At 37.3% G+C, this 45,651-nt stretch carries 50 protein-coding genes, 1 pseudogene and 3 riboswitches; of the genes and pseudogenes, 43 read left to right on the forward strand and 8 right to left on the reverse strand.

Going from position 1 to position 45,651, the window contains the following annotated elements; all coding sequences use genetic code 11:
- The first annotated feature begins 252 nt into the window (after positions 1 to 252).
- The 5 genes from ltrA to EDD72_RS10170 all read left to right on the forward strand — a co-directional run bounded on the left by ltrA (position 253) and on the right by EDD72_RS10170 (position 5,019).
- Positions 253 to 1,569: a group II intron reverse transcriptase/maturase gene (gene ltrA, locus EDD72_RS10150; protein ID WP_207893697.1), complete on the forward strand. Its 1,317-nt coding sequence runs from the start codon at positions 253 to 255 to the stop codon at positions 1,567 to 1,569.
- Between the two features lie 199 nt (positions 1,570 to 1,768).
- Positions 1,769 to 2,863, forward strand: coding sequence for a C40 family peptidase (locus EDD72_RS10155; protein ID WP_132769967.1), 1,095 nt, complete (start codon positions 1,769 to 1,771; stop codon positions 2,861 to 2,863).
- 158 nt (positions 2,864 to 3,021) lie between these two features.
- Complete coding sequence (locus EDD72_RS10160) at positions 3,022 to 3,546, forward strand: TQO small subunit DoxD (protein ID WP_132769969.1); 525 nt, start codon at positions 3,022 to 3,024, stop codon at positions 3,544 to 3,546.
- Positions 3,540 to 4,001 carry a TQO small subunit DoxA domain-containing protein gene (locus tag EDD72_RS10165; protein WP_132769971.1) on the forward strand — a complete coding sequence of 154 codons (462 nt, stop codon included), beginning with the start codon at positions 3,540 to 3,542 and terminating at the stop codon, positions 3,999 to 4,001. The genes EDD72_RS10160 and EDD72_RS10165 overlap by 7 nt, the downstream gene beginning before the upstream one ends.
- 127 nt (positions 4,002 to 4,128) lie before the next feature.
- Positions 4,129 to 5,019 carry a cation diffusion facilitator family transporter gene (locus EDD72_RS10170; RefSeq protein ID WP_132769973.1) on the forward strand — a complete coding sequence of 297 codons (891 nt, stop codon included), beginning with the start codon at positions 4,129 to 4,131 and terminating at the stop codon, positions 5,017 to 5,019.
- 44 nt (positions 5,020 to 5,063) lie between these two features.
- Here EDD72_RS10170 and EDD72_RS10175 read toward each other — a convergent pair whose 3' ends face one another.
- The 3 genes from EDD72_RS10175 to EDD72_RS10185 form a co-directional block, all read right to left on the reverse strand.
- Positions 5,064 to 5,825 carry a hypothetical protein gene (locus EDD72_RS10175; protein ID WP_132769975.1) on the reverse strand — a complete coding sequence of 254 codons (762 nt, stop codon included), beginning with the start codon at positions 5,823 to 5,825 and terminating at the stop codon, positions 5,064 to 5,066.
- A 110-nt stretch (positions 5,826 to 5,935) separates the two neighbouring features.
- Positions 5,936 to 7,276 (reverse strand): sensor histidine kinase, encoded by a 1,341-nt coding sequence (locus tag EDD72_RS10180; protein WP_207893694.1) that lies wholly within the window; start codon positions 7,274 to 7,276, stop codon positions 5,936 to 5,938.
- Between the two features lie 101 nt (positions 7,277 to 7,377).
- The gene (locus EDD72_RS10185) at positions 7,378 to 8,067 is read right to left on the reverse strand and encodes a response regulator transcription factor (protein WP_132769979.1); all 690 of its coding nucleotides are present in this window, start codon (positions 8,065 to 8,067) and stop codon (positions 7,378 to 7,380) included.
- A 346-nt stretch (positions 8,068 to 8,413) separates the two neighbouring features.
- Here EDD72_RS10185 and EDD72_RS10190 point away from each other — a divergent pair, with 346 nt between their 5' ends.
- The 10 genes and pseudogenes from EDD72_RS10190 to EDD72_RS10235 all read left to right on the forward strand — a co-directional run bounded on the left by EDD72_RS10190 (position 8,414) and on the right by EDD72_RS10235 (position 16,098).
- A complete protein-coding gene (locus tag EDD72_RS10190) occupies positions 8,414 to 8,797 on the forward strand; it encodes a DUF302 domain-containing protein (RefSeq protein WP_165895054.1) in 384 nt (127 codons plus the stop codon).
- A gap of 102 nt (positions 8,798 to 8,899) precedes the next feature.
- Positions 8,900 to 9,115 (forward strand): hypothetical protein, encoded by a 216-nt coding sequence (locus tag EDD72_RS10195; RefSeq protein WP_132769983.1) that lies wholly within the window; start codon positions 8,900 to 8,902, stop codon positions 9,113 to 9,115.
- Between the two features lie 34 nt (positions 9,116 to 9,149).
- The gene (locus tag EDD72_RS10200; RefSeq protein WP_132769985.1) at positions 9,150 to 9,593 is read left to right on the forward strand and encodes a Fur family transcriptional regulator; all 444 of its coding nucleotides are present in this window, start codon (positions 9,150 to 9,152) and stop codon (positions 9,591 to 9,593) included.
- 108 nt (positions 9,594 to 9,701) lie between these two features.
- Entirely contained in the window at positions 9,702 to 10,262 is a 561-nt protein-coding gene (locus EDD72_RS10205; RefSeq protein WP_207893695.1) for a hypothetical protein, read from the forward strand.
- A 91-nt stretch (positions 10,263 to 10,353) separates the two neighbouring features.
- Positions 10,354 to 11,037, forward strand: coding sequence for a hypothetical protein (locus EDD72_RS10210; protein ID WP_132769989.1), 684 nt, complete (start codon positions 10,354 to 10,356; stop codon positions 11,035 to 11,037).
- Between the two features lie 194 nt (positions 11,038 to 11,231).
- Positions 11,232 to 11,501, forward strand: coding sequence for a hypothetical protein (locus EDD72_RS10215; RefSeq protein WP_132769991.1), 270 nt, complete (start codon positions 11,232 to 11,234; stop codon positions 11,499 to 11,501).
- Positions 11,502 to 11,565: 64 nt separating this feature from the next.
- Positions 11,566 to 11,781 (forward strand): SHOCT domain-containing protein, encoded by a 216-nt coding sequence (locus tag EDD72_RS10220; protein ID WP_165895055.1) that lies wholly within the window; start codon positions 11,566 to 11,568, stop codon positions 11,779 to 11,781.
- Positions 11,782 to 11,948: 167 nt separating this feature from the next.
- A complete protein-coding gene (gene sigI, locus EDD72_RS10225) occupies positions 11,949 to 12,665 on the forward strand; it encodes an RNA polymerase sigma-I factor (RefSeq protein ID WP_165895056.1) in 717 nt (238 codons plus the stop codon).
- A 16-nt stretch (positions 12,666 to 12,681) separates the two neighbouring features.
- Positions 12,682 to 13,950, forward strand: coding sequence for an anti-sigma factor domain-containing protein (locus EDD72_RS10230; protein WP_132769997.1), 1,269 nt, complete (start codon positions 12,682 to 12,684; stop codon positions 13,948 to 13,950).
- 24 nt (positions 13,951 to 13,974) lie between these two features.
- Positions 13,975 to 16,098, forward strand: a pseudogene (locus EDD72_RS10235) (heavy metal translocating P-type ATPase).
- A gap of 87 nt (positions 16,099 to 16,185) precedes the next feature.
- Here the strand turns inward: EDD72_RS10235 and EDD72_RS10240 are convergent.
- Positions 16,186 to 17,196 (reverse strand): multicopper oxidase domain-containing protein, encoded by a 1,011-nt coding sequence (locus EDD72_RS10240; RefSeq protein ID WP_132769999.1) that lies wholly within the window; start codon positions 17,194 to 17,196, stop codon positions 16,186 to 16,188.
- A 220-nt stretch (positions 17,197 to 17,416) separates the two neighbouring features.
- On the opposite strand from EDD72_RS10240, the gene EDD72_RS10245 reads away from it, so the two are divergent.
- From EDD72_RS10245 to crcB (EDD72_RS10260), 4 genes are all read left to right on the forward strand, one after another.
- The gene (locus EDD72_RS10245) at positions 17,417 to 17,716 is read left to right on the forward strand and encodes an ArsR/SmtB family transcription factor (RefSeq protein WP_132770001.1); all 300 of its coding nucleotides are present in this window, start codon (positions 17,417 to 17,419) and stop codon (positions 17,714 to 17,716) included.
- A 22-nt stretch (positions 17,717 to 17,738) separates the two neighbouring features.
- Complete coding sequence (locus EDD72_RS10250; RefSeq protein WP_132770003.1) at positions 17,739 to 18,710, forward strand: cation diffusion facilitator family transporter; 972 nt, start codon at positions 17,739 to 17,741, stop codon at positions 18,708 to 18,710.
- 139 nt (positions 18,711 to 18,849) lie between these two features.
- Positions 18,850 to 18,914: riboswitch (Fluoride riboswitch) on the forward strand.
- Between the two features lie 155 nt (positions 18,915 to 19,069).
- Entirely contained in the window at positions 19,070 to 19,474 is a 405-nt protein-coding gene (crcB, locus tag EDD72_RS10255; RefSeq protein WP_207893696.1) for a fluoride efflux transporter CrcB, read from the forward strand.
- A complete protein-coding gene (gene crcB / locus EDD72_RS10260) occupies positions 19,474 to 19,833 on the forward strand; it encodes a fluoride efflux transporter CrcB (RefSeq protein ID WP_165895057.1) in 360 nt (119 codons plus the stop codon). The genes crcB (EDD72_RS10255) and crcB (EDD72_RS10260) overlap by 1 nt, the downstream gene beginning before the upstream one ends.
- Positions 19,834 to 19,920: 87 nt before the next feature.
- On the opposite strand, the gene EDD72_RS12970 is transcribed toward crcB (EDD72_RS10260), so the two are convergent.
- Positions 19,921 to 20,055 (reverse strand): hypothetical protein, encoded by a 135-nt coding sequence (locus EDD72_RS12970; RefSeq protein WP_279388103.1) that lies wholly within the window; start codon positions 20,053 to 20,055, stop codon positions 19,921 to 19,923.
- Between the two features lie 72 nt (positions 20,056 to 20,127).
- Between EDD72_RS12970 and EDD72_RS10265 the strand changes: the two genes are divergently transcribed.
- Complete coding sequence (locus EDD72_RS10265; protein ID WP_132770009.1) at positions 20,128 to 20,664, forward strand: histidine phosphatase family protein; 537 nt, start codon at positions 20,128 to 20,130, stop codon at positions 20,662 to 20,664.
- A 109-nt stretch (positions 20,665 to 20,773) separates the two neighbouring features.
- Here EDD72_RS10265 and EDD72_RS12620 read toward each other — a convergent pair whose 3' ends face one another.
- The 3 genes from EDD72_RS12620 to nrdD all read right to left on the reverse strand — a co-directional run bounded on the left by EDD72_RS12620 (position 20,774) and on the right by nrdD (position 23,676).
- A complete protein-coding gene (locus tag EDD72_RS12620) occupies positions 20,774 to 20,929 on the reverse strand; it encodes a hypothetical protein (protein ID WP_165895058.1) in 156 nt (51 codons plus the stop codon).
- Positions 20,930 to 21,029: 100 nt separating this feature from the next.
- Positions 21,030 to 21,698: a radical SAM protein gene (locus EDD72_RS10270; protein ID WP_132770012.1), complete on the reverse strand. Its 669-nt coding sequence runs from the start codon at positions 21,696 to 21,698 to the stop codon at positions 21,030 to 21,032.
- Between the two features lie 13 nt (positions 21,699 to 21,711).
- Positions 21,712 to 23,676 (reverse strand): anaerobic ribonucleoside-triphosphate reductase, encoded by a 1,965-nt coding sequence (gene nrdD, locus EDD72_RS10275; RefSeq protein WP_132770014.1) that lies wholly within the window; start codon positions 23,674 to 23,676, stop codon positions 21,712 to 21,714.
- 133 nt (positions 23,677 to 23,809) lie between these two features.
- Positions 23,810 to 24,004: riboswitch (cobalamin riboswitch) on the reverse strand.
- Positions 24,005 to 24,172: 168 nt separating this feature from the next.
- Positions 24,173 to 24,367: riboswitch (cobalamin riboswitch) on the forward strand.
- Between the two features lie 208 nt (positions 24,368 to 24,575).
- Here nrdD and EDD72_RS10280 point away from each other — a divergent pair.
- Genes EDD72_RS10280 through EDD72_RS10390 form a run of 23 tightly spaced genes read left to right on the forward strand, consistent with a single transcriptional unit; the run spans position 24,576 to position 44,860 of the window.
- Entirely contained in the window at positions 24,576 to 25,337 is a 762-nt protein-coding gene (locus EDD72_RS10280; RefSeq protein WP_424565545.1) for an energy-coupling factor ABC transporter permease, read from the forward strand.
- A 4-nt stretch (positions 25,338 to 25,341) separates the two neighbouring features.
- Positions 25,342 to 25,602, forward strand: a complete 261-nt coding sequence (locus EDD72_RS10285; protein WP_279388104.1) for an energy-coupling factor ABC transporter substrate-binding protein — start codon at positions 25,342 to 25,344, stop codon at positions 25,600 to 25,602.
- An 8-nt stretch (positions 25,603 to 25,610) separates the two neighbouring features.
- Positions 25,611 to 26,312 (forward strand): cobalt ECF transporter T component CbiQ, encoded by a 702-nt coding sequence (gene cbiQ, locus EDD72_RS10290; protein ID WP_132770018.1) that lies wholly within the window; start codon positions 25,611 to 25,613, stop codon positions 26,310 to 26,312.
- Positions 26,313 to 26,328: 16 nt separating this feature from the next.
- On the forward strand, positions 26,329 to 27,168 hold the full coding sequence (locus EDD72_RS10295) for an energy-coupling factor ABC transporter ATP-binding protein (protein WP_132770021.1): 840 nt from the start codon (positions 26,329 to 26,331) through the stop codon (positions 27,166 to 27,168).
- 15 nt (positions 27,169 to 27,183) lie between these two features.
- The gene (cobJ, locus tag EDD72_RS10300; RefSeq protein WP_243643823.1) at positions 27,184 to 27,960 is read left to right on the forward strand and encodes a precorrin-3B C(17)-methyltransferase; all 777 of its coding nucleotides are present in this window, start codon (positions 27,184 to 27,186) and stop codon (positions 27,958 to 27,960) included.
- A 30-nt stretch (positions 27,961 to 27,990) separates the two neighbouring features.
- Positions 27,991 to 28,911 carry a sirohydrochlorin chelatase gene (locus tag EDD72_RS10305; RefSeq protein ID WP_132770026.1) on the forward strand — a complete coding sequence of 307 codons (921 nt, stop codon included), beginning with the start codon at positions 27,991 to 27,993 and terminating at the stop codon, positions 28,909 to 28,911.
- Between the two features lie 33 nt (positions 28,912 to 28,944).
- Complete coding sequence (gene cobK / locus EDD72_RS10310; protein ID WP_132770028.1) at positions 28,945 to 29,703, forward strand: precorrin-6A reductase; 759 nt, start codon at positions 28,945 to 28,947, stop codon at positions 29,701 to 29,703.
- A gap of 39 nt (positions 29,704 to 29,742) precedes the next feature.
- Positions 29,743 to 30,408 (forward strand): precorrin-8X methylmutase, encoded by a 666-nt coding sequence (locus EDD72_RS10315; RefSeq protein ID WP_132770030.1) that lies wholly within the window; start codon positions 29,743 to 29,745, stop codon positions 30,406 to 30,408.
- Positions 30,401 to 31,516: a cobalt-precorrin-5B (C(1))-methyltransferase gene (locus EDD72_RS10320; protein ID WP_132770032.1), complete on the forward strand. Its 1,116-nt coding sequence runs from the start codon at positions 30,401 to 30,403 to the stop codon at positions 31,514 to 31,516. Before EDD72_RS10315 ends, EDD72_RS10320 begins: the two co-directional genes overlap by 8 nt.
- Positions 31,482 to 32,711: a precorrin-6y C5,15-methyltransferase (decarboxylating) subunit CbiE gene (gene cbiE, locus EDD72_RS10325; protein WP_132770035.1), complete on the forward strand. Its 1,230-nt coding sequence runs from the start codon at positions 31,482 to 31,484 to the stop codon at positions 32,709 to 32,711. The genes EDD72_RS10320 and cbiE overlap by 35 nt, the downstream gene beginning before the upstream one ends.
- Positions 32,712 to 32,727: 16 nt before the next feature.
- The gene (gene cobI, locus EDD72_RS10330; RefSeq protein WP_132770037.1) at positions 32,728 to 33,447 is read left to right on the forward strand and encodes a precorrin-2 C(20)-methyltransferase; all 720 of its coding nucleotides are present in this window, start codon (positions 32,728 to 32,730) and stop codon (positions 33,445 to 33,447) included.
- Entirely contained in the window at positions 33,444 to 34,223 is a 780-nt protein-coding gene (gene cobM / locus EDD72_RS10335; protein ID WP_132770039.1) for a precorrin-4 C(11)-methyltransferase, read from the forward strand. Before cobI ends, cobM begins: the two co-directional genes overlap by 4 nt.
- Positions 34,224 to 35,327: a cobalt-precorrin 5A hydrolase gene (locus tag EDD72_RS10340; RefSeq protein WP_132770041.1), complete on the forward strand. Its 1,104-nt coding sequence runs from the start codon at positions 34,224 to 34,226 to the stop codon at positions 35,325 to 35,327.
- Positions 35,327 to 36,727: a cobyrinic acid a,c-diamide synthase CobB gene (locus EDD72_RS10345; RefSeq protein WP_132770043.1), complete on the forward strand. Its 1,401-nt coding sequence runs from the start codon at positions 35,327 to 35,329 to the stop codon at positions 36,725 to 36,727. Before EDD72_RS10340 ends, EDD72_RS10345 begins: the two co-directional genes overlap by 1 nt.
- A 17-nt stretch (positions 36,728 to 36,744) precedes the next feature.
- Positions 36,745 to 37,287, forward strand: a complete 543-nt coding sequence (cobO, locus tag EDD72_RS10350; RefSeq protein ID WP_132770045.1) for a cob(I)yrinic acid a,c-diamide adenosyltransferase — start codon at positions 36,745 to 36,747, stop codon at positions 37,285 to 37,287.
- A gap of 12 nt (positions 37,288 to 37,299) precedes the next feature.
- Complete coding sequence (cobT, locus tag EDD72_RS10355; RefSeq protein ID WP_132770047.1) at positions 37,300 to 38,361, forward strand: nicotinate-nucleotide--dimethylbenzimidazole phosphoribosyltransferase; 1,062 nt, start codon at positions 37,300 to 37,302, stop codon at positions 38,359 to 38,361.
- A 16-nt stretch (positions 38,362 to 38,377) separates the two neighbouring features.
- Positions 38,378 to 39,343 (forward strand): adenosylcobinamide-phosphate synthase CbiB, encoded by a 966-nt coding sequence (locus EDD72_RS10360; protein WP_132770049.1) that lies wholly within the window; start codon positions 38,378 to 38,380, stop codon positions 39,341 to 39,343.
- Positions 39,344 to 39,355: 12 nt separating this feature from the next.
- Positions 39,356 to 40,438: a threonine-phosphate decarboxylase CobD gene (gene cobD, locus EDD72_RS10365; RefSeq protein ID WP_132770051.1), complete on the forward strand. Its 1,083-nt coding sequence runs from the start codon at positions 39,356 to 39,358 to the stop codon at positions 40,436 to 40,438.
- Positions 40,419 to 41,027 carry a bifunctional adenosylcobinamide kinase/adenosylcobinamide-phosphate guanylyltransferase gene (gene cobU, locus EDD72_RS10370; protein ID WP_132770053.1) on the forward strand — a complete coding sequence of 203 codons (609 nt, stop codon included), beginning with the start codon at positions 40,419 to 40,421 and terminating at the stop codon, positions 41,025 to 41,027. Before cobD ends, cobU begins: the two co-directional genes overlap by 20 nt.
- Complete coding sequence (cobS, locus tag EDD72_RS10375; RefSeq protein WP_132770055.1) at positions 41,024 to 41,764, forward strand: adenosylcobinamide-GDP ribazoletransferase; 741 nt, start codon at positions 41,024 to 41,026, stop codon at positions 41,762 to 41,764. The genes cobU and cobS overlap by 4 nt, the downstream gene beginning before the upstream one ends.
- Positions 41,765 to 41,767: 3 nt before the next feature.
- Entirely contained in the window at positions 41,768 to 42,364 is a 597-nt protein-coding gene (locus tag EDD72_RS10380) for a histidine phosphatase family protein (RefSeq protein WP_132770057.1), read from the forward strand.
- Positions 42,357 to 43,853 (forward strand): cobyric acid synthase, encoded by a 1,497-nt coding sequence (locus EDD72_RS10385; RefSeq protein ID WP_243643824.1) that lies wholly within the window; start codon positions 42,357 to 42,359, stop codon positions 43,851 to 43,853. Before EDD72_RS10380 ends, EDD72_RS10385 begins: the two co-directional genes overlap by 8 nt.
- Positions 43,854 to 43,879: 26 nt before the next feature.
- On the forward strand, positions 43,880 to 44,860 hold the full coding sequence (locus tag EDD72_RS10390; protein WP_132770061.1) for an ABC transporter substrate-binding protein: 981 nt from the start codon (positions 43,880 to 43,882) through the stop codon (positions 44,858 to 44,860).
- The last annotated feature ends 791 nt before the right edge of the window (positions 44,861 to 45,651 follow it).

A 45,651-nucleotide genomic window follows, 5' to 3' on the forward strand; every position in this document is an offset into this window, starting at 1 on the left:
TGACATGAAGGAAAGCGGATTGCGGGAAAACTGCACGATCCGTTTGATTGAGCGGACGGAGGAAGGCGTAAGCCGACCTCCTTCGACTCTACACCTATCTCAAATCTAGGATGGATAGGAAAGGACCGAACATTAAGGAGGTTAGTAGCTTTGAAAGATTCGAAAGGCATACAAAGACCACAGAAAACTCCATACGAGACTTACCCTGTTGATATAGAGATGGAAGCTCGAAATAAACAGGAAGCGTGTAGTATGCCTACGGCATCTGATGAGACGAAAGCCAAAACTAAACCTTTAACTGGTGACCTTTTAGAAATCATCCTTAGTAGCCGAAATTTAAATGAGGCAGCTAAGAGAGTGGTTAAGAATAAAGGAAGTCATGGAGTTGATGGTATGAAGATAGATGAACTTCTACCTTACCTACAACAACATGGTGAAACTTTAAGAGGTCTTCTGCTAGAAGAAGAATATAGACCAAATCCAGTTAGAAGGGTAGAAATTCCCAAACCAAATGGGGGAATTAGACTACTAGGAATACCTACGGTAATAGACAGATTTATTCAACAAGCTATCGCTCAGATTCTTACTCTTATATTTGATGGAAGTTTTTCAGAAAATAGTTACGGTTTTAGACCTAGAAAAAGTGCGCAGATGGCAGTGCTTAAAGCAAAGGAGTATATCGAACAAGGGTATACATGGACAGTGGATATGGATCTTGAGAAATTCTTCGATAAGGTGAACCACGATATTCTAATGTCTAGAGTAGCGAGAAAAGTCAAGGATAAAAGAGTCCTTAGACTAATAAGGAGATACCTTGAATCAGGAATAATGCTAAATGGAATAACAATCATTAAACCTGATGAAGGAACGCCACAAGGCGGTCCATTAAGTCCTCTTTTGAGTAATATCCTCCTCGACGATCTAGACAAAGAGCTAGAGAAAAGAGGGCATAAGTTCTGTCGATATGCGGATGACTGTAATATCTACGTTAAAAGTAGACGCAGTGGAGAACGAGTTCTCGAAAGCATAACTAATTTTCTGGAAACAAAGCTTAAATTAAAAGTAAATAAAGAGAAAAGTGCAGTTGATAGACCGTGGAAAAGGAAGTTTTTAGGGTTTACGTTTTACTCCTATTATGGAAAAACGGGGATTCTACCCCACGAGAAGAGTATGAAAAGACTTAAAGAAAAGATAAAGGATATTACGAATAGAAACGTAAGTCGTAGTATGGGATCTAGGATGAAAAGTCTGAATCAACTCATAACGGGATGGGTCAATTATTTTAGAATCGCAGCGATGAAAGGAAAACTAAAAGAAATTGATGGTTGGACTAGAAGAAGATTAAGAGCTTGTGTCTGGAAACAATGGAAGAAAATTAAAACAAGATATAGAAACCTCTTGAAATTCAAGATTTCTGACGGAAAGGCATGGGAATATGCCAATACCCGGAAGGGTTACTGGCGAATCTCTAATAGTCCAATTTTAAGTAAAACCCTGACTAACCAATACTGGATTAATCAGGGCTTTAAAAGTTTTTCTTTACAGTATAAAGCTTTTAGTTTGTCTTAATGAACCGCCGTGTACCGAACGGTACGCACGGTGGTGTGAGAGGACGCTGAATAAAATAATTATTCAGCTCCTACTCGATTTCATACCCAGGTGCTAAAAATTGGTAGACCGATCTTCACAAAATCTCCATACTTCTTTGTTTGAATAGAATTAGTTCGTCACCCTGACGTTCAAAAAGAAGAAGAAAAGGAGAGACAACATGAGATTACCAAAGAAGAAATCTGCCTTTATTCTTAGCTCAATGCTGGTGGGGACCTTAGCGTTTGGAGGAATGGCCTCTGCACAAGCCGCAATTACTACAGGTTCTGTCAATTTTCGAACAGCACCTACAACCAATAGTCAAGTGGTTGGTGTCGTTCCAAAGGGAGAACAAGTAGAGGTCATTAACCAAGTGAACAATAGTTGGTCTAAGGTAACCTATGAATACAAGGGGAAGAACTACACAGGTTACATTTCTAACCGTTATTACACACTTCAAGATGGTTGGACGAGCCCAACGATAACGATTGAGCAAGGGAAAAAGGCCATTATAACTGGCTCAGTCAACTTTAGAAGTGAGCCTTCACTACAGGGTACGGTTCTTGGAAAAGTACCAAAAGGGGATATTGTCAATGTCCTTCAGGAGGTAAACCAATATTGGTCAAAAGTTACCTATGAGCACGAGGGAATCTTACACACTGGGTACATTTCTAACCGCTATTTTTCATACGTGGATGGGACAAGCTCACAGATATCAATTGGACAAAGCCAACAACAAGCGGTACCAGATACAGCGAATCCAGATTTAGTTCAAACACCAGCAGTTTCTAATCCAACAACCCAAACGCCAGTAAATCCATCTACGGAACAAACGACAAAGGCAGATTGGGAGAAGAAAGCAGACGCGATTATTCAGACAGGATTAAAGTATTGGGGAACTGAATATCGACTTGGTGCGGACTACGATCGGGATGGATCATATTTGTTTGATTGCTCTAGTTTTACAGAACAAATATATGAGGAAAACGGAATCGATTTATTACGAAGCTCACGTCAACAAGCCACACAAGGAGTCAGTGTTAAAAGAAGTGAAATCCGTAAAGGGGATTTAGCCTTCTTCGCCACACAAGGAGATTATGTTAATGGACAGCCAAGAATCGACCACGTGGCGATTGTAAAGGATGTAAAACCTGATGGTACGATTCAACTCCTTCATACGTATAAGAAAGGAATTGGGGTTACGACATCAACCATGTATCCGAATAAAGGGTATTGGAATGATACCTTCTTATTCGCAAAACGCGTGATTCAGTAAGGTAGAATAGAAAAATGGAAGGAAGTGAAGGGGATTTCTCCACTTCCTTCACGTTTTAAAGATAACAAAAATGTTAGATGTTTGTTTTGAAAATGTAACCAATGCAACTTATACTGTTTAAAGTCAGCAAGAATTAAACAACAGGAGAGTGAAAATAAATGAGTGATCAAATCACGGAAAATAAAGCCACGGTTTTTGCTGCTTTATGGATGCTGCCGATTCGCTTTGTAACAGGATGGGTATTCTTTTCAGCAGGATTGAGAAAGTTTATACCAGAGAAAATTGATCCGGATTCAGCGGGTTGGCTGGGGCATAAAATTGCTGGGTTTGCACCAAATGCATTTTTAGTTGGACCAATGATTGATCAAGTAACTCAATCTCAAGCATTAACACAATTTTTTATTGTTTCTTTAGGAATTATGCAAATTATAGCAGGAGTATTACTCTTGTTAGGATTATTCACTAGGCTCGCAAGCTTTGCCACTTTAGCAATGAGTATAGCCATCCTTTTTTCCGCAGGTTGGTTAGGTCCAGACTGTTTGGATGAGTACAATATGAATATTACCTTCATGGCAACGAGCATGAGTTTATTACTTGCTGGTGGGGGGAGATATTTTGGGCTGGATGCGATTCTACAACGAAAATATCCAAACTTTACTATAGGAGGGTTCAGACTATGGTAAAAAATAAGAGATTAACATTTGGTTTAACCATATTTCTCTTTGCTATCTCGATGATTCTTTATCAATATTTCTTTTCGGGATTTACTGATCTTAAGAACCCGGCTAAATCACCGAATGTCGTGATTTCAGATGTAGGTGTTCAGGACAGCGTTCTTACGTTTCAAGGATATAATAAAGGCGGAGAAAGTGGATATATCATAAACGCAAAAGTGACAGATGGCAATTTTACAGTTGAGATGAATGCAGAAGAATTAGGGAATTACCCAAAAGATAGGATTGAAAATAAAAATATAAATACCGTAAAGGGAAATAAGTATTCGTTACAATTTCCTAGAGGTGGGAAAGCTATTATCGATATTGAACTTCCTGTAGGATTTAAAAAGGAGAATTTACAACTACAATTAACGGATGTCAGTGGAAAAGTCTTTGCTTATCCATATAATAAATCCAAATAATGATTAACGAAAATCGGCCTCGAAGGTCGATTTTTTCTCTTATGAAAAAACGTTTCTCTAGACTAACACATATTTCCTCATATATGATGGGAAAATAAGAGAAGTTTGGGTGAAGGAGTATTGGAAAATGAGTGATAAATCAGTTGAGATAGGGCAAGGGGAATTAGGAAGTTGGATTAGCATCATTTCTTACATATCGTTAGCTGCGCTGAAATTGTTCATCGGTTATCTATTTTTATCAAAAGCATTAGTTGCAGATGGATTAAATAATACCACCGACATTGTCGGTTCAATCGCTGTTTTGATTGGCTTCAAAATTGCAAAGTTACCCCCCGATCCTGACCATACCTATGGCCATTATCGTGCAGAAACGATTGCCTCGATGATCGCTTCCCTCATCATGTTGGCGGTCGGTATTAATGTAGTGTACCAATCCATCCAAAATGTGTTCAATCCATCTACAGAAGTTCCATCATTAATTACTGCATGGGTGGCATTGGTAGCAGCAATCGTAATGTATATCGTATATCGATACAATATCCAATTGGCTGAACGAATCAAAAGTGATGGTCTAAAAGCAGTCGCATTAGATAATCGTTCCGATGCAATGGTGAGTATTGGGGCGGCCATTGGCATTATTGGTTCCCAATTTGGTTTTTCCTGGTTAGACCCATTAGCGGCTTTAATTGTGGGGATTATTATCATAAAAACAGCTTGGGAAATTTTCCGTGAAACATCCCATAATCTATCGGACGGCTATGAGGCAGATATCCTAGAAGAGATGAAAGCGGAAGTGGATCAATTAGAAGATGTAAAAAGTATCATCGACATAAAAGCAAGAAAACTTGGCAGTTCAACCATTGTTGATGTAACGATTGGTGTAGATCCAACAATGAATGTTGCAGAAAGCCATCAGATTACAGAAGTGATTGAAGAACATTTAATGAGGCATTATGAGGGAGTGGCAAGGGTTCATGTCCATGTGGAACCAGTAAAGGAAAGCGTAAAAAAAGTCTAGAAGATTAAAAAAAGAACCCCCTTACCGAGTAAGGGGGTTGCGTATTACCATCTTGAACTATGGTCGTTGTTCCAGTTTTGATGATTTTCAGACATATTTCTTTGATGATTTGGTTCTATTTGCTGATGGTTTTTACCCATTTGGCTATCGTGCATAGGCTGTTGGTTTATTTGGTTCATATTCATGTTAGTGTTTTGCTTTACTGTTTGATTTTGAGTTGGTTTTGTAGAAGTATGATGAGTATTTGCTTGTTGAACTGGTTTATTGGTTGTGTTCTTTTGTGCATTTGCTGGATTCTTTGTTTGGTTTACAGTACGTTGTTTATTCATTTGTTCCATCCATGCTTTGTCCAATTCAATCATTTGTTCCGGAGTTATATTTTTCATCATTTGTCTATCCATCTCGGTCATCTGTTGATAGAGATCACTTTTGTTTTGAAACGTACCGTTTTGAACGAGTTTTACCCAATTATCATGCATTGCTTTGATTTGTTCTGCGGTAGGTTGAACCACATTTGTAGTCTGTTGTGGGGTGTTGACATTTGCAGATTGTGATGTTGTACCAGTAACTAGATTGACACTATCAGTTGTTGCTGTTAAATTTACAGTCTGTTTAGGTGTTGATTGATTTGATACCTTCGCTGTATTTTGAGTCGTATTCATTGGCATAGGATTTGGATCGTTCTGAACCCAATTCGCAATTTTCTGTTGCGTATCTGGTGATAATGCAGCATTTGCTACACCAACCCCACCTACTCCTAAAAGTAAACTAAGGGAAAGAGAAACAATTTTACTTGAGAATAACATAATAATGACCTCCAAATATCTTTTATTTTTAATCGGGTACCCTTACAACTGTTTATCCGCAGGCCATTTCATTTTTAAGTGGGGGAAACTCTTTTTATTTAATAAAATCCTTAATCTTTTACTATGGGGAGGAAAATCGAAAAAGATGATCCTTCACCTAGCTTGCTTTTTACTTCAACATGACCCTCATGTAATTCGATAATTTTTTTTGTTATTGCTAAACCTAATCCCGTACCTCTTGATTCCCTTGCTCTTGATTTATCTACTTTATAAAAGCGTTCCCAAATATTTTCGATTTCTTCCTCTGGAATTCCAGGGCCGTTGTCAGTAACTTGGATAAAGACTTCGTGCCGATTTTCTAATTCTCCCCAACTGACTTCAACGATACCACTATTTGGGGTGTAAGTTATGGCATTTCCGAGCAAATTCGTCATGACTTGTTTCAGACGATCGATATGGCCAAATACGGTGATATCACTGTGGTTCGGTTGGACAGAAAGTTTGATATTCTTTTCTTTTGCGAGACGTTTAAAATTGTCTGTTGTAAAATGAACCAGTTTGGCTACCGAGATATATTCCATTTCATCTGGATTTAAAACTTTACCAACTTCTAATGAACGCAAATCCAACAGATCATCAACCAAACGTTTCAACCGTTGAGATTCACTAAGAATATTAGCTAGGTATTTCTCTTTTTCTTCATCAGATTTAACTAAACCGTCAAGAATTGCTTCCGAAAAACTTTGAATGACGGTTAAAGGTGTACGTAATTCGTGTGAGACATTGGAGACAAATTCACGTCGAATTCGATCAAGTTTTTGTATGGCATCAATTTTCTCTTTTAATTCGATGGACATATGATTTAATGAAGAAGCTAACCTGCCTACTTCATCATTTGAAACGATCTGAACTTGTTTTCCAAAATTTCCGTCAGCAATTGAACGAGCTGTTTCTTCCATCTTACGTAAGGGTTTTGTTAAATTTTTTACAATAAAAATACTGAGAATGGTTACGACGAGTATACCGACAAGAGCAACCCATAAGGAAATACGGGTAATGCCGTAGACGTGTTCCTTTAAGGAAGAAATCGGGCTATAGATGACAACCGCGCCCAAAATCTTGCTATTGTCTCTGATTGGGATTGCTGCTAAAAACAAATCTGGTGTTCGGTCATTTATTTTTCCAGTGAAAATAATATTTTCGCCTTTCCACAAGTCAGACAAGTAACTTTGATTTAGTTCAATCGGGATTTTTTTTTCTTCGCTTGCGTATTGAAAACTACGAATGTTTTTCTTCTCATCATAAATCATTAAATTTGCATCTAAGAATTTCGATAAGATACCGAGACGTTCGTGCGCTTTAATCCAATTATCCGCAGATTGATCATTGCGGATAATATCGGCCACCTCTTCTGCTTCATAAATGTAAAATTGAGCTTGTTGATCATACATTAGTTTTTTTATCTGAAAGGATTGGATAAAAACAGAGACAGAAAGAACGAAAACAATCAGAATGACAATACTTACCCAAAACTTAACTACAATGTTGTTTTTTATTGACCATTTGGTAAAAATTTATATCCAACCCCTCTCACGGTATGAATGAACGAACTATCCCCACCGTTTTTATCGATTTTGTCTCTCAGACGATTCATGTGAGTATCCACTGTTCGACTATCACCAATATAGTCAAATCCCCAAACTTGCTCAAGCAATTCCTCTCGAGTAACAATTCTCCCAGGAGATTTAACTAAATAATGCAAAATATCAAATTCTTTCAGTGTAAATTTTACTTCTTCATCATTTATCAGCACTTGGCGAGTAATGACATTTACCGTCAAATTTTTAACTTTGTATACGTGGGAATCAGAGCTTGAACTTTCCGCTCGTCGGAGAACGGTCTTTACCCTCGCAACGACTTCACGTGGACTGAAAGGTTTTACAATATAATCGTCGGCTCCTAATTCTAATCCGAGAATCCGATCGTTTTCTTCTCCTTTTGCAGTGATCATAATGATTGGAATATCCAGGTTCTTTCGTACAAATTTTGTTACTGTCCATCCATCTAGGACAGGCATCATTAAATCTAACAAAAGCAAATCAATATGTTGCTTTTCTAAAACATCTAATACCTTTTGCCCGTTATCTACTTCAATGACTGTATAATCTTCAGCTTCAAGATATAATTTCACCACGCTTCGGATACGTTCATCATCGTCAGCAATTAATATGACATTCTTCATATTTTCTTCATCCTTTTCCTTCATTATATATAAAAGATTATAAACAATAATTAAGTTGCAGAATCTAACATTTTTGTAACATTCACCTTTTAAATATCACAAAACCGTGAATGGAGTGTGACTGGGTTGTGAATTCTGGCAGGCATAATAGAGACATGCAAAAGAAAAAACAAAATGGGTGATAGAGATGGATATAATCGTAGACTTCTTTAGCCTTGAAATGTTGCCATACCATTTTATCTTAGTATTGCTTGTTGTTTTTTTTGGATTCTCACTAATGTGCAAAATTAATTTTGATGCAAATGGAAAATGTCATTAAAAAAACCACAAAAAAGGAGAATGGATGATGATTCATTATACATTTTACACACAAAAAAACGTCGCCACACTTATCTCAGATTTAATGCAGGAGTTAATGAAGAACAACTTCAGTATTCTTTGGCAATTTGAACTTCATCAAAAATTAGAGGAGAAGGGTTTCTTCCCAAAAAGAAAGCAAACCATATTAGAGGTATGTAATCCTGATGAAGCCGCAACTATACTAGGTATTAACCCGTTGGTAGGTTATTTCTTGCCTTGTAAAATTGTGATTACAGAAGAAGAAGATCAAGTATCAGTTGGTCTAATTCGACCAACAGAGCTAATTTGGCTTACAAAAGATCAACAGGCAGTAGAAAAAGCGCAAGAGATTGAAGCGCAACTCGTGAATGCAATTAACGTAGCAATTTAGAATTTTTTATTATTGATGAGCCACTTAAAAATAAAAAGTCTCTCGAATAAACTTATATAACTAAAAAATATGAAAATGTTAATATTGGAAAGGAGAAATATCATGTTTAAAAAAATGATCAACCATACAAGATTATCAATAGAACAGCGTGCCGAATTAATGATTGTAGCTCTTTTTAATTTTCTAGAAAAGCTATTTGACGGGGAAGAAGAATACTCAGAAAAAAAGGAACAGATCGCAGAACAAATGATTATTAAGGTCTTTCATTATTTAGAAGAAATGTTTGATGACGAAAGCGAGCAAGCGGAAACAGCGTAATTAAAAATTTAGAGTAGGAAGGACGAATTAGATTATGATAAATGATTTAAGGAAAGCATTAGAAGAAAGAGATATTGAAGATTTTAGGTTTACGCCTCAACGCGTTGCCATCTATCATTATTTGAGCCAATCAGATAAACATCCAACAGCCGAAGAGATATTCAAGGAATTGAAGAAGAAATTCCCTAGCATGAGTATAGCTACGATTTACAACAATTTAAAGGCATTTAAATATGCTGGTTTAGTTCAAGAGTTAGCTTTGAAAAATACTACACGTTTCGAGTTGAATTCAGGATTCCATTACCACGTAATCTGCCAACATTGTGGGGAGATAAAGGATTTACACTATCCAGTCTTTGAAGATGTGCAACAATTCGCTAAACAACATACAGGTTTTCAGATTTATTCCCATAGCATCGAGTTTCAAGGAATATGTGAAACTTGCCAAGCAGAAGGGAATATGAAAAAAACTTCATGAACACCTCCCATTAGCACTAAGTTATGTCTTGGTGCTTCTTTTTTATCACGAAAATGTGTAGCTTATGTAACGGTGTTGTGAAATGGAGTGGATATAATGATATTAGTAATGAAGAGTGAGGTGGTGAAAGATTTGAAATCACAATTACATGTAATCACAAATAAATTATCCAAAGAAAAAATGAAACCCGTAAAAAATAATAACTTTATAAAACCTACTGGTGGATTATGGACGTCAACCTATCACCCAATCTATGGTTCAGAATGGGTACAATATAGCATGAACATTGGTGGAATTTTATTACCAGATTCAGAATTTTGGGATGGATATCTTCTAATACCACATAAAAACGCAAGACTTTTTATTATAGATGGATACCAGGACTTAAAGGAATTGATGGATAATTTCAAAATAGAAATGAAGCTAAGAAATCCTAGTTTCTATTCTCCAAGGGAAGATTTCACAATTGACTTTGAGAAATTACAAAAAGAATATGATGGAATCCAATTGACTAAGAAAGGCCTTGCTGAAACGAAAACAACGTATCCATTTAACTTAGATGGATGGGACGTTGAAAGTACAATTTGGTTTCGATGGGTGTTCAAAAAGGCTTATCCTATTCGACAAAAGTTTTCATATAAGGAAAGTCTGTCTCACGTAGCACTTTAAATTAAGACACTTTTTCGTAAAACCCACCGAAAAATCAAATTGGAAACGGAAATAAGAAGTGAAAACGAAATATTTTAAGGAGGATACACAAATGAATTTAAAAAACAAAATATTACCATTAACATTAGGGTTACTGATTAGTGTAGGAACAGTGGGGATTGCAAACGCAGCAGTTTCACCAGATATTCAGGATAGATTGTCAAACTGGATACAGAAAGATTCCAACTCAATGCCAATGACTATGAATAACCCGACACAGCCAGTAAACACGGTACAGGTAAAAAACCCTCTAACAACTCAGAATCAAAGTAATGTGCAAAATACCGCTAGTCAAAACCAACAATATGAACTTTATCAAGAAATGATGAACACGATGACGCCAGAACAAATGCAAGCCATGTACAATACATGGTTACAAATTCAGAAAAATGGTTCAGTTACAAATCAAAATGATTTATATCAACAAATGATTCAAATGGATCGCCAGATGATGCAAAATGTTACCCCAGAACAGATGATTCAAATGGACAAAGCATGGATGGATCAATGGTTAAGGAATAATCAAACGAATCAAGTTCAGCAACGACAGGTACAACCTCAAAACAATTCAAATCAAGCAACACAAACAGTAAAACGTCCAACTACATCTACAACAAACAGTAATGTTCAAAATGTAAATCGTTCAAACAATGTGGTACCCCATCGGAATATGAATAATAATCAAGGGTATCGCAATATGAACAATAGCAATTGGGGGAACAACTGCAATTGGTAATCAAATATAGACAACGAATAGGCAAAAGCACTAAAAACAACATTGTTTTAGTGCTTTTGTTTTTTTTTTGTCGAATATTGTTAACTTTTTGTTACATACGAGGATGAAACCTCACAAAAATGTGAGATGAATGTAACTTCGTTGTTGTGTGAGAAGGTCATAATAAGGATAAAGATAAAACAGGAGTGGATTTCATGACAAGAAAAAAACTAACTATTCTAATTGTACTGCTTAGCATATTCATTGCCATTCTTGGGGTAAACAAAATCATGGCAGAAAAGAAACGGCATGATAATCAAATGAATCAATTCAATTTCTATCAAGATGATCCCTCTATAACTAATGGATTTCCAAAATCGACTCCTGGAATGATGGGACCAGGAATGAGACAGAATCCAGGTTTTAATTCGAATGTGCCCCCCGGACGTTCTACCTATCAATATTATGATAGTTGGTGCTGGTAATTCTATGAAGTAAAGGAGAATGATAATGTGTTATTGGGAAAATGAGGTATTTGGGTATTCGTATATGAATGGTTTTGATTATGAACTACTTTCATTCATTTTTGTCGTGGGTGTTATTGCGATCTTAGTAGGTGTGATTCTTCTAATGAAGTATAGGTATTCATTTTTCACTAGGAATGGTAAAAGTAATGAAGCAATAGAAATCGTAAAGTTACGCTATGCAAGGGGAGAAATAGATTTACAAGAATATGAGAAATTGATGAATGAATTAGTAAAGTAAAATCGGGAAGCACAAGGTTTAATTTACCGTTACCTGTGCTTCTTTTTTAATTAACACAAAAATGTTAAATAAATGTGATGCGAATGAGAAATTCAAACTTTATCTTTAATATACCAACCCAAAATAATCTTTCGTTACGGATAACTTTAATAAGTGGAGTGATAATGATGCACGATGCAACATTAGTGCTTGTTGAATTAGCTCAAGGGGGTAGCACAACTTCTCTTGACCAACTCATTCGCGAGCAACAACCTTTCATCCAGAAGACAACAAGTCATATTTGTAAGAGAAATGTACAGTGGGATCAGGATGATGAATTAAGTATTGCACTCATCGCATTTCATGAAGCAGTTCAAAAGTATAATCCGAATAAAGGTGCTCATTTTTTAACATTTGCTCGTCAAGTGATTCATCAACGGTTGATTGATTTTTTTCGAAAAGAACAAAGACATCAACATCTTCCGCTTTACTCTTTTACCGATGGAGAAGAAGAGAAAGAAATTAGTAGTATTGAAACTGAGAAAGCGATTGAAACGCATCAACAAAAAACAGAACAGGAAGAACTTGCAACGACTCTCGAAGATTTCGAACAAAGACTGCTTACATTTGGAATCACTATGGATGATTTAGTTGAAGCCTCACCGAAACATCGTGATACAAGAGAGAATTTACTTCGAGTAGCATTGCATTTAAGTAGTTCAGATGAATTATTAGAATCCTTGATGGAGACCAGAAGATTACCTGTGGCGGATTTAGTGAAACAAGCGAAAGTTAGTCGTCGTGTATTAGAGAAAGGGAGAAAATACATTATTGCTTTAGCTATAATTATTTCAGAAAACCAATTTTCTAGCCTTAAATACTTTGCTGGTATCGACGATTTTTAGAAAGAGGTTGGTATAGATGAAGACGAAAGCGATAGTTTCAAAAATAAAAGAAGATGAAGGCACTATGATTGTACTGACGACGGATCGGCAGTTTTTGAGAATGCCTCTACCTGGCGGGAATCTTCCTTTACTTGGACAAACCATTGAAATAGAGTTTCCATTGGAGAAAAATAAAGTGGTTTCGTTGTTTAATAAGAAAAAAATATCGGCGATGAATCAGTGGAACAAAAAATGGGTATCTATTGCTGCTGTATTTATGCTGGTCTTCCTAAGTATGTTTTATGGGCAATTTGGCGTGACGAAAGCAGCAGCAGCCTATGTTAACTTAGATATGAAACCGAGTGTACAATTAAAGATAGATAAAAAAGGGTTTGTTCAAGAGGTTGTTGGTTTGAATACAGAAGGGAAACGTTTAGCGGATAGTATTTCGATTAACGAAAAGGATGTTTATTCTGCTACACAAACCATCATCCGTGAAGCGAATCGACTTGGTTATCTTACATCCAACCAGAACGTTCTCGTAATGGCAAGTGTTGTTCAACTAACGAAAGCAGAGAATCCTTTAATCAATGAGCAACTACTTCGACAGATGATTGATCAAGAACTTGCCTCAAAGCAAATGTCAGGCTACATTGTAATGAATCAAGCAACAAAAGAACAATGGAAACAAGCGAATGATTCGGGTTACACGATGAATGAATATATGGTCCTTGAACATGCGAAGGAACATGGGATTGAATTACAACAAGAACAATTGACTAAGGAGCATCATCTTACGGAGTATGTAAGCAATTCAAAAGTTCCAGTTGAACAACTTTTTCCGAATAACAGTTACCGTGTTAATTGGCAAAATGAAAACATGAGAGAAGAGAATGATCAAAAAAATAACAACCGTCAGTCTAGTGATATGAATCAAGATAGTATGCAGGAACACAAACAGTATGAATCAGAAAAACAGCAGAATCAACAATCTAAGCAACCAATGAATCAAGGTTCGAGACAAATGAATAATCAGTCTACCAGATCTGAAGATAGCAACACAAACACATCAAGCAGAAATGATCCATATACACAAGATCGCTCAACATCAGAACGGAACCAAATGAATCCAAACTCTGATTTAAATCAAACAGACAAAACACAAATGGATTCGGATCGTACAACTACTCCAACCATTCAAGACAGGGATAGATGGAGGAACTCACCTACTGAAACACATGAAACTGGGGAATGGAGTTCCCAATCTGAAGGAGATCGAAATCAAACGACGAATTGGCATAATTAGTTAAAATGAAGGAGAGTTCATCATATGAATAACGAGCAAAAACAAATTTTTCGCCTTGAAGGTCTATCGTGAACGGACTGCGCTGCTCAGTTTGAGCAGAAAGTCAAAGAATTTACAGGGGCAAATGTTAATCTGAATTTTGGAGCCTCCAAAATTACGATCGAAGGTGCTGAACTGACAGTAGCAGAAATCGAAGAATTAGGTGCTTTTGACAACATCAAAGTTGTTCAAACAACAACAGAAGGCACAATGAAGCAAAAGACGTTTTTGGAAAAGAATCAACACTTACTATATACCGGTCTTTCTCTAATTTTTATTCTCATTGCTTTTATCACCCAATGGTCAGGTTATTCTGAATATGTAACTGCAACTCTTTTTATCATCGCAACACTGCTTGGCGGACGGAAAAATATTCGTAATGGAATCCCCAACCTATTGAAGTTCAAGTTCAACATGGACACGTTAATGACAGTCGCAGTGATTGGCGCTGTATTCATTGGATATTGGGAAGAAGCAGCGGTTGTGGCCTTTTTATTCGGAATTAGCGATGCGCTTGAGGTCTATACAATGGAACGAGCAAGACGTTCTATCCGTTCTCTAATGGAGATTGCTCCAAAAAAAGCAATGATTATTAGACAAGGTGAAGAGATTGAATTACAGGTTGAGGAGATAGAGATTGGCGATATAATGCTAGTCAAACCCGGCGAAAAAATCGCAATGGATGGGGATATTACAAAAGGGAGCACGTCAATTAATCAGGCTGCGATTACGGGTGAATCAATTCCTGTTGATAAAGGGATTGGGGATGAAGTGTTTGCGGGAACCTTAAACCAATCAGGGGCTATTGAAGTCAAAGTAACGAAACTTGTTCATGATACAACCATTTCTAAAATCATCACAATGGTTGAGGACGCCCAAGAACAAAAAGCACCTTCTCAATCCTTTGTCGATCGTTTTGCTAAATATTATACACCATCAATCATGATATTGGCTGTATTGATAGCATTGGTTCCTCCATTGGCTTTTGGTGGCGAATGGAAACTTTGGTTGTATAATGCGTTAGCACTCCTAATTGTAGGTTGCCCATGTGCATTGGTTGTTTCTACGCCAGTTGCCATTGTTACAGCAATTGGGAATGCAGCGAAAAATGGGGTGCTTATAAAAGGTGGAATTCATCTTGAAAACGCTGGCTCCATAAAAGCTGTTGCCTTTGATAAAACAGGAACGTTGACGCAAGGGAAACCTGTTGTAACCGACGTGATCCCATTGAATAACCAAAGCGAGGAAGGCTTGCTATCCATTGCGGCTAGCATTGAGAAATATTCCGAGCATCCACTTGCTACCGCAATTGTTAATGAAGCAGAAGACCGCTGGGTTATGATTCAAAAAGCTGAGGATTTTCAAGCGATTTTAGGTAAAGGAGCAAAGGCAACCATTCATCATAAATCATATATGATTGGTAGTCCTAGAATGTTTGAAGAACTTGGAATGTGTATCGAAGATAGTGTTAGAAGAAAGGTCTCTAACTTGCAAGTCGAAGGAAAAACAGTGATGTTACTTGGTGAAGAAAAAGAGGGGATTATTGCACTGTTTGCCGTTGCTGATGAAGTACGAGATGTAAGTAAATTGGTCATTCAACAACTAAAAGCAGCAGGAATTGAAAGAACAATTATGTTAACTGGGGATAATGAAGCGACTGCGCGTTCTATTGCAAAAAAAGTAGGAATCAATGAATATCGTGCTGAACTATTACCGGAAGATAAAGTCACCGCTGTCCAAGAATTAAACAGGGAATATCAGCAAATTGCCATGATTGGAGATGGAATTAACGATGCACCAGCGCTTGCAACGGCCACTGTGGGGATTGCAATGGGTGGTGCTGGCACGGATACAGCATTAGAAACAGCAGACATTGCCTTAATGGCTGATGACTTATCAAAGCTACCATACACTATTAGGTTAAGTCGAGCCACATTACGAGTCATTAAGCAGAATATTGGATTTGCACTTGGGATTAAGGCTATTGCAACTTTGCTGGTCTTTCCAGGTTGGTTAACATTATAGTTAGCAATTGTAGCAGACATGGGAGCCACCATTCTGGTAACATTGAATGCGATACGCTTGTTAGGAATCAAGGCGGATAAGTAAGTTAAAAATTCAAAAAGGACATGATAGCTTAATAGATGCTATCGTGTCCTTTAATATATTTTTTGAATATGGTAAGTTTGTTAGATACTACGGCGCTAATGGTTGATCTTTTGCGTTTTTAGTAATCTTTAATAATCCAGTAGCACCTTTTGTGGAATCTTTAAACGAATGGGAGACAATCGGATATAATCCTTCATCAGGAACAATTAATTCCACTGCATAACTACCTCCTGGTGGGATGGTTACGGTTTGCATTTCGTGCTCGACATTTTTGGGGTTCCCATTCGGATAGGTTTTATTAAATATTGTTCCAACAATATGAAACGCACTAAAGTTGTTAGGCCCCGCATTTATAACATAAAAACGGATTAATTCTCCGGGTTTCGCCTCAAGTGGTGAATCTTGATATTTATGGGCTTTTCCATTAAATGCAACAACCTTGGGCTCCCCGTTCATCATTCCCTCAATATCAAACGCATCTTTATAAAATTCACTTTGTACCAAGACAAATTCACGAGCTTTTTCAAATGTAGGTTTTATCGGGTCAACGAGAATGGCACCATACATTCCATTCGCAATATGTTGCAAAACAGGAGCCGTTCCACAATGGTACAGGAATGCACCAGGTACCTTTGCTTCCCATTCAAATGTATAAGATTTTCCCGGAGCAATATCAATGTAATTCTTATTCCATGGTGTTTGAGCCGCATGAAAATCGATCGAGTGAGCCATATTTTGATCTTTGTTAATAAGGGTATATTTGACTTTGTCTCCCTGTTTTAGACGTAAGACTGGTCCAGGAACCGTTCCGTCAAATGTCCATCCTTGGTAGAAAGTATCCTTGGCTATTTCGATTTTATTTTGAGTTGTATACATGGTAATCTCAACGGTATTTCCATTGCGTTTGATTTCGGCAGGAAATTTTCCTTGGTCAGTGATTTCTGTATTTGGTTCCATTTCGTGCGTTTGGTTGCTAGGATTATCTGAAGGCTTATTTTCCGTGCTGTTTTGTTGATCATCATACCATGTATACAATAATGTACCTGCACTAGCTACTGTAGCTGTAGCCGCCACTTTCAAAAAAGATCGGCGATCCATTTTTTCAACTCCTATATATCTTCTATTTCCACATCTATTTCACTTCGTTTAAACATAGGATGACCATTGTTATTCAGACCTATGATAGGATCCGATACATTTTTCAAGATTTTCCTTTGCATATTGGGTATTTAAATTAAAAACTCTAGTAATAGATCGTCTTCTGTTTTATAATAACATATATGAACATATGCTCATATAAAGGGGTAGGGTGGAGAAGATGAAAGATTGCCTTTTATCGGATCAGATTACTGTAGAAGTGGCTGAAACATTTAAAGCACTAGCAGATAACACAAGAGTAAAGATTCTTTATTTGTTATCTCAAGAAGAATGTTCTGTGAACAAAATTGCGGAACAACTTAACTTATCACAGTCAGCAGTATCTCATCAATTAGCTTATTTACGTAAATTAAGGTTAGTGAAATACCGGAGAGAGAAAAACGTGATGTATTATACCTATGATGATCAACATGTCATCAATATTCTGATGCAGACCATTGATCATATCACGCATCAGTAAGAAGGGAGAATCAACAAAACAAATGCATACGCATAATCCGCACAATCATCATGCCCATGAACACGGTCATGGGCACCAAGAACACCAACATGGCCATCATCATCATCATGATCACGGATTTTCGAGGGAAGGGAATAAAAAAGGACTTATTTCTGCACTTATTATTACGACACTTTTTATGCTGATTGAGTTTTTTGGCGGGTTATTTACCAAAAGTCTTGCCTTGTTGGCGGATTCAGGCCACATGTTAAGTGATGCTAGTTCCTTAGCGTTAAGCCTTGTGGCCATGTGGTTTGCAACAAGACCTCCATCACAAGACAAAACATATGGATTTTATCGATTTGAAATCCTAGCTGCTTTATTTAATGGTGTCACATTATTTGTCATTGCCGGTTTCATTATGAAAGAAGCTTACGGTCGTTTTTTTGATCCACCAACCATTGCAAGTGGTTCGATGATGATCATTGCGGTTATTGGACTAATGGCAAATGTCTTGAGTGCATGGTCCTTGATGAAAAAGGGCGATGTAAAAGAAAACGTGAACCTTCGTAGTGCATATTTGCACGTACTAGGAGACGCATTAGGATCGGTTGGTGCTATTGTAGCAGGACTCTTGATGATGCTTTTTGATTGGTATATCGCGGATCCGATCATAAGTGTTGTTGTTGCGTTACTTATCTTAAAAAGTGCATGGGGAATCATTCAACAAACGATTCATATTTTGATGGAAGGCGTTCCAACCTCCTTTAATATAAATGAAGTAAAGAGAACATTAGAAGGAATCGATGGCGTAATTAATGTCCATGATCTTCATGTTTGGACGATTACGTCAGGTGTGAATTCTTTAAGTTGTCATATTCTCATAGAGGATAAAAAGAATACCCAAGAAGTACTACAAGATGCAATTTATAAAATAGAAAAGAAATTTAACATTAAACATTCAACGATTCAAATCGAAAAATCGATGCTTAAGCATGCTGAATTTGAAATATGATATAGACACAAATATGAACGACTATTCATGTATAACTGTCATATTTTGGAATGCAAAGATGCGGAAATGATGGGGCAATTTTAAAATTGCTTATCATTGACCACAAGTAACGATTTGGTATATAATAAATAGAAAAATTTACATAATTGGCGATGGAGTTCGCCTTTAACCGCTATTTATATAGCTAATGACTCCTACTAGAAGAATTTCTTTCTGGTAGGGGTTTTCTTTTGCAAAGGAGTTGTCATTTGATAGACCTGACCTCTATATCATTGTTTGCTTATTATGGCGGAAAACAGTATTCTTTACTTGAAAAGGTGGATCCTGAGTATTATCAAATAAAGTAGGTGAGTAAAATGATGAATTATTTTGCAGTGGGGTTAGCAGGTGTAATTGGAGCGTTGTTACGATACTATTTAGGTCTATCTTTTCATCACTGGTGGATATCCCCATTACCATTAGGTACTTTGATGATTAACTATATTGGTGCATTTGTCTTAGCTTGGTTTAATGAAAAAGTGGCACACACTTATTCAGTCCCTGATTGGTTACGTCTTGGTTTTGGTACAGGGCTTGTTGGTTCTTTCACTACCTTTTCTACATTAAGTGTAGAAACGGTCACGTTGATTCGCCTACAATTATGGGGTATTGCATTTTCGTATGTACTGTTAAGTCTCTTTGGAGGTCTATTTTTTGCTTATGCAGGGTATCGTATGGGTAATCTTGGTTTGAAGCAAGGAGAAAAAGAGGTGGAAACTGCATGATGTCTAACACGATGTTGGTGGCCGTTGGTGGTTTTTTAGGTGCCATGGCTCGATTTGGGATGAGCAAGTGGATTTCTAGTCGTACGAAATCTGCTTTTCCTTATGGGACTTTTGCAGTAAATTTGATTGGTTCTTTTTTATTGGGCCTCATCATTGGTAGCCAAATGGGTGAAAATGCAACATTATTCTTTGGTACAGGGTTTATGGGCGCTTTTACCACGTTTTCTACCTTTAAAGTGGAGAATATCATTTTTTATCGTAATAAAGAGAGAAAGATCATGTTTTGGTATTTGGGTTTAAGTTATATTTTGGGTGTATTCGTTGCATTTGTTGGCTTTACACTCGGATCAACTTCGTAAAATGAAGAGTAGAAAAGAAAATAAAAATTCATCAATATCAAGAAAAAGATAGGAAAATAGGTCCTATCTTTTTCAGGCCATCATTACTTATTTTCTTTCATCTTCAGAATAAGCAATCAGGACAACGTGATCACCTAACACTTGATTCATTTTTTCTTCAAGTTGGGTGATTGCTTTTAATAGTTCGGGATGGTTTTTTAGATTTGTAAAATGGTAATTCATCAATATCCCTCCCTAGAATTAGTATGAAGTGGAATTTCTAGAAATATACTTATGAATGGATAGAGGGAATGTATGCGAAAAATAATCTTAATGCGGCATGGAGAATCGGAATGGAATCTGTTTAACCGAATTCAGGGAACAAAACAAGTTTCTTTAACCGATAAAGGGAAAAAACAGATTGAACAAGCTTGTTTCGAATTACTGGCGAACAAAAATTTACAAATAAGCAAAATTATAACTAGCCCATTAGATCGAGCAAAAGAATCGGCAAGTATTTGTCAACGTATATTAAATCTTCCAATGGTTGAGCTTGATTATTTTCGGGAACGTTCATTTGGTGAATTAGAAGGAAAAACATTGCAGGAGATTCGCTTGCAATATAAGATTAGTGATATTGAAGAATTGGAAGACGACCGATTTGGTATCGAATCAGTCCAGAGTTTAATTGACCGAATCGATAGAGGACTCAAAGAATTAAAAGTAACTTACCCAAATGAAAACCTTTTGATTATCACCCATGGAAGTGTCATCAAATGGATCTTTGAAAAATACCAAGCTGAGAAGATAGGTGTTATTTCTAATGGGGAATATCGATGTATTAAGATATAATTACATTGCAATGTTGACAGTAAACAGGTATTCAGACATAAAGTTTTTCCAAACGAGGAATGAAACGTGTTCTACTCGTAAAATCCTTATTTACGTGTTCGTTCCACATTTACTTGTTCTCTTCTTCAAAGGGATTATTCTCTATGGAATTGTATGCTATAAGTACATGCTTGCCCCCAAGTACTTTATTTAGTTTTTGCTCAAGTTCAGTAATATCTTGAATGAATTCAGGATTTCTTTGTAAATCAGCAATTTTATATTTCATTGTTATCACCTCCATCCAATAGTATGCACTTAACAATTATCAAAGATTCCCTAATAAAAAGGATACCCGTTTATTTTAGGTATCCAATGGCTTGAGCTTTCTAGATTTTGGAATGAGAGATGTCTAGAAACTCATTAATTCTATATTCCACTTGAGTTTGATATTTTTGATTGAGTGTTTTTATGTAATACTCAATTTCTTCAAAAAATTCATCGCTTAAAATAGGATATTTTACTGTTCTGATTTGGCTATAAGGGCTATTTTGTTGAATGACGAGTTCAATAGATGTGAGTAGTTTTTCTAAAAAATGTTGAGTTGGTTCAATACCCATAATGGCTTGAAAAATCTCTTTGTCTTCATTGATATCTAATAAATGATAGGGCAATTTCATATCAATATGAAAACCATCAACTAGTTTTTGATTGATTAATGTCTTCATTTTATCTGGGGAAGTACCGTTGGTATTGATAATAATCAATCCATGAAATATACTTCGGATTCTATTTAAGAAGTTGATTATGGGTTCAATCTTTTCTAATAAAAATTCTCCACCACTGAAAATAATTGCATCAAAAAAATAGCCGTTCAACTGAATTTGCTGGATAATGTCTTCTTCTGTAAAAAATTCTTCATGTTTTTTTGCTACGATTTCATCATAATTATGACAACCAAAACAGTGCATGTTACAACCAACGAGGGAATGGATAAGTAGAGAATGGTGGCCTGGTAGATCAACAAATGTTCTCATCACTTGTTTATAAAACTTCATACGCTATCCCTCTTTAAAATACCTCTGTTAAAATATCCTCGTGGTGTAATTCCTTTAAATGTTCAGATTTTATACGTTTTCGTGTATTCCAATCAAATCGTCTAGCTTTACTCCAAAAATTTTGTTCACCATTATAAAAACCCTCTTGATCTACTTTTATCTTCTTTCGAGCGATCATGCGAACATATCCAATCACTCGACTAAATGTGGCGATATCATCACTACCACAAACCGGGCATATTCCAATGTTTTTCCCATCTTCGGCCAATAATTGCTGACCACAAGTCATGCAACTTGTGATGGTGGGTGTTAAAGTAATATAATTGATCGGCTTTTGAAATAACTTGTCGATATAATCTGCTAATAGATTAGGCTCAACCTTTGTTTCTAGAAAATGATGAAGAATACTTCCTGAGGTAGCATAAGCTTGAAATTCTGCAGCATTCTCTATCTGGGCTGAAAAGTCTTCTTCACTAAAGGGAAGCATACAACCAGAAGTTAAATAAACATCTTCCCCTTTTCCTTGAACAAAAATTTCTCGGTTATGTTCTTTTGCCCATTTCATATCATGGCGAGCCAGTTTGATTCCGGCATTTTCAGCAGGAGCATATTCTATTCCGCAAGCAACTTGGTCACGAACGATGAATTCATTTATCACTTCAGTCATATATTGCATGATTTCATGGGCAAGTTTTTTTCCTTGTTCATCTTTGATTCCATCTTTAAAACCAATATTGATCAATCCTTCGTGCATACTAGTGATGGCAAAAACATTAAAATAATTTTTAAGGTCTTTATTAAATGCAAAGAAAGTGGGATATAATTCTTTATTTGCTTCAATCCATTTTCTTTTCGCTTGATGACCTTTTTGCATGATTTCTAGGTATTCGCGCATTTTTTGTTTTAATAAATCTTTGTCATGGCCAAATTCCATTAGAAGGCGATTGGCGTTTAAATTAAGTACTTGCACGGCACCAGTTGACCCCGTGGAACTCCCAAAAATACCACTACCCACTTTAGAGAGCAAGCTTAAATCGATCTGTAAACGACAGCATAAGCTTCTGCTGGCTTCTGGATCCCGGGCCTTTATGTAAGGATTTAATTTTTTATAATAATCATTATCAAAGGGGGTTGTACGAAAATTTTCAAAATAAACGCCGCCCCAATTATACATTTTGTCTAACAAATATAAGAATAAATCATTATCAAAGTTAAAATGATCATCAATCGGAACAGTGATTAAAGGAAAGGTAAAAGGAATGCCATTTCCTGTTCCTTCAGCCATCACATCGATAATCGCTTGATTAATCCGATCAAAATATTCAGAGGGAATTTCTTTATATTTCATATTTCTTGCTTCTCCACCAATGACTATGTATTCATCTTTGATTTCTTCGGAAGGTTTGCCAAATTCCATCGTTATATTGGAAAAGGCAGATTGGGAACCGCTTCGAAGAGGCATATTCATTTCCCAAATTAAGCTTTGGAATAATTGTTTTAAATCGTTTTGGGAATACTTCTTTTGTGTTTCTATTTCTTCAAAATATAAATACGATGCAGCGACAGTTGTCATTTGCGACAGCATAACCGCTCCAGAAACTTGTTGAGACATTAAAACAACCACATTACTAAAATGACGTAAAAGCGTATCTAGTCTCTTCGTTGGTTTAGAAGACAACATATTTTTGGCAAGGGTAGGGATTCCAAAAGTGGCGATATCTCTACACCCAACACTAACACAATAAGGACTTAGTTGTTTATCATGGATGTAGACTATTCCTTGATCATATAAATCTTTTAATTCTTTAGGTAAAATTTCATTTAATAAGAATTCTTCTTCTGCAAAATTGGTTAAGTGGTGTCTTAATAATGGCAAAGAATATACATAATTACTGTTTTCCCTTTTTAAAAAATCTGTCTTTTTGTTTTCTACTGCTGACGTAAATGACCTGATAATTTCACTTGAACTGTTAAACATAAAAAAGCCTCCTTGTATATTTGATAAAAAAATCCGCTCAATTTTGAGCGGATTGAACGATGGCATAAAAAGGCAATTATAGAAAATATACCTGTTTATACAATCGTTCCATCCTCCCAACTCCCGAAGAAAATGAAACTTGAAAAGTAAGGCAGGTCTCCTGACTTGTGCTTCTTCCTACTTTGAATCCTTCCCGTACAAGAGCCATGAAGCATTCTTGCACAGTGGTTTTTACTCATTTCGTCCACACTAACAGTTGCGGGGACAGTTCTGGACTTTCACCAGATTCCCTTTTAAGTTTTAAAACACCTTACTTTTTTGCATAAAACACTATATATTGTTTTTTTAAAACGATTTTTTCTATATGTTGTATTCCTTGTTTGATATTAAATAACAAATTTTGCTTTTTTGCAATGATTATTTTTTATACAGTAACAAAATGAAAAATTTAGTTGACATGCTATCAGTCATGGGTTATATATAAAGTTAATAAAATTAAATATCGTTGGAAATAGGTTCCAAGTTATGCAATCATAACTTGGATTAAAAGGGAAGCCGGTGAAAATCCGACACGGTCCCGCCACTGTAACGAGGAGTCTGTATAAATCAATGCCACTGATTGTAAAATTGGGAAGGCCTTATACAGACGGTGAATCGAAGTCAGGAGACCTGCCTATTTTCTGAACACAAAACCCTACGGGAGATAGGGGAGTGTTTGTCGTTTCATTGCCATATCAGCATTGATTGCACTTTAGAACACTTCAACGCTTTCCTTGTAAAACGGAGTGAAGTGTTTTTCTTATGAAATAGGTGATATGGCGGAGAATATTCACTAGAGCACATCAAGCACTTCTATCTTTAGGGTAGGGGTGCTTATTTTATTGGGGGGAGGAATTGATTTGCAATATCGATCATTTAGTGTTGAGGTTTTGTTATTAACGATTTATTTTTTGTTCATTCCACAACCTGCTTATGCGATGCATATTATGGAAGGTTTTTTGCCGGTTAAATGGGCTGCTTTTTGGTGGGTGATTTCTACTCCGTTTTTCGTATTTGGAGTGAAAAGGATTCGTATCGTTATCAAAGAAAATCCTCAGTTTAAATTACTCCTTGGTGTAATAGGGGCGTTTACTTTCGCTTTATCTGCTCTAAAGCTACCATCAGTTACGGGAAGTAGTAGTCATATGACAGGGGTAGGATTAGGTGCCATCTTATTCGGTCCAGCGATCATGAGTGTAATTGGGGGAATTGTTTTACTTTTTCAGGCTCTTTTACTCGCTCATGGTGGAATTACCACTTTAGGTGCTAATCTTTTTTCGATGGCGATTATAGGGCCAATATTTGCAGTAGGTACGTATCATTTATTTAGACGTTTGTTCCATAGAGATAAGCTTGCAATCTTTTTCGCCGCAAGTTTAGGGGATCTAATGACTTATGTTGTGACTTCATTTCAATTAGCTCTTGCGTTTCCTTCACAAATTGGAGGAATGATGGAATCATTTCAGAAATTTTTTACGATCTTTGCTGTTACTCAGGTGCCGTTAGCGATGATAGAAGGAATCATAACAGTTATTGTTATTCAACTTTTAAAGCACAATCATCAGCAAGAACTGCAATTCCTTTTACAAAAAGAAAGGAGGTTTTTTACTTGGGGTAAATAAAAAAATACTACTTAGTGTATTCGTTTTGTTCCTTATTCTCTTTTTACAAAATTTTTTAGGAAATCTTGAATTTACTGGGACGGATGATCAAGCACAAGGAGTAATTTCAACGATAGATCGAGATTATCAACCGTGGATTACAAATTTATTTTTTGAACCTAATGAGACAATGGAAAAAATCCTTTTTTCCGTTCAAGCAATTTTAGGATTCGGTGTTCTCATTTATGGAATTGGTTTTTATCAGAGGAAGGATAATGACAGGTGAGAAATTAAATGTTGAAAATTGATCAAATTGCGTATACCAATCGTTTCATTCGAATTAATCCTTTCATCAAATTGATATTTGTGTTTGTAAGTTTTATCCTATCTTTTTTGTTTCATTGGATTGGCGATCTTATGATCTGGGTTATTACTGTCACGATCACTATTGGTTTTGCCAAAGTGCCATGGAAGGATTATCTAACATTATTGCTAGGGATGGGTCTTTTTCTAGGAGTTAGCCTTATGAGCATTATGCTATCCATTTCTCCATCACCAAAAATGATGTTGGGCTTTCTTTCCATCGGCCCTTATTATATTGGGATTACGAAACAAGGAATAGAAACAGCAGGAAGTATATTTTTTCAATCGCTGTCTAACACGGCAAGCTTACTTTTTCTTATACTGACCACTCCTTTTCATGACTTAATAAAAGTAATGGAAAAATTGAAAATTCCTGTTGATCTTCTCGAAATTGCGAAGCTCATCTATCGTTTTCTATTTGTTTTGTTGGATACAGCATATCAAATGAAAATAGCGCAAACTTCCCGGCTTGGTTATAAAAACTTTACTCGTTCACTTTATTCATTTTCTGCCTTATTATCACAACTTTTTATAAATTCTTTAGAGCGTTATCGAAAATGGGCGATCGGTTTAGAAAGCAGAGGAGCTATTGAAAGTTCTGCTGTAACTAAACAAGCCAATATCGAAGTATAGAAGGACGGAAAAAATTATGGAACCACCAATGATTGAATTTGAAAATGTAATTTATCAATATTCGAATGGAACGGTAGCACTTGATCACTTAACCCTAAAGATCCCGAATAGCAAAAAGGTTGCGCTAATTGGCCATAATGGAGCAGGGAAATCAACACTTTTAGGCCATATTAATGGCATTTTCCGACCAAAGTCAGGTAAAGTGACCGTCAATCAAAAAGAACTTAAGTATTCTCCTAGAGAATTAAATCGATTAAGAAGGAAGGTTGGTATAGTTTTTCAAGACCCAGAACAACAACTCTTCTTATCAAATGTTTGGGAGGATATAGCCTATGGACTCAAAAATTTGAACCTTCCCGATAAAATGATTCAAGAAAAAGTTCAGTTCATTATGGAATATTTACATATCACCCATTTGGTACAGAGGCCAATCCATTATCTTAGTTTAGGTGAAAAAAAATTAGTAGCCTTAGCTGGAGTCTTGGTGATGGAACCAGAGATTTTATTATTAGATGAACCAACCGCCTATCTTGAACCAAAGGCTATCGAACGATTGATCCAATTTTTAGAAGAAAAATCAAGCTCCAAGTTAATCCTTTTATCTACTCATGATTTGGAACTGGCTTATCAATGGGCGGACCACCTCATTGTTTTAAAAAATGGAAAAAAATTAAAAGAAGGAACACCTTTGGAGATTTTTTCTGACGCAACAATATTAAGGGATTCTGGCTTAAAACCGCCAATTTTTTGGGAAATCTACCAAGGGTTATTAAAACAGAAACGAATCGATTCTTCGATAAAACCACCAACTTCATCTACTGAATTATTATCTTTATTACATAACATCTGTAAATAAAAAGTGAAGGGAAATATGGACAAAATGGGAACGATTGGACATCTATTCATTGTTGGAATTGGACCTGGTAGTGTGGAATTAATGACAAAACAAGCACAACTTGCTATTAATAAAAGCGAAATCATCGTAGGTTATCGGACTTATATCGATCTTATCCTTCCATATATTCAGGGAAAAGAAGTGGTCGCCACAGGAATGACCAAAGAGATTGAAAGAGCAGAGCTCGCGATTGATCTAGCAAAGAAGGGAAAAATGGTAGCTGTTATCTCTAGCGGAGATGCTGGGGTATATGGAATGGCTGGGCTTATTTACGAAATTTTAGCATCAAGAGAGGGAAAAATATCTGTTCAAATTGAAGTGATCCCTGGAATATCAGCGGTTAACGCAGCAGCCGCTTTACTCGGTGCGCCCCTTATGAATGATTATTGTACGATCAGTTTGAGCGACCTTTTAACACCATGGGAACAAATTGAAAAAAGAATTCGTCTGGCTGCAGAAGCAGATTTTGTCATCGCTCTTTATAATCCTAAAAGTAAGAAAAGAATTCTGCCGATCCAAAAAACGCAAGAAATTTTATTGCAATACCGTTCGGCTGATACACCAGTAGGCATTGTAAAGAATGCGTATCGAGACGACCAAGAAGTCATCGTGACGACTTTAGGTGAAATGCTTCATCATGAGATGAATATGGTAACCACCATTATTGTTGGTAATCAGGCCACTTTTCAATTTGATCAAAAAATCGTGACACCACGTGGTTATCAAAATAAATACAGTTTAACAGAACATTAACGAAAAAATATAAATTTTGGGGGAGAAGAAATGGAAGCCATTTTATTTGTTGCACATGGGAGTCTCGATGCGGAAGGAAATGAAGAAGTATTTCGTTTCACAGAAAAAGTAGCACAAAAAATCAGAGAAATAAAGTCGGTACCGATTATTGAAACTTGTTTTTTAGAATTAACGACACCTACAGTTGCTGAAGGAATTGATCAATGTATTCGGCAAGGGGCAACAAAAGTCGCGCTCGTACCGATTATTCTTTTTTCCGCTGGTCATGCTAAAATACATATTCCCTATGAGATTGATCAAGCAAAAGGGAAATATCCAGACGTTACTTTTACATATGGAAGGCCCATCGCGATTCATGAAGTAACGTTACAAATTCTCACAGATCGTCTGAAAGAAATAGGTTTTCAAGGAGAAAGTGGGGAACAAAGGAAAGATGAAGCGATTTTACTTGTGGGAAGGGGAAGTAGTGATCCCGACGCAAACAGCGATCTTTACAAAATCATGCGGTTATTGTGGGAACGGACTCCGGTTAAGTGGGTTGAACCTGCATTCATGGGAATAACAGAGCCGACGTTTACAGAAGGGATCAAAAGATGTATTGCGACAGGGGCAAAAAACATTTATATTTTACCTTTTTTCTTATTCACAGGGATATTGATCAAAAGAATGGATCAAATGATCGAACATTATCAACAATTATATCCAAACCGAAAGATCAAAAGAGCTCCATATCTAGGGCTTGATCACAAATTAATCGATGTTCTCACTGACCGTGCCTTTGAAGCATTAGAGGGGAAACCAGCCCTTAATTGTGACTTATGTAAGTATCGTTTAAACTTTATACATCATTCTCATCATCATGATCACCATGATCACGTACATCATCATAATGGTCATCATCACCATAATCATCAATACGAAAAGCATACTCATCTTCAACATCATGAATAAGTGAACAAGAACCATAAGCAGAGGTTAGATAAAATGTTAGTATTAGCAGGAACAAAAGATGCAAGAGAACTAACTGCTTTTTTACGGCAACATAATAAGAAGGTATCCGTAAGTGTGGTCACAGAACAAGCTGCCCAAAAATATAAATCTTTAAACATCCCCATTTATATTGGAAGGTTAACGAAAGAACAAATGCTAGAAATGGTTCTTGCAAAGAAATTTAAAGCCATTATTGATGCGACACATCCTTATGCAGAACTTGTTTCAAAATATGCGATGGAAGTAGCAAAAGAAGTAAACATACCTTATTTACGGTATGAGCGGCCGTCAACAGTTCTAAGTGAGAGCCAATACCTTCATTTCGTATCTTCCTATTTAGAAGCCATTAAATGGATAAGAGAAAAGAAAGGTGTTGTATTCGTCACTACAGGAATCACTAAAATTGATCGATTTGCAAAGTCTTTATTAGGGGAGCCAAATATTCGACTCATTTTTCGCATTTTACCTACGGTAGAAAACCTAAAAAAGTGCGAATCATTGGGAATTCCAAAGGAAAATATCATTGCCATGCAAGGAACATTTTCAGCTGGATTGAACCAAGCCATCTATAAAAAATATGGAATCAATCTTCTAATTACAAAGGAAAGTGGGAAAGAAGGAGGATTTTTAGAAAAGGTAGAGAGTGCCATCCAAATGGGAATTGAGACGATCGTGATACAAAGGCCCAAACTCCAGTATCCTATCGTGTTTCATCAGTTTGAAGATTTGTTGAAATACCTAGAGGAACACTAGTAAATGAGTTGTAAATGGAATCAACGAAAGGTGAGGGATATGGATTTTTTCGTGGAATTTTCGCCAATAACGATTCAACCTCAGGAGATTGAGTTAAAAAGTTTTGAAATGATAGAAGAAGAAATCGGTAATCATTCTTTTTCCGAAGAACAATTTCCAATTGTCAAAAGAGTGATTCATACGACCGCGGATTTTGAATTAGGGAGAAGTTTACGATTTCATCCAGAAGCAGTGAAAGCGGGTATCTTCGCAATTCGCCAAGGAAAAAAAATTGTGACGGATGTGGAAATGGTAAAGGCTGGAATCCATCAATCTCGCATCACACATTTTGGTGGACAAATCATTTGTCATATACGGGATGAGGATATCGTCAAGGAAGCGAAAGAACAAAACATAACTCGTTCGATTCTTGCCATGCAAAAGGCAACAAGCCAAATCGAGGGGGGTATTTTTGCTATCGGAAATGCACCAACAGCACTTTTAGAACTGATTCGGCTGGTAAAATTGGGAAAAGCAAAGCCCGATCTCATCATCGGTGTTCCTGTTGGCTTTGTCTCTGCAAAAGAAGCAAAAGAAGAATTACAGAAATTAGATGTTCCGTATATTACCAATCAAGGAAGAAAAGGTGGAAGCCCAGTGGCTGCAGCAATTGTGAATGCTCTCTCACTGATGGCTCAACAAGTGAATCGGGATGAAAATGAGTAAGAAAAAAGGATTACGAAGCGGATATACAACAGGAGCCTGTGCAACTGCCGCAACAAAAGCAGCTCTACTTATGTTAATTGAGCAGAGCCAGATTTATGATATCGAAATCCAGTTGCCGATTGGTGAGAGGGTTAGATTTCCCATTCAAAACTCTACGTATAGCCTAACCACAGCAACGGCAGGTGTGATCAAAGATGCAGGCGATGATCCCGATGTCACTCACGGAGCGTTGATTCTGTCAACCGTTTCATGGCTTGATGAAGAAAGGATTGAGATAGACGGTGGAAAAGGGGTTGGTCGAGTAACCAAACCTGGATTACCAGTCCCTATTGGCGAAGCAGCAATCAATCCTGTTCCAAGACGCATGATCGAAAAAGAAGTAAAACAGCTTTTAGAATTCTATCAACTTACAAAAGGTGTAAAAGTGGTCATTTCGGTACCCAATGGTGAAGAGTTAGCGAAAAAGACATTAAATCCTAGATTGGGGATTATTGGTGGGATTTCCATTTTAGGATCAAGAGGTACGGTGATCCCTTACTCTCATGATGCTTACCAGGCAAGTATTGTTCAAGCGATTCGTGTTGCCAGAATCAATGGGATCGACCATTTTATTTTAACGACTGGGAGTACAAGTGAAAAGATTGCGCAGAACATCTTTAAGGAAAAAGAGGAAATGGCTTTTATCCAAATGGGCGAATTTGTTGGCTTTGCTTTAAAACACGCGAAAAGACTAGGAGCAAAAAAGGTAACCATCTTAGGGATGATTGGAAAACTATCCAAGGTTGCGCAAGGGAAGATGATGGTTCATTCAAAAGAGTCGAGTATTGATTTTCAATTTCTAGCTAATATTGCAAACCGGCTTTACATTTCCAATTCAGTTCAAGAAAAAATTAAACAAGCCAATACGGCTGCATGGGTTGAGAAAATCATCATCGAAGAAAATAGACCATCTTATTTTGCAGAAATTTGCCGTTTGGTCGCTTTAGAGAGTCTTTCTTATATTCAGGGAGGATTGATCCTAGAGGTCATTCTTGTTTCAAAATTGGGAAGAGTTCTTGGGAGGGTGGAGATGGATGATTGGAAAAATAAAGATCATTGGCATCGGTAACGATGTAGAAAATGGGATTTCCCCTCACTATCGAAAATGGATCGATGAAGCAGATATTTTAGTCGGCGGGGAAAGACACCTTTCCTATTTTCCTCATTTTCAAAAAGAAAAATGGGTCTTAAAAGGAGATCTTCCATTTATCCTACACCGTTTAAAGGAGGAAGCAATCAACAAAAAGGTGGTTGTTCTTGCTTCAGGTGATCCACTTTTCTTTGGAATTGGCCGTTTGTTTCTTGACATCGTAGGAAGTGAAAATCTATCCATCTATCCCCACCTTAGTTCACTTCAATTAGCATTTGCTAGGTTGGGAGATACTTGGCAGGACACTTATATAGAAAGTTTACATGGACGGGCACTAACAGGTCTAGCCCAAAGAATCGATGGAAAAGCAAAGATTGCTCTGTTAACCGATACTGTTCATTCTCCGACAGCGATTGCTAAGTATCTACTAAACTATGGATTTGATGAGTATGAAATGTTTATTGGTGAATATCTTGGTGGAAGAAATGAAAGGGTTTATCTATTATCTCTAGAAGAAGCGGCTGTTCAAACATTCGCACCGTTAAATATCGTCATATTGCGAAGACGAAAAGAAATTCCAGCCGTTCAAAGTTGGAATTTGGGAATCGAAGACGAAGAATTTTATCAAAAAAAGCCTAAAAAAGGATTAATAACCAAAAAAGAGATACGGGTATTAAGTTTAGTAGAAATGAAATTAAGATCAGGAGATATTCTCTGGGATATTGGAGCTGGTTCAGGTTCTGTTTCCATTGAAGCATCCAAATATCAGCCAGATGCTAAAGTTTATGCGATTGAAAAAGACATTGAGAATATAGATTTTATTAGAAAAAATATGAAGAAGTTTCGTACGGATTTTACAGTTATCCATGGAGAAGCCCCAGATTGTTTAAACGATCTTCCCGATCCAGATGTGATTTTTGTCGGAGGGAGCAATGGGAGGTTAGAAGAAATCCTTCAGCTAGGCTGTCATCGGCTGAAGCAAAACGGAAGGGTGATCGTGAACGCCATAACGATGGAAACGTTGATGGATACTTTGCATTTTTTTGAAAATAAGGGATGTTCACCGAAAATTACACTTGTGCAGATTGCCCGAAGTAAGCCGATTGTCAATAAAACAGGATTTGAGAGTTTAAATCCAATTTATATTGTTACAGCAACGAATTCAAAAGGGTGAAGAGAGGAAGAAGCGGATGGAAGAACATAAAATCGGACAATTTTTTGGTATTGGCCTTGGCCCTGGCGATCCCGAACTTCTCACATTAAAAGCATTACGGGTGATCAAAAATTCACCGGTGATTGCTTTTCCAATAAAGGCGGTAAATGAGGCGAGTTATGCTTTGTCGATTGTAAGTGATTTTATTGACATGGAAAGGCAGCAATTGCTTCCTTTACTTTTCCCGATGACCAAGAATAAAGAAATCATCAAACAGCAATGGAAAGAAGCAACAGAAGCAGTATTTCGCTACTTACAACAGGGAAAGGATGTTGCTTTTCTTACAGAAGGAGACCCTTTATTTTATAGTACATTTATTCATCTTCGCCAATATATGGGACTCCTTCATCCAGAGGTTGCCGTCCAATCGATTCCGGGAATTTCTTCAATTTTTGGTGCCGCGGCTTCATTACATTTACCATTAGCTGATGGCGATGCACAGGTCGGAATTATTCCAGCTACGAGAAATAAAGATCACATGAAAAAAGCAATTGAACAACATGAGACGATTATTTTCTTAAAAATAGCAAAAGTCCTTGATTTATTAGTCGATGTTTTAATCGAAACCAATACCTTAGAAAAGGCTGCAATAGTCACAAAAGCAACTTCAAACGAAGAAATCATCTACAAAAACGTATTAGATTTAAAAGGAAAAGAGTTACCCTATTTGTCATTAATGGTGGTGAAGAGAACATGATGAAAGAAAATAAGGCTTATTTCGTTGGAGCAGGACCTGGAGACCCTGATCTCATTACAGTAAAAGGGTTAAAACTACTGCAACAAGCAGATGTGATTCTTTATACCGATTCTTTAATCCATCCTTCTTTATTAGATAGGGTAAAAAAAGGAGCAAAAACGATTAAAACATCAGGGCTCACCTTGGAACAACAAATAGAGATGATCGTTGAAGAAATTCAAAAAGGAAGTCTTGTTGTACGCTTACATACTGGAGATCCTTCAATTTTTAGTACGACATCGGAACAAATGAGACGATTGCAAAGGGAAGGTATTGATTATGAGATCATCCCTGGTGTAAGCTCCGTTTTTGCGGCTGCTGCACAAATCAAGGCGGAGCTTACCATTCCAGAACTAACTCAAACTTTAATCATTACAAGAATAGAAGGAAGAACCCCTGTACCAGAAAAGGAGAAATTAAGGGAATTAGCACGTCACCATAGTACTCTTGCATTATTTCTAAGTTCATCATTTATTGGAAAAGTCGTAGAGGAATTAAGATTCGCTGGATGGGCAGAAGATACACCGATTGTGGTTGTATATCGTGCGACTTGGGAAGATCAAAAAATTATCCAAAGTACATTGGCAAAAGTGGTAGAGGAATTGAAGAAAGAGAATATTCACTCCCATGCGATGATTTTGGCCGGCAACGTTTTTCAAAATCATCTGGATATCGATAAAAATCGTTCCAAATTGTATGATGGGCGATTTAGCCATGGATATCGAAAAGGGGAGTAAATGGTGAAAAAAGCATATGCGATTGTGGCAATTACAAAAAAAGGAGTAAGTCAAGCACGATTTCTGCATGAGCGACTACCTGATAGTGATCTCTATTATCCAAAAAAATGGGTTTTCGGAGATGAAGAAGAAAAGGATATTTATGTGATTGATGGTAGTATGGCAACGCTCTTATCTTCCTTATTTTTATCCTATCGAGGATTGATCTTATTTATGGCACTTGGTGCTGTTGTGCGAATAATTGCTCCACTTATCAAGGACAAAAGGACAGATCCGGCAGTTGTTGTCTTAGATGACAATGGCCGGTATGCCATTAGTGTCTTGTCTGGACACTTAGGAGGGGCTAACCATTTAGCCAATCAAGTAGCCAATTTAATGGGGGCGATTCCAGTTATTACGACATCGTCTGATGTCAACCAAAAATTAGCTGTTGATTTGCTAGGAGTTCAATATGGTTGGCAGCTGGATTCCGTTCAACATGTTACAGCGGTAAGTGCAGCGGTTGTGAATGACGAAAAAATTGCGATCATTCAAGAAGTTGGAGAAAGGGATTGGTGGCCTTCTTCGATTCCTCGTTCTGAACAATTTACGTTTTATTCTTCGATATCAAGTGAAAGTAGAATCAAGGAAGATTATCAAGGGGCAATTGTCATTACCGATCGATTGCTTCATCAACAAGAATGGAATGATCTCCCTGAGAAGACCATTCTCTACCGTCCGAAAACATTAGTGGTTGGAATCGGATGTAATCGTGGTACATCAGCATCGGAAATCGAGTCTGTGATCTTTTCTACGTTAGAAGAGGAAGGGTTATCCTGGAAGAGTATTGACCATCTCGCAACCATTGATTTAAAAAGGGATGAATTAGGATTATTAGAGATTCATCAAAAGTACCAATGGCCAATCGTTTTTTATACTAAAGATGAATTAAATCAGGTATCCATTCAACATCCTTCAGAAACGGTTTATCGTCATATAGGGGTTTATGGGGTGAGTGAACCTGCTGCTTGTTTATCTGCTAGAACAAATCAACTTCTATTGCAAAAGAAAAAAGCAGGGAACGTTACGATTTCCATTGGTAGATTAGAAAAAGGAGTGAATTGATGAAAACACAGATTCCAAGAGTTGTTATTGCTGGGACAGGAAGTGGAGTAGGGAAAACGACGTTAACGATTGGTATAATGGCTGCTCTAGTAAAAAGAGGAATCACTGTTCAAGGGTTTAAAGTAGGACCCGATTATATTGATCCTACATATCACACTGCAGTGACAAAAAGGGAGTCAAGGAATCTTGATACTTGGATGGTTGATTCAGAAATCATGAAGGAAATCTTTATCCGTGGCTCACTTGGTGCAGATCTTGCAGTAATTGAGGGTGTGATGGGATTTTATGATGGCAAAGACCCTCTAAGCGACAGAGGAAGTACTGCGGAAATAAGCCGATTATTAAACGCTCCAGTCGTTTTGGTTATTAATGCAGAGGGAGTAGCCCGAAGTGCAGCAGCGATGGTTCTTGGGTTTCAGCAAATGGATCCCCGTATTCATCTTGCTGGTGTAATTGTCAATCAAGTGGGAGGGTTTCGACATTATGAATTGGTCAAAAAAGCGATCGAAGATATGACAGGAATTCCAGTGATTGGTTATTTAAATAAAAACCAAATCATGAGTATACCGGAAAGACATCTAGGACTTGTTCCAGCAATTGAACGAGGGGAACTTAATCCATTATTTCAGCAATTAGCCGAATTGATAGAAGAGCACATTGATCTCAATCAATTCGTACAGATTGCCAAAAAAGCAGAAGAAGTAGTCGTCAATCACCCCTCTATCTTTCAGCCATTTTCTGAGCGATGTTATCCTGTAACAATAGCTGTGGCAAAAGATCAAGCATTTCATTTCTATTATCCTGAGAATTTAGAGCTACTAGAACAGTATGGGGCAAGAATTCAATACTTTAGCCCCTTGGCTGGGGAAACCATTCCAGTTGATGCAGATGGATTGTATATCGGAGGAGGATTTCCGGAAGAATTTGCTGCTCAATTAACCGCACAGAAAAAGGTAATCGCTGATTTTCGGGAAAAGATCAGTCAGGGAATGCCAACATTTGCCGAATGTGGTGGCTATATGTTCTTAACTGAGGCGATCGTTGATCACAATGGAAATTCGTATGAGATGGTCGGAATCATTCCTGCAAAAGTTCAAATGCAACAACGTTTAGCTGCATTAGGATATCGGGAAATCACTGCACTTACGCAACAAGTATTATTAAACAAAGGAGAGACAGCAAAAGGACACGAATTTCACTATTCTAGATTAATTCCAACGATTGAAAACTACCCATATGCGTATAAAGTAAAGGGATTAGGCGGAGAATTTTTCGATGGTTACCATCAGGAAAATCTAGTAGCTGGATATACACACTTCTACTTTCCTTCAAATCCAAATATGGTTATTCATTGGTTAGAAAAAGCAGTTGAATATCAAAAAAAAGATAAATTCACTTGAAGAAAGGAGAGAAATTGATGAAAGAAACGAAAAAAGGCTTAACGATCATTTATACGGGAAACGGAAAAGGAAAAACGACAGCTGCAATTGGACTAGCCGTTCGTGCATTCGGTCAAGGTCTAAGGGTAGGCATCTTTCAATTTATTAAATCACCTGAAAGAGACTATGGTGAAAAAAAGACATTAGAGAAGTTAGGAATTGAGATCCACCAATTAGGAATTGGCTTTACTTGGACGAAAACAGCAGAAGAACATCGGCAGGCGTTAAAAAGAGGTTGGGAATTTGTAAAAGAGAAAGCAATGTCCGGCTCTTATGATCTGATTGTATTAGACGAGTTGAATAATGCTTTAGCAATCACTGATTTTCCCATTGATGATGTTCTTCCATTACAAGAAGTGATTCAATTTCTTCAACAAAAACCGAAAGCGTTACATGTAGTGATTACAGGGCGAAATGCCAAACCTGAACTCATCAACCAAGCTGATCTTGTTTCTGAGATTCAAGAAGTAAAACATTACTATAATGAAGGAATTCCAGCAATCCAAGGGATTGAATATTGAGGAGGAAAGAACATGAATTGGCAAACGGCTATTGATCAGATTCAATTGTTAGATGTGAATGTGATGAAAGAAGCAGAGACTCGTTTAGATCAACTGACAAAACCACAGGGTAGTTTGGGAATGTTAGAAGATTTGGCCATTCAATTGGCAGGCATTTATCAGACGACTCGTTTCCATGTGGACCCGATTACAAGTTTTGTTTTTGTAGGGGATCATGGAATAACAGAAGAGGGAGTTTCTGCTTTTCCTTCCGAAGTGACGACACAAATGGTTTATAATTTTCTTCATGGTGGAGCGGCGATCAATGTGTTAACACGTCATCATGATGTGTTATTAAAAGTGGTCGATGTGGGAATGAAAGATTCGATCGATAATCCCCGCTTAATCCAGAAGAAAATTGGACAAGGTACTCGGAATTTCCTCAAAGAGAAAGCGATGACGCAACAGGAAGCAATAGAGGCGATCCAAGTGGGATTTGATTTAGGAGTGATGGAAGTAGAAAATGGTGCAAAAGGATTAGCAATTGGAGAAATGGGGATTGGAAATACCACATCGAGTGCAGCGATTGCTGCTTTATTACTACAAAGGTCTTTTGATGAAGTTGTAGGTCGGGGGACTGGTTTGAATTCGGAACAGTGGCAACATAAAAAAGAGATCATTCAACAAGCATTACAATTCCATAATCTACAGCCTAATGATCCTCTTGAGATTTTAGCTACGTTTGGTGGATATGAAATTGCAGCGATGACAGGGATGATTTTGGCTGCGGCTTATAAGCGAGTTCCCATTCTGCTCGATGGTTTTAATACGGGTGCTTCGGCATTGATTGCAGCAAAGATTGAACCAAAGAGTGTACTTTATATGATCGCTTCCCATCAATCTGAGGAGCCAGGACATCGACATATGCTACAAGCGTTGCAAATCTATCCATTATTACAATTGAACCTACGATTAGGGGAAGGAACAGGTGCAATCCTAGCTCTTCCAATACTTCGTTCTGCTCAGTCTCTCTTTCAGGAAATGGCTACCTTTGAAGAGGCAAACGTAGCAAATAAAATCGTTTCTCAAAACTAACGACAGAGGATAGAGTATGGACCAATATCTTTATTGGCAAGTGATAACCGCATTTCTCATTGATTTGTGGATTGGTGATCCAAAGCAATTAACACATCCCGTGGTGTTGATTGGCAATGCCATTAGCCATATGGAAACATTTTTACGAAGATTTACTTCCCATTTTTCAGAGCGGTTATTAGGGATTATTTTAGTCATTCTCATTGTTGGCAGTAGTTATGGATTGGTATGGCTCATTTTATTTGTAATGAATCAGGTTCATCTTTGGTTATCTTGGCTGGTTGGTGCTTGGATGATTTCAACCACCATTGCAACAAAAGGCTTAGCAGACGAGGGGAAGAAGCTGATCTCTTTATTAAAGGTAAAAGAACTAGAAGAAGCGAAAAAACAGGTTGGTTATATCGTTAGTCGGGATACTGATCATATGGATGAATCGGAAGTGATTCGGGCAACGGTTGAAACCATTGCGGAAAATATTGTGGATGCAGTGATCTCCCCATTATTTTATGCGATTTTAGGAGGACCTACATTGGCGATGGCGTATCGAGCGGCCAATACACTCGATTCGATGTGCGGGTATAAAAACGAACGTTATCGTGATTTTGGCTTTGCTTCTGCAAGATTTGATGATCTACTTAATTATATCCCTGCAAGGATCACCGGTGTTCTCATCGTCTTCGCGGCTTGGTTCTTACAATTGGATGCGAAAAAGTCCCTTTCTATTTGGTTTCGAGATGCACATTTACATCCTAGTCCGAACAGCGGAATACCGGAAGCATGTGTTGCAGGAGCTTTACATATACGCTTAGGAGGGGTCAATGTTTATTTTGGCCAACCAAAAAAAAGGGCGTATATGGGTGACAACCTTAGACCACTTCAGGTAGAGCATATTCAACAAACGATTCAGTTGTTATATGGTGCAAGTGGAATCTTCATTGGCTTGTATACCTTGATCTTTTGGTCGCTTTATTTTACCAATTAGGTTGGTGATGATGTGAAAGAATGGATACAGGAACATATCCGTTTATTGAGTAAAAGGGAACATGGGAGTAAGTCTTGGGCAGAATTGGATTTTAGTATCAATACCAATCCGTTAGGGCCACCAGCTTCCGTTATGGATTTCTTTCACAAATCAGATCAATCATGGATTCATAAATACCCAGTAGAACAAGCGTATTCTCTTAAGGAACAAATCGCGAAAAAGTTAAAAGTGAATCAAGAACAAGTCGTGATTGGAAATGGAGCAGCGGAACTTTTCTTTCTCTTACCAAGAGTTCTTCGTGTCAACCGAGGAGTCATTGTTCATCCTACTTTTTCCGAATATGAAGCATCGTTACAAGCGGCAAATGTTCCAATAAAACGGATCTTTTATGAGATAGATGGGGATCGGTTTATATTTCCCCTTGAAAGATTAAAAGCGATTCTATCTAAAGGGGATTTACTGTACATTTGTCGTCCGAATAACCCAACAGGCCAAATGGTTTCTTTAGAGGAAATGGTAGAAGTCATTCGCTTCGTTAAAGATAGGCAGGCCCTTTTAGTCGTCGATGAGTCGTTTATTGAGTTTACAAATGAGCCATTAGGACTGATTGAGCTTTTTCACGAAAAAGCTTCCCTTATCTTAGTACGGTCTTTGACAAAATTTTACTCCATTCCTGGAATTCGCTTAGGGTATGCAATAGGGCCTTCGTGGTTGATTCATTCTATGGAGATGGTTAGAGACCCTTGGACGGTTAATGCTTTGGCACAACAGATGGGTATTCTTTTACTTGATGACATTTCATTTATCGAAGAAACCCGAACATGGGTTCAACAGGAAAGAGAATGGTTTTATCAAGAAATGAAACAAATGGATGAGTATCATATTTATCCAACTTCTGCAAATTTCTATTTGGTACGTACTACCTTTTCTGCACGTGTACTTGAACAAGCGTTGAAGAAAAAAAGAATCGCTATTCGTTTGGCTCATTCTTTTCCAGGACTAGATGATCATTTTATTCGTCTGGCCATCAAAACACGGGAAGAAAACCTTGAGCTTTTAAAGGAGTTGAAACAGTTTGTCCTATCCTCAAGCTAAAATCATCTTGGTTACGGGCGGAGTAAGAAGTGGTAAGTCGAGTTTTGCTCAATCTCTTGCCAGCCAATATGAAAGACAGGTTCGTTATATTGCAACTGCCGAAGCTAAAGATGAAGAAATGAGAAGAAGAATTCTCCATCATCAAAAAAATCGCCCAACGTCTTGGAACGTTATCGAAGAGCCAATATGGATTGATCAATACTTTGCCCCAAATGAAAAGGCTTCAGCTGATACCGTCACTTTACTCGATTGTGTTACGGTGTGGGTTTCTAATCTTCTTTTGCAAAAAGATCCAATGGGAAAAGAAATGTGGGAATCGGAAAAAGGTTTAAAAAAAGTTGAAGAGCAAATCGAACGCTTTATTCATGCCCTCAGAGAAACGAACCACAAAGCGATCCTCGTCACGAATGAGGTGGGTTTTGGCGGGATTGAAATGAATGTTTTAGGCCGAATCTATCAGGATTTGCTAGGTTGGACCAATCAAAAATTAGCAAAGGTAGCGGACCAAGTTTATTTAGTGGTAGCGGGAATCCCAATGTTGATCAAAGACGATGAGAAAGGGGTGATGCAAAAATTAGGAGATTTATGAATGAAATTGATTCGTTTTGGATGGCAATCCAATATTTTAGCCGGATTCCGGTTCCATATGCCATACATTATGATCAAGAGAGGATGAAACGTTCGATTCTCTTCCTTCCAGCTGTCGGTTGGATCATTGGGTTTTTCCTTTTCCTCTTTTATCAAATGACGGCTGATTTGTTTCCTAGGAACTTCCATTCGATCCTATTGGTTTCTTTCCTTTTATGGATAACAGGAGGGTTACATGCAGATGGTTGGATGGATGTTTTTGATGGGATTGGGAGTAGCCGAGATAAAGAAAAAATGCTTGCGATTATGAAAGATAGCCGTGTTGGGGCAATGGGGGTAATCGGATTTGTTATTTTATTTGCGTTAAAAACGTCGAGTTTGAATAGTATCAATTCTAACTTTTTTATGGAGGTTCTCCTTGTTTCCCCTTTACTAGCTCGCTTTGGTGTCGTATTGGCAGTTTTTCTCTTTCCCTATGCGCGAAAGGAAGGGTTGGGAAGGATGCTAAAAGAAGCCCTAACTCTTAAAAACTTCTTATTTACTTTGTTATGGATTCTGCCATTATTTTGGCTGACCTCTTATGGGATATATATGTTTCTCCTTATTACGGGGTTTGTCTTTCTATTTGGCGTATATTTTACAAAAAAATTAGGGGGATTAACAGGGGATGTATATGGGTGGTTAATCGAAGGCGGAGAAACGGTGCTTTGGCTCATGTTTGTTCTGTTATCGAGGTGAGACATGGACTTTTATTTACTCCGACATGGACGGACAAAATGGAATGAAAAAGGAATATTGCTTGGAAACAGTGATCCGTCGTTGTCAGATCATAACGATGTTGAGATCCGAAAATGGGTTCCTTTCTTGCAACAACACCGGGTTGATATGATGGTGCATAGTGGAATGAAAAGGACAATAGAGACGATGCAGATCATTCGTAAACAACTGAATACGAATATTCCTATTATGCAGGATGAGCGGCTGAAAGAACTGAATTTTGGCGATTGGGAATTAAAAGATTATGATTGGTTGTATCAAAATCAACAAGAGTTGTTTATTAAATGGCTTCATGATCCTGAGCAAAATTCACCGCCAAACGGAGAAACCTTACATCAGTTAAAAACACGGATCGTTTCTTTCCTTGATGAATGGGTCGGGAAAAATCTTGGTCAATCTATGCTTGTCATCACCCATGGAGGTCCGATTCGAGCTCTTTATTCAATGATTCATCATACGTCTTTTTATGATCTGAATGTTCGACCTGGAGCTCTTTTTTATCTGAATTGGCTAAACAAAGAAATGAGAGAAGTCGATGAAGGGGAAATTGAAGATGGCTAAGGCTTTCATGATTGTGGGTACAGGTTCTGATGTCGGTAAAAGTAGGATTGTCACAGCGTTATGTCGTTACTTTTCGCAAAGAAATGTTTCTGTTGCTCCCTTTAAAGCGCAAAATATGGCCTTAAATTCCTATATCACAGTAGATGGGAAAGAAATAGGCCGAGCCCAAGGTTTGCAAGCCGATGCAGCTGGAATTGTTGCCTCAGAACATATGAATCCAATACTGCTTAAACCAAGCAATCCATATGCTTCACAAGTCATTGTTCGCGGCAAACCGATCGCTCAAATGAATTTTCGAGAATATCGAGAGACAAAACACGAAGAATTGAAAAAAGTGGTTCAGGAATCATTAGCGAAGCTACAAGCGGAGTACGATTTGATTATCATTGAAGGTGCAGGCAGTCCTGTTGAGATGAATTTAAAAGATCGGGACATTGTGAATATGAAGGTCGCCGAGTGGGCCAATGCAGATGTGATTTTGGTTGCTGATATTGATCGGGGGGGTGTTTTTGCCCAAATCGTAGGAACTCTGCAATTGTTAACAGAAGAAGAGCGAAAAAGGGTGAAAGGAATCTTTATTAATAAATTTCGTGGAGATCTTCAGTTATTTCAATCGGGAATCGAGTGGATTGAAAAGTACACAGGTATCCCAGTCCTTGCTGTTTTTCCCTTTCATCCATTACCAGAATGGGAAGAAGAGGATTCGGTGGCTTTACAGCAAAAACCAAAGAAAAAAGAAAACGCGGACTTAGACATCGTCGTTGTGAAGTACCCGTATATATCGAATTACACCGATTTTATTCCCTTAGAACTGGAAGAGGATGTCCAAATTCGCTATATAAACGATGTGAAAGAGTTTGGTAATCCCCATGTCGTGATTTTGCCAGGGACAAAAAATACAATGGAAGACCTTCAATTTTTAAAAAGATCTGGATTTCAACAAAAAATTTTGGATCATGTAGCACAAAATCGAGAATTAGTCGGCATATGTGGCGGATACCAAATGCTTGGTGAGAAATTGTTGGATCCAGAGTTGATCGAATCAAATGTTTTATCACGAGAAGGGCTTGCCTTTTTCCCAATGGTTACAAGATTTGAGAAGGAAAAGAAAACCATTCGGGTAAAAGGAGAAACGGTTCATTCTAAGCTACCTATTTTTGGTTATGAAATTCATATGGGGATGGTGGAATGGACTGAAAAACAAGAAGGAATGTTTTTATTAGAAAATGGAACTCTTGAAGGGTTTCATCATCCGAACTTGCCAGTTTGGGGAACTTTTATTCATGGAATCTTTGATTCCGATCATTTTCGACATGAGTGGTTAGATCGACTACGAGAGAAATATGGATTACCACCAAGAAAAGATAGAGTCTCTTTTTCCAAAAGAAAAGAAGAGATGTTTGCTAATTTAGAGGCGTGGTTCATCCATTCTCTTCGAAAAGAACATATTCAATTCTTTGATAACGATATGATTTTCCAAAATATATAAATTAATCAACAAAGGAGAGGTGGAACATGTTGAAAAAAAGTTTGATGAAAAAAAGTTTGCTTTGGTTAAGTGTATTTGTACTATTATTGGGTGTTCTAGTGGGGTGTAGTCAACAGACAGCAAAAAATGAAAATCAACCAGCCCAAAATTCAAGTCAAGAACTAGCGTTAAAAACAACCTACCCATTAACCATTACAGATGATACAGGAACAAAGGTTACGATTACAAAAGAACCGACGCGTATTATTTCCTTAATTCCTAGTAACACTGAAACACTCTTTGCCTTAGGTTTAGAAGGGAAAGTTGTTGCGGTTACGAAGTATGATAACTATCCGAAAGATGTTCAGAAAAAAGTCGAATATGTGTTTCAAGATGGTCTAAATCCAAACGTTGAGCAAATTATCAAATTAAAACCAGATTTAATTTTATTAGGGTCTCTTAACAAAAAAGAATTGACAGCTAAAATTCGAGAATTAAAGATACCTGTTCTACAATTTGATCCGCAAAGTTTAGATGCAGTCTATCAAACGATTGAAAAAGTAGGTCTAGTGACCAATACTCAACAACAAGCAAAAGAAGTAATCTCGCAAATGAAGGAAAAGGAAAAATCGATAAAAGAGAAACTAGCGGCTTTGAAACCAGAGCAAAAAGTACGTGTATTTGTAGCGGTTTCTCCAGATTTATACACACCGGGAAAAGGGACGTTTATGGATGAACTCATTACAAAAGCTGGTGGGATCAATATTGTTGAAGACCAAGGTTGGGTACAATATAATGAAGAAAAAATCATCAAAAGCAACCCGCAAGTGATCCTTACTACTTATGGATACTATGACAAGAATGCCGCAGCAAACATCATGAAAAAAGAAGGTTGGCAAAATATTGATGCGATCAAAAATAAACGAGTGATTGACCTTGATAGTGATCTTGTGAATCGCCCAGGGCCACGGATCATTGATGGATTAGAAAGCATAGCGAAGGCGTTATATCCAGATTTAATGAAGTAAAGATTTTTAAGCCAGCACTAAATGTGTGCTGGCTTTCATCTATCCAATCGCTATCTTGAGGCTAACCTAATTGAGATTCTAAAATCTTTCAGTTCATTCATGTTCAATTCGAATCGGAGTCTCTGGATAAACCTTGTTAGTGGCCATCTTTACCGTTCATGGTAAAAACGGATACTGGGCAATCGAGGATCCACGAAGCGAGAAAGAAAAAGAAAATTATAAAGAAATGCGAGACCAAGTCAAAATACAAACAATCAGAAAAGAAGAGCAAGGAAAATATTATATAATATAATGAAAGTGCGACATTAGATTAGCAGAAAACTGGTTAGATTGAAGAGAAAGAAACCGGCAAGTTTAGGTTAACAACAATTTTTGTTGATGAATAAGTGGAGGTAGATTTATATAAAGATAGAAGAACTTGACGTTATTAAAACAAAGGACGGACGAGAAGGAACTGTAGTCCATATTTTTGATGTAAAGGATTTCCCTAGAGCATATGAAGTTGAATTTGATGATGGAGAGATAAAAACAATTCAAGAAGAAGAAATTAGCGAAGTAATTTGGCAAATGGCTAAACACCAAAACCACCTAACCTAACAAGCAAGGTTGAGGTGGTATTTTTATGCCTTGTTAACAAAGCACTTGCAAAAGCAGGTGCTTTTATTTGTGCGCCCGGCATGGGCGCAGTCTAACAGGTGAAAGTCCTGAGTGCGGGTTGATAGTGCCAAGCACATAGCCAAAGGCAAGGGTGTCCACCGTGAGGTGGAATCTGAAGGAAGCCGAAGGCAAAC

It is taken from the genome of Tepidibacillus fermentans, assembly GCF_004342885.1.
Lineage (GTDB): Bacteria > Bacillota > Bacilli > Tepidibacillales > Tepidibacillaceae > Tepidibacillus > Tepidibacillus fermentans.

Coding starts and splice junctions, on each gene's coding strand:
- ltrA (WP_207893697.1), top strand. CDS start 253: ATGCCTACGGCATCTGATGAGACGAAAGCCAAAACTAAACCTTTAACT.
- EDD72_RS10155 (WP_132769967.1), top strand. CDS start 1,769: ATGAGATTACCAAAGAAGAAATCTGCCTTTATTCTTAGCTCAATGCTG.
- EDD72_RS10160 (WP_132769969.1), top strand. CDS start 3,022: ATGAGTGATCAAATCACGGAAAATAAAGCCACGGTTTTTGCTGCTTTA.
- EDD72_RS10165 (WP_132769971.1), top strand. CDS start 3,540: ATGGTAAAAAATAAGAGATTAACATTTGGTTTAACCATATTTCTCTTT.
- EDD72_RS10170 (WP_132769973.1), top strand. CDS start 4,129: ATGAGTGATAAATCAGTTGAGATAGGGCAAGGGGAATTAGGAAGTTGG.
- EDD72_RS10175 (WP_132769975.1), bottom strand. CDS start 5,825: ATGTTATTCTCAAGTAAAATTGTTTCTCTTTCCCTTAGTTTACTTTTA.
- EDD72_RS10180 (WP_207893694.1), bottom strand. CDS start 7,276: ATGTATGATCAACAAGCTCAATTTTACATTTATGAAGCAGAAGAGGTG.
- EDD72_RS10185 (WP_132769979.1), bottom strand. CDS start 8,067: ATGAAGAATGTCATATTAATTGCTGACGATGATGAACGTATCCGAAGC.
- EDD72_RS10190 (WP_165895054.1), top strand. CDS start 8,414: ATGATTCATTATACATTTTACACACAAAAAAACGTCGCCACACTTATC.
- EDD72_RS10195 (WP_132769983.1), top strand. CDS start 8,900: ATGTTTAAAAAAATGATCAACCATACAAGATTATCAATAGAACAGCGT.
- EDD72_RS10200 (WP_132769985.1), top strand. CDS start 9,150: ATGATAAATGATTTAAGGAAAGCATTAGAAGAAAGAGATATTGAAGAT.
- EDD72_RS10205 (WP_207893695.1), top strand. CDS start 9,702: ATGAAGAGTGAGGTGGTGAAAGATTTGAAATCACAATTACATGTAATC.
- EDD72_RS10210 (WP_132769989.1), top strand. CDS start 10,354: ATGAATTTAAAAAACAAAATATTACCATTAACATTAGGGTTACTGATT.
- EDD72_RS10215 (WP_132769991.1), top strand. CDS start 11,232: ATGACAAGAAAAAAACTAACTATTCTAATTGTACTGCTTAGCATATTC.
- EDD72_RS10220 (WP_165895055.1), top strand. CDS start 11,566: ATGAATGGTTTTGATTATGAACTACTTTCATTCATTTTTGTCGTGGGT.
- sigI (WP_165895056.1), top strand. CDS start 11,949: ATGCACGATGCAACATTAGTGCTTGTTGAATTAGCTCAAGGGGGTAGC.
- EDD72_RS10230 (WP_132769997.1), top strand. CDS start 12,682: ATGAAGACGAAAGCGATAGTTTCAAAAATAAAAGAAGATGAAGGCACT.
- EDD72_RS10240 (WP_132769999.1), bottom strand. CDS start 17,196: ATGGATCGCCGATCTTTTTTGAAAGTGGCGGCTACAGCTACAGTAGCT.
- EDD72_RS10245 (WP_132770001.1), top strand. CDS start 17,417: ATGAAAGATTGCCTTTTATCGGATCAGATTACTGTAGAAGTGGCTGAA.
- EDD72_RS10250 (WP_132770003.1), top strand. CDS start 17,739: ATGCATACGCATAATCCGCACAATCATCATGCCCATGAACACGGTCAT.
- crcB (WP_207893696.1), top strand. CDS start 19,070: ATGAATTATTTTGCAGTGGGGTTAGCAGGTGTAATTGGAGCGTTGTTA.
- crcB (WP_165895057.1), top strand. CDS start 19,474: ATGTCTAACACGATGTTGGTGGCCGTTGGTGGTTTTTTAGGTGCCATG.
- EDD72_RS12970 (WP_279388103.1), bottom strand. CDS start 20,055: ATGAATTACCATTTTACAAATCTAAAAAACCATCCCGAACTATTAAAA.
- EDD72_RS10265 (WP_132770009.1), top strand. CDS start 20,128: ATGCGAAAAATAATCTTAATGCGGCATGGAGAATCGGAATGGAATCTG.
- EDD72_RS12620 (WP_165895058.1), bottom strand. CDS start 20,929: ATGAAATATAAAATTGCTGATTTACAAAGAAATCCTGAATTCATTCAA.
- EDD72_RS10270 (WP_132770012.1), bottom strand. CDS start 21,698: ATGAAGTTTTATAAACAAGTGATGAGAACATTTGTTGATCTACCAGGC.
- nrdD (WP_132770014.1), bottom strand. CDS start 23,676: ATGTTTAACAGTTCAAGTGAAATTATCAGGTCATTTACGTCAGCAGTA.
- cbiQ (WP_132770018.1), top strand. CDS start 25,611: ATGTTGAAAATTGATCAAATTGCGTATACCAATCGTTTCATTCGAATT.
- EDD72_RS10295 (WP_132770021.1), top strand. CDS start 26,329: ATGGAACCACCAATGATTGAATTTGAAAATGTAATTTATCAATATTCG.
- cobJ (WP_243643823.1), top strand. CDS start 27,184: ATGGACAAAATGGGAACGATTGGACATCTATTCATTGTTGGAATTGGA.
- EDD72_RS10305 (WP_132770026.1), top strand. CDS start 27,991: ATGGAAGCCATTTTATTTGTTGCACATGGGAGTCTCGATGCGGAAGGA.
- cobK (WP_132770028.1), top strand. CDS start 28,945: ATGTTAGTATTAGCAGGAACAAAAGATGCAAGAGAACTAACTGCTTTT.
- EDD72_RS10315 (WP_132770030.1), top strand. CDS start 29,743: ATGGATTTTTTCGTGGAATTTTCGCCAATAACGATTCAACCTCAGGAG.
- EDD72_RS10320 (WP_132770032.1), top strand. CDS start 30,401: ATGAGTAAGAAAAAAGGATTACGAAGCGGATATACAACAGGAGCCTGT.
- cbiE (WP_132770035.1), top strand. CDS start 31,482: ATGATTGGAAAAATAAAGATCATTGGCATCGGTAACGATGTAGAAAAT.
- cobI (WP_132770037.1), top strand. CDS start 32,728: ATGGAAGAACATAAAATCGGACAATTTTTTGGTATTGGCCTTGGCCCT.
- cobM (WP_132770039.1), top strand. CDS start 33,444: ATGATGAAAGAAAATAAGGCTTATTTCGTTGGAGCAGGACCTGGAGAC.
- EDD72_RS10340 (WP_132770041.1), top strand. CDS start 34,224: ATGGTGAAAAAAGCATATGCGATTGTGGCAATTACAAAAAAAGGAGTA.
- EDD72_RS10345 (WP_132770043.1), top strand. CDS start 35,327: ATGAAAACACAGATTCCAAGAGTTGTTATTGCTGGGACAGGAAGTGGA.
- cobO (WP_132770045.1), top strand. CDS start 36,745: ATGAAAGAAACGAAAAAAGGCTTAACGATCATTTATACGGGAAACGGA.
- cobT (WP_132770047.1), top strand. CDS start 37,300: ATGAATTGGCAAACGGCTATTGATCAGATTCAATTGTTAGATGTGAAT.
- EDD72_RS10360 (WP_132770049.1), top strand. CDS start 38,378: ATGGACCAATATCTTTATTGGCAAGTGATAACCGCATTTCTCATTGAT.
- cobS (WP_132770055.1), top strand. CDS start 41,024: ATGAATGAAATTGATTCGTTTTGGATGGCAATCCAATATTTTAGCCGG.
- EDD72_RS10380 (WP_132770057.1), top strand. CDS start 41,768: ATGGACTTTTATTTACTCCGACATGGACGGACAAAATGGAATGAAAAA.
- EDD72_RS10385 (WP_243643824.1), top strand. CDS start 42,357: ATGGCTAAGGCTTTCATGATTGTGGGTACAGGTTCTGATGTCGGTAAA.
- EDD72_RS10390 (WP_132770061.1), top strand. CDS start 43,880: ATGTTGAAAAAAAGTTTGATGAAAAAAAGTTTGCTTTGGTTAAGTGTA.